Source organism: Rhodanobacter sp. UC4443_H10, from assembly GCF_052978325.1.
Genome location: NZ_CM129668.1, coordinates 848,970 through 904,750 on the forward strand (window position 1 = coordinate 848,970; position 55,781 = coordinate 904,750).

Sequence of the window (55,781 nt, forward strand, 5' to 3'; positions counted from 1 at the left end):
CGTCAGCGAGGCGGGATGGCAGGAGACGTAGACGATGCGTCGGGTCGCCTTGTGCGGCAGGTAGTCGAGCACCTTGTCGGCGCCCGCACGCGGCGGATCGAGCAGCAGCTTGTCCCACGGCTGGCGCGCCCACTCGGTGGCGCGCTGGTCCTCGAACAGGTTGGCGACGTGGAAGCGCGCGTTGGCGATGCCGTTGCGCGCGGCGTTCTGCGCGGCGCGCTCGACCAGGCCGTGCTCGCCTTCCACGCCGACGACCTCGGCCACCCGCCGCGCGATCGGCAGGGTGAAGTTGCCGAGGCCGCAGAACAGGTCGAGCACGCGATCGGCCGGCTGCGGATCGAGCAGCTCCATCGCGCGCGCCATCATCAACTGATTCATGCCGGCGTTGACCTGCACGAAATCGAGCGGCTGGAACTCCAGCTCGACGTCGGCGAAGCGCGCGTCCCCACTGGCGATCGTGAAGGCCAGCCGCGGGTTTTCCGGCCATAACGGATGCACGCTGCTGATTCCGCCCGGCTGCAGGTAGATCGCGAAACCGTGCTGCCGGCCGAACGCGACCAGCGCGGCCTGGTCGTGCTCGCTGAGCGGCTGCATGTGGCGGAACACCAGCGCCATCAGCTCGTCGCCGGCGGCGAATTCGATCTGCGGGATGTCCTCGGCCGCATCCATGGTGCCCAGCAGCTCGGCCAGCAACCCGACCTTGGGGCCGAGCGCCGGATGCATCACTTCGCATTGCCGGATCTCGGTGACGAAGCGCGGGTTCTGCTCCTCGCGGAAGCCGACCAGCACGCGGCCCTTCTTCGCCACGTTGCGTACCGACAGCCGACCCTTGCGCCGATAGCCCCATGGTTCGGCGGTGAGCGGCGGCAACCAGGCTTGTGGCGTGACCTTGCCGATGCGCTCGAAGTTTTCGGCCAGCACGCGTTGCTTGGCGGCGATCTGCGAGGGCGCATCGAGATGCTGCAGCGAGCAGCCGCTGCACTGCGCGAAATGGCGGCATTTCGGTTCGACCCGATGCGGCGAGGCGGTGATCACCTCGACCGTTTCCGCCTCGTCGAAATGCCGGTGCCGCTTGCGCAGCTTCGCCATCACCCGCTCGCCGAGCAAGGCGCCGCTGACGAACACCGTCTTGCCGTCGATCCGCGCCACGCCGCGGCCATCGTGGCCGAGGTCGGTGATGTGTGCTTCAAAGGGTGTGGGCGAGACCGAGTTGGAACGTGACATGGGGCGCAGACAGAAGGGCTGGCCGCCAATTATCACAGATCGGGCCGGACCGCGCCCCGCAGGAGCGCACCCTGCGCGCGATGCTCTTCGTCACGTGGCGAGAAAGCACGGCGCACAGGGTGCGCTCCCGCGATCATTTCTTCTGCCAGGCGCCGGCGGCGTTCTGGTAGTACCAGCCGGCGTGCGCCTTCTCGATCCATGTCTTGGCGAAGGCGGTGCGGATCTGCGCCTCCCATTCCGGATGGTTGTTGGCGACGGCGATCTCGCGGTACAGCGCGGCGCGGTCGCGGTTCTCCTCGGCCACGGCGGCATTGGCCTGGGCGCGCTGGCTCAGCGGCACCTTCGCCGCGTCGCGCATGGCCACCATGCCGTCGTGGGTGAAGCCGACCGCGCCGCTGTCCAGCAGCTGGCCGAGGATGCCGCCGATGCGCTGGTTCATGCGCGCATGAATGGCGTCGGTGGCGCTGGTGTGGACGCGGAAGTCCGGCGTCTCGGCCGCCTGCGCGGCGGGGATCAGCAGGTCGAGCAGCATGGCCGAGGGGTGCCCGGCGTCGCTCTTCGGCGCCGGCGGCGGCTCCTTCGCGGCCGGCTTGCCGGCGGCGTCGGCCTTGTCCAGCACGCTGCCGATGAACTGGTCGGCGGCCTTCTGCGCCGCGGCTTCGGGGAAGTACACGTTGATCGTGACACAGCCGACCAGCGCCACGGCCATGGTGGTCAGGATGACGTAGACGAGCTTGCGCATGACGTGACTCCGGTGCTGAAAAGTAAGTATGTGCAGAAAACCCGTTCTCGTGACTTTCGATCGCCAGTCCGGGCTTGGAGGTCGAATCGGCAACCGCTCAGTGAATCTCGGGCCCGCTGCCGCTGATGGCGTCCTGCAGCCGCTTGACCAAGGTGGGCCAGTCGACCTCGGTCTGGTGGCCGATCACCTGCAGGCGCGGCAGGCCGCTGCCTTCGACGATAGTGTAGCCACCGTCGGTCGGCTCCAGACCGCTCATCTTGCACACGGTGCCCTGCAAGGTGCAATTGAGGCCGATGCGCTGGTAGCCGAATGTCTTGAACAGCTTCAGCATCGCGCCCTGCAGGCCGGCAGCCACGCCGCCGCCACCGACCGAGGTGAGGTTGTTCACCGCGCGCTGGCTGATCCGTCCGCCGTCGCCGGCGAGCAGGCTGGCCTTGAACGCCACCGGGCTCCAGTCGACCAGGCGCAGGCCCTGGATGCTCCCGTCCAGCCGCCCCGTGATGCTGCCGAAGTCGAACACGCTGGTGATCGCACCGAGATCGAGCTGCTTCAGGTCGATATCCGCGCTGAGCACCGGACTGGTCCCGAACGGTTGCTGCAGGGACAGCCGGGTGATGTCGACGAAACCGTCGAACACGTGCGCGCTGAGCCCGCCGCCGAGTTCCAGCCGGTCGTCGACCCAGCGCAGCGAGGGCACCGCGCCGGCCAGCGTGCCGGGGAACGCGGGCCAGCCCATCGCCTGGCTGAACGCCTTCATGTCCACGCCGGTCAGCACCAGCGAGGTCGCCAGCCGCTGGCCGGCAGCCGCGGCGGGGGACCAATCGAACTGGCCGATCTGCAGCTGGCCACCCAGCACCGGCATCGTCAGCGGCTGCTGCAGGCTCAGCATGCCGTCGTGGCTGCGCCAGGTCGATTGGGCCGCGCCGTTCTCGATCCGGTAGAAACCCAGCCCGCGCCAGCCCAGCGTGGTGACGGGCCGGTCGCCCTTGGCCGACCAGTCCAGCGCGCCGTGCAGGCCGTCGATCGCCAGGCGCCCGGCAGCGTCGGTCAGGTCGAACCCATCGGTCTTGAACGCGAAGCTGCGCAGGGAATCCTCACGCCAGTCGACACTGGCGTCGATGTCGCCGGCCACCGTGAGATCCTGCAGGCCCATCGTGTCGAGCCAGGAGCGCCCGTAACGTTCGTACGCCGCCGGGAAGCTGGCGTGCAGGCGGTCCAGCCGCAGGACGCTCGGCGCGCCTTTGGCATCGAACGCCAGCGCGCCGGAGAGCTGCAGCGCATCGGCATCGGTGAAACGCAGGCGGCTCAGCTCCACCGCCCCGTCCGCAGCGTTGGCATGCAGATTCAACTGCACGGGATGATCGGGCAGCTTGGCGTAGAGCGGACCCAGCAGCAGCTCGCCGCCGCGCAGGCCTGCATCGAGGTCGATCTGTGCCGGGCCATCGCCGTAGTCGAGGTTGAAGCGGCCATTGCCGCTGACGCCCCGCCCGGCAAGCGTGCCGCTGGGCGTGTCGAAACCCACCTCGTGCAGACTGAACTGGCCGGAGGAGCGCAGGCCCGGGTCACGCAGGTCCAGTGCCAGCTCGGCATCCACCCGGCCGGCGGTGGTGCGGCCGGACCAGACGGTGCCGAGCAGGCCTTGCAGCCAGCCTGCCGGCAGGTTTGTCACACGGATCTGCGCATGCGTGGGCTGATCCAGCGGCAAGGCGCCGCTGAGCGTGGCCTGGCCCTGCAACACGTCGATCTGCAAGGTGTTGGCCGCCGGGCTCACCTGCACCTGCACCTGCGCATCGGCGAGCGCGCCGCCGGGCGCGCGGGCCAGCTTGAGGTTGCCGTCCAGCACCCAGCCCATGTGCTCGTTGCGGCGCAGGCTGCCGGCAAGATCCAGCGGCAGGCGGCGCCAGCCCATGGCCGGCAGGTCGGCCTTGTCCGCATGCAGCGACACGGTGAGCGCGCCGGCGCCGTCCTCGCCCAGGCGCAGCGTCACCGCCTGCAGTTGAAGTCCCGGCATGCTGATCGACCTGGCCGACAGCAGCACGTCGGCCCGCGCCGGCGCGAACCAGAGCAGACCCAGCAGGAGGCCGCAACACAGCGCGAAGCGGCTCGAAATGTGGCTTGAAGTCGGGCGCATCTCGGGCCATTCTGCCAAATCCAGATGAACGACAAGGATTTCGTCTTGAGCGAGCGCCCGGAATCTTGCAGTTCGTCCCTCCACCAGGCACCCCGGCCCTACGTTCTGGTCGCCGATGACGACCCCGGCAGTTGCCGCTTCCTCGGCGACGGGCTGCGCTCGCTGGGCGCCACGGTGGAGACCGCCGGCAGCGGCCGGGAAGCGCTGGAGCGCGCCGGTGCGGGCAAGTTCGACCTGTTGCTGCTCGACTGCCGCATGCCCGGCGGCGGCGCCCTGCACGTGCTGGAGCAACTGCGCGCCGATGTCCGCTCCGCCTCCGTCGACAGCACCGCCGTGGCCACCAGCGCGGACATCGCGCCGGCCGACCGCGACGACCTGCTGGCGGCAGGCTTCAGCGACATCCTGCTCAAACCCTGCACCCTGACCGACCTGCGCCGCGTGCTGGCGCTGATCCAAGCCGAGTCGTCGTCCGTGCTGGACGATGGCGCGGCGCTCTGCAGCAGCGGCGACGCCACCACGATGCGTGCGTTGCGCCTGTTGCTGCGCGAGGAACTCGCGCTGCTGCAAGGCGAACTGGACCAGCTCAGCGCCGACCGCGTCGCATTCGCCGAACGGCTGCACCGGCTGCGTTCCTCATGCGGATTTTGCGGTGCCACGGCGCTGGCCGAACAGGCGGTGCGACTGCAGCGGCAACTCCTGCCCGACGGCTCCGCGCCCGCCGCCTTGGCCAGCTTCCGCCGCGTGCTGGCCGCGACGCTGCAGGCGCTGGACAGCTAGGAGCGTGGGCGGTAGAAACTTTCGAGGCGAAAAAGTGGCTGCGTGAGGACAGATTTTCGACGATTCGCCGGCCCATAGTGGTTCTACGGGCCGGGAAGCGGCGGAAATATGGACCGCGCAGACGCTTTTGCAGCCCGGGAGATTTCTACCGCCCACGCTCCTGGCGCGGACTCACGCCGGCGGCTTGGCGCGGTCGCTGCCCGCGGCGGGAGCGCGGCGCGAGACCGCCATCGACAGCACCCGCCACGCGCGCAACTCGCCACCGCCGAGGTGGAAGCGGATGATTTCGCGCATCAGGTCGCGCAATGCTTTCAGGCCGTGCGGGTCGGGCATGCGGTCGTGCGCCAGTGCCAGCAGGTCGGCGCCGCGCATCGCGCGGGGCGCGTCGGCGGCGCAACGCCGCGCGCCTTCCTCGACCTGGTAGCGATACCACGCGTCCGGCTCGATCACCTCGCCGGTGTCTGTCTCGTGCAGCAACGGCAGGCCGTAACCGGTGGCCTGCAGCAGGTCGCGTTCGAAGCGGCGCAGGCTCCAGCTGATCGATTCGCCCGTGGCCAGCCGCGTCAGCGCTGCGGCATAGGCATCGAACAGCGGCCCCAGCGGGTCCTGCCGCCCGGTCAGGCGCACCACCAACTCGTTGAGATACAGCCCGGCCAGCGCCGCGTCGCCTTCCAGCCGCTGCGGCGTGCCGACCGCCTCGACGGCGGTGAGCGTGGCCATCTCGCCGCGCAGCAGCAGACCCAGCGCCAGCGGCTGGAACGGTTCGAGCTGCGCACGCCGCAACCGTGCACGCTCACCGCGCACGCCCCGCGCCACCACACCCAACCGCCCATGCTCGCGGGTCAGGCACTCCAGCAACAGCGACGTCTCGCGATACGGCCGCGCGTGCAGGACATAGGCGGGTTGCTGGTCGATGCGCATGGGGAAAATCAGGAGTGAGAAACGAGCAGTGAGAGAGGTAGCAGCTGCCGCTCGCTTTCCGCCTTCTCTCACTTCTCTCCTCTCACTCCTCGCTCTAGTCGGTATACCCGAATTTCTTCAGCATGTTTTCGTCGTCGGCCCAGCCTTCGCGGACCTTGACCCACAGGCGCAGGAACACCTTGCGCTCGAACATGCGCTCCATGTGGCGGCGGGCGCCGGAGCCGATCGCCTTGAGCTGGGCGCCGCCCTGGCCGATCACGATGGCTTTCTGGCCGGCGCGCTCGACCCAGATCACGGCGTGGATTTCAGCGACGCCGTCCGGCCGATCCTCGAACTGCTCGATCTCCACCGTGGTGGCGTACGGCAGCTCCTGGTCCAGCCGCAGCATCAACTGTTCGCGCACCATCTCGGCGGCGAGGAAACGTTCGCTGCGGTCGGTGACCTCGTCGACGCCGTAGATCGGCGCGCGTACCGGCAGGCGCTTGATGATGGCCTGCTCCAGCGCCTGCAGGCCCTGCTCCTTCAACGCGCTGACGTAATGGATCTCGTCGTACTGATGGTGCTGCGCCAGTTCGGCCACGAACGGCAGCATCACGGTCTTGTCCTTGTTCAGATCGACCTTGTTGATCACCAGCAGGCGCGGCGCGGACTGCTCGACCAGGGCGGTGTACAGCGCCTCGTCCTCGTCGGTGAAGCGACCGGCCTCGATCACCTGCACCACCAGGTCCACGTCGCCGATCGCCGAGCGGGCGGCGCGGTTGAGACTGCGGTTCATCGCCCGCTTGGCGCCCCGGTGCAGCCCCGGGGTGTCCACGTAGAGGATCTGCCCGGCCTCGTTGGTGTGGATGCCGAGAATGCGATGGCGCGTGGTCTGCGGTCGCGGGCTGATGATGGACAGGCGAAAGCCGATCAGCGCGTTGAGCAGGGTCGACTTGCCCACGTTCGGGCGTCCGGCCAGGGCCACGGTGCCGCAGCGGAAATCCTCATGCGGCAGGCTGCCGTCGGCGATGTCGAGGGGGTCGTTCATGGTGGCAGGCTCAGCGAGTCGGTGGGCAAGTGTAGTGCGTGGAAGGCGCGCGCACGGTGAACCCGCGGCGCCGGCGGCTCAGGAGTCGCGCGCCAGTTCCAGCAACTGGCCGAGCACGCTCTCGGCGGCATCCTGTTCGGCGGCGCGGCGGCTGCCGGCCGTGGCAGCGGCGACGATCTGCAGCGGTTCGCTGATGCGGCAGGTCACGTCGAAGGTCTTGGCGTGGTCCTCGCCGTGGCTGTCGACCAGCTCGTACTGCGGCAGCGGCCAGCCCCCGGATTGCAGGTGTTCCTGCAGCCGGGTCTTGGCGTCCTTGGACGAGCGTCGCAGCGCGGCGACGCGCTCGCCGAACAGGTCGCGCACCAGGCTGCGGCAGGTGTCGAAACCGGCATCCTCGTACACCGCCGCCACCAGCGCCTCGAACGCATCGGCAAGGATCGAGTCGCGACGGAAGCCGCCGCTCTTGAGCTCGCCGGGGCCGAGCTTCAGCTCGTCGCCCAACTCCAGCTCGCGCGCCACCACGGCCAGCGCGTTGCCGTTGACCAGTTGCGCACGCAGCCGCGACAGCTCGCCTTCGCTGGCCTTGGGATGCACCTCGTAAAGCAGCTCGGCGATGATCGCGCCCAGCAGCGCATCACCGAGGAACTCCAGCCGTTCGTTGTTGGGCTTGCCGGCGCTGCGGTGGGTCAGCGCCAACTGCGCCCAGGCCGGATCACTGAATCGGTGACGGAGCTTCAACGTCTACTCGCCGACATTGCCCTGCAGCGGCACGCTCTTGTTGAAGTGCAGCAGGAAGTCGATGTTGTACATGAACGGGATCTGCTTGTCGTAGGCCACGGTCAGCACGCTGGTGCCGCCGGCGTCGCGCTTGATGGTGATGTTGGCCGGCTTGACGGTGGCATCGTCGACGTACTGGAAGCCGAGCTTGAACATCAAATCGCGGCGGATCGAGTCCAGCGACTTGCCATTGGTGCCTTCCGTGGCGATCTGGTTCATCGCCTTGGTCACGCCCATGTACTCGGAATACGACGGCGCCAGTTTCATCGCCATGTAGGCAAAGAAGCCCACTACCACGATGATGAGCAGGAAGCCGATCAGGGTGATGCCCGACTGTTTCGATTTCATAGTCCCCTCGCTATGCCGCCTGGGCGGCCGTCCGATCTGTGGATGTCCCGGTGTCGCCCGCACCCGCCGCACCGGCCCGGCCGGGGCCGATGGCGCCTGCGGATTCTCGCACTTGTTGGCCGCAGGCGGGGAGCGGGCGGCACGATCGCATCACGTTTTCGCGGTCGCGCGCCTGGCCGGAGGATGCGTCAGTGGATGACCGTGCCGATGCGCGAGAAATCCACGCCGCCGGTGCCCCAGCCCTTCCAGCTCATCCAGATCAGGAATGCCTTGCCGGCCAGGTTCTGCTCCGGCATGCAGCCCCACCAGCGGCTGTCTTCACTGTTTTCACGGTCGTCGCCCATCACCAGATAGCAGTTGTCGGGCACCACCGCAGGCATGTTCGCGTTGGGCACCGGCGGCGTGGGCATGCGGTCGGGCATGCGCGCGATCAGGTGGGTCACCTTGCCCAGGTGCTCTTTCCAGATGGTGGCGCCGTAGGCGAGCAGTTCCTCGTCCGCCGGGCGCGCGTGGTTGCCCTTGAACGGGCCGATCTTCTCGGCCGGCACCGGCTTGCCGTTGATCACGATCTCGCTGTCGCGGATCTGGATGGTGTCGCCGGGCAGGCCGATCACGCGCTTGATCCAGTTCTGGTTCGGCACCGGAACGCTGCAGTCCGCATTGCCGCCGTGCACTACCGTGCCGTCGTCGCGATGGCAGGTGAAGCCGGGCCAGCGGAACACCACCACGTCGCCGCGCTCGGGTTCGCCCAGGTCGAGGATCTTGTTGTTGAACGCCGGCAGGCGCAGGCCATAGGCGAACTTGTTGACCAGGATGAAATCGCCCACGTCCAGCGTCGGCATCATCGAGCCGGACGGGATGCGGAACGGCTCGGCCACGAACGACCGCAGCAGCAGCACCACCAGCACCACCGGGAACAGCGAGCGCGCCCAGTCCACCGGCATCGGGTCGCGATACTCCTCGCCCGCCGCGTCCAGCCGCGCCTTGCGCTTCTTGTACAGGAACAGCCGATCCAGCCCCCACACCACGCCGAACAGCACGGTGAGGCCAAGCAGAATCGCCGCAAAATCAAATTCCATGAGGGGCTCCCTTTGGAGCCGGGAATGGGGAATGGGGAATGGGGAATAGTGAAGCTGGCCGCTCTTCCTATTCCCGATTCCCCATTCCCTATTCCCGGCCTTTGGCTATTTATCCACTTTCAACACGGCGAGGAAGGCTTCCTGGGGGATCTCGACCCGCCCGACCTGCTTCATCCGTTTTTTGCCTTCCTTCTGTTTCTCCAGCAGCTTCTTCTTGCGGCTGACGTCGCCGCCGTAACACTTGGCCAGCACGTTCTTGCGCAATGCCTTCACCGTCGAGCGGGCGATGATCTGCGCGCCGATCGCGGCCTGGATCGCCACGTCGAATTGCTGGCGCGGAATCAGCTCCTTCATGCGCTCGACCAGTTCGCGGCCGCGGCGGTCGGCGTGGCTGCGGTGCACGATCAGGCTCAGCGCGTCGACGCGCTCGCCGTTGATCAACACGTCGGTGCGCACGAACGGGCCGGCCTCGAAGCGGTCGAAGTGGTAATCCATCGAGGCGTAGCCGCGCGAAACGGACTTCAGCCGGTCGAAGAAATCCATCACCACCTCGGCCAGCGGCATCTCGTAGCTGATCTGCACCTGGGTGGCCAGATACTGGATCGAACGCTGCACGCCGCGCTTTTCCTCGCACAGCTTGATCACGCTGCCGATGTAGTCCGGCGGGGTGAGGATGTTGGCCACGATGATCGGCTCGCGGATTTCCTGGATCAGGCTGGAGTTGGTCGGCAGCTTGGCCGGGTTGTCCAGTTGCAGGATCGAGCCGTCGCTGAGCAGCACCTCGTAAACCACCGTGGGTGCGGTGGTGATCAGGTTGAGGTCGTATTCGCGCTCCAGCCGCTCCTGCACGATTTCCATGTGCAGCATGCCGAGGAAGCCGCAGCGGAAGCCGAAGCCCATCGCCTCGGAGGACTCCGGCTCGAAGAACAGCGCGGCGTCGTTCAAGCGCAGCTTGTCCAGCGCCTCGCGCATCGCCGGGAAGTCGTCCGACGACACCGGGAACAGGCCGGCGAACACGCGCGGCTGCATGGTCTGGAAGCCCGGCAGCGGCGCCGCGGCCGGCTTGCCGGCGTGGGTCAGCGTGTCGCCCACCGGCGCGCCGTGCACGTCCTTGATCGAGGCGTTGATCCAGCCCACTTCGCCCGCCGACAGCTTGTCCAGCTTCTTGCGCTTGGGCGTGAACACGCCGACGTCGTCGACCTCGTGGCTGCGCCCGGTGGACATCACCAGCAACTTGTCGCCGGGCTTGATCTCGCCCTGCATGACGCGCACCAGCGAGATCACGCCGAGGTAGTTGTCGAACCACGAGTCGATGATCAGCGCCTGCAGGCGATCGGTGTCGCGCGGCTTGGGCGGCGGGATGCGCGCCACGATTGCCTCCAGCACCTCGACCACGTTGAGCCCGGTCTTGGCGCTGATCGCCACCGCGTCGGTGGCGTCGATGCCGATCACCGCCTCGATCTCGCCCTTGACCTTCTCGACGTCGGCGGTGGGCAGGTCGATCTTGTTGAGCACCGGCACCACTTCCAGGCCCATCTCCACCGCGGTGTAGCAGTTGGCCACGGATTGGGCCTCGACGCCCTGTGCCGCGTCGACCACCAGCAGCGCACCCTCGCACGCGGCCAGCGAACGGCTCACCTCGTAGGAGAAATCCACGTGGCCGGGGGTGTCGATGAAGTTGAGCTGGTAGGTCTTGCCGTCGCGCGCGGTGTAGGGCAGCGACACCGACTGTGCCTTGATGGTGATGCCGCGCTCGCGCTCGATCGGATTGTTGTCCAGCACCTGTGCTTCCATCTCGCGGTCAGCCAGACCGCCGCAGATCTGGATGATGCGGTCGGCCAGCGTGGACTTGCCGTGATCGATGTGGGCAATGATGGAGAAGTTGCGGATCAATTCCATGGAGCGCGAGCGGCCTTTCGGTCGTGGGGTCCGCCGCCACGCACCATGCATGACGACGCGCCGCCCCGAGGCGACGCCAACCCCGCATTATCGCATGGAACACCCGTCCGGCAGGCATCCGCGAGGGGATCGGTGCCGCCCCGCGACGGGCGGCACCCTTGCCGGGCGAGGTCCGGCTACTTCCCGTCCGGCACGGTCAGGCCGATGAACTGGCTCTGGTCGCCGCGGCGCACCAGCAACAGGACCGTGCTGCCCGCCTTGACGTCCTTCGTGGCCGCCTCGAACTCCGCCACGCTGCCGATCTTGCGCTGGTTGACCATCAGGATCACGTCGCCGGCGCGCAGCCCCGACTGCGCCGCCACCGGACCGGTGATGGCGTCGATCACCACGCCCTGCCCGTCCTTCAGCCCGAGCTGCTTGCGGGTATCGTTGTCGAGCGACTGCACGCTCAACCCCAGCGCGGCCGAACCGCTGCGCGCGGAGGGCGAGCCGGCGCTGCGGTTGTCCACGGCATTGCCGTCGCGCTTGGCCTCGCCGATGGTCACCTGCACGGTCTGCTTCTTGCCGTTGCGCAGGATCTCCACCGGCACCTTGCTGCCCGGCTTGGTCATGCCCACCAGCGGCGGCAGGTCGGCGGCCTGCTGCAGGTCGTGGTTGTCGTAGGCCAGGATGATGTCGCCGGCCTGGAGGCCGGCCTTGCCGGCACCGCTGTCCGGGTCCACGTCGACCACGGCCGCGCCGACGCCGTTGTCGAGCTTGAACGCCTTGACGATGTCGTCGCTGACCGGCTGCACAGTCACGCCGAGCAGGCCGCGCGAGACGTAGCCCTTGGTCTTGAGCTGCTGCACCGCGTTCATTGCCACGTCGATCGGGATCGAGAACGACACGCCGAGATAGTCGCCGGTGTTGGAATAGATCTGCGAATTGATGCCGACCACCTGGCCCTGCAGGTTGAACAGCGGGCCGCCGGAGTTGCCGCGGTTGATCGGCACGTCGGTCTGGATGAAGGAGGTATATGGCTGGTCGCGCTGGCCCAGGTTGCGGCCCACCGCGCTGACGATGCCCTGGGTCACGGTGTAGTCGAAGCCGAACGGCGAGCCGATCGCGAGCACCCACTGGCCCGGTTTCAGGCTGCGCGAATTGCCGATGGTCACCGCCGGCAGCGCACCGCCGGCGTCGACCTTGAGCAGGGCGATGTCATAGGTCGGGTCGGTGCCGACCACCTTGGCGGTCAGCGTGCGGCGATCCTGCAGGCGCACGGTGACTTTGTCCGCATGGTCGACCACGTGGTTGTTGGTGAGAATGTAACCGTCGCTGGAGATGATGAAACCCGAACCCAGCGAGGTATGCCGCTGCTCCTCGGGCGAGGGCATCATCGGCATGCCGAAGAAGCGCCGCAGGATCTCGGCGCCCGGGTCGTTGGGCATGCCCTGCCCCGGTCCCATCTGGCCCTGCACGCGCATCGAGCGATTCGGTTCGCCGGTGTACCGGGCCTCCACGTGCACTACCGCAGGGGCGTTCTGCTGCACGATGCCGGTGAAATCCGGCAGCGCCGCGGCGGCCGCCGGCTGGGCCTGCACGCCGCCGACCCCGGCCAGGCCCAGCAGGGCGCAACAGGCCAGCGTACGCAAGATGGAATGACTCATGACTCCTCCTTGGGTTTGAACTGCAGCCGGCGCGAACCGGCGATCAATGACGACGCGGCAAGCGGGCCGCGGCACAGTCGAGCGGCCGCACAACACCTTCGGCGCAGGCGCCGAGGGGACATCCGCATCAACAGGATTTGCCGCGAACCATCACTCGCCCGACAATCTCAGCGCCGGCCGGCAGCGGCCTGGTGCGAGGCATCCGGTGCCGGGTCGAGCAGCAGCAGATAGCTGCCGTCGTTGTTGTCCAGGGTGCGATAACGATGCATCGCCGGGTAGGTCGACATCCGCCGCGCATCACGCGACTGGCCGTCGTCCAGCGGCGCGCCCAGGGTAGCCGAAGCCTGCTGGCTGAGCAGGCCGGCGGCGTTGCCGCTGAGCCATGGCGGCACCGAAGGCGGTGCTGCCGGCGTGCTCGCCGGCGTCGACAAGGTCACCTGGCTGGTCCCCGCCACCACAGCGGAGTCCACGCGACCGGCATCGCCCGCCGGCTGGCTGATCATCAACGCCGCGGCGGCCACGCTGGCGGCGATCACGCCACCGCCGGACCAGCGCAACCAGGCGTGCCGTCGCGACGGCGCCGCGGCGGCCACCGTCTCCTGCTCGATCGCCAGCATCACCCGCGCGGCGAAGCCGCCGGAGGCGCGCAGGGTGATCTCGCGGCGCAGGCCGTCGCGGGCAAAGTGGTAGCCCGACCATGCCTGGCGCAAGGCTTCATCGTGATCGAGTCGGCGCAACAGGAAACGCAACTGCTCGACAGGCAATTCGCCGTCCATGCTGGCCGAGAGATTCTCGAGGGCGTCCTGGTGGGTCTGTGCCTGGTTCATGTCGGATCCTCGCGGCCAGACAGCAGCGGCCGCAGCTTTTCGTCGATCGCCTCACGCGCCCGGAAGATGCGCGAACGCACCGTACCGATCGGACAGCCCATCGCTTCGGCGATTTCATCGTAACTGAGGCCATCCACTTCACGCAGGGTGATGGCGGTCCGCAGTTCCTCGGGCAGGGCTTGGACAGTGGAAAACACCGATTGTTCAATTTCCTGGCGCATCAATTCGTGCTCGGGGGTGGCGCTGTCGTGCATGCGCTCGGCCCCGGCCATGAACTCGGCTTCGTCCGCGTCGACGTCGCCGGAGGGCGGCCGTCGCCCCATCGCCACCAGGTGGTTCTTGGCGGTGTTGACCGCGATCTTGTACAGCCAGGTGTAGAACGCGCTGTCGCCACGGAACGATCCGATCGCGCGCCAGGCGCGGATGAAGGACTCCTGCGCGATGTCCTCGCACTCGGCATGGCTGCGCACGTAACGCGAAATCAGCCCGATCAGCTTGTGCTGGTACTTGCGCACCAGCAGGTCGAAGGCGCGCTTGTCCCCCTGCTGGACCCGCTCGACCAGCGCGCGGTCCAGTTCGTTTTCGCCCATGCGGGCCGTGTCCATCGTCAATGCCGTCATCCGCTGAGGGTGCCTGGGGTGAGCTGAACCCGGCGCTCAGACCACGAGCGGCCCACCGAGTTCAGTTTAGCCAATCGTCGCGCCAGCTCCCGTTATGGGGCCGCCTGCGGACCGCTCAAGCCGGTTCGGCCTGCCGCACGCCCAGCAGGCGCTGGCGCTCGGCCAGCATCTTCTCGAAGCTGATCGGCTGCAACGGCCGGCAGAACAGGTAACCCTGCAGCTCGTCGCAATGGTGGTCGCGCAGGAATTGCAGGTGCTGCTCGGTCTCCACGCCCTCGGCCACCACCGCACGGTTCAGCCGGTGGGCCATCTCGATGGTGGCCCGCACGATCGCCTCGTCGTCCGGGTCCACGCCGATATTGCGCACGAAGCTCTGGTCCACCTTGATGCGGTCGGCGGGCAGCCGGCGCAGGTAGTCCAGCGAGGCGGCGCCGGTGCCGAAATCGTCGATCGCGATGTGACAGCCGAGCCGGTGCAGCGCATTGAGGTTCTCCACCAGGTTCGGCGCCGCCTTGATGCTGATGCTCTCGGTGATCTCCATTTCCAGCAGGGTGGGATCGAGCCCGGTCTCGCGCAGCGCGCGCGCCACCATCTCCAGCAACTGCGGCTCCATCAACTGCACGGCCGACAGGTTGACGCCCAGGCGCAGGCGCAAGCCGTAGCGCTGCTCCCACTCGCGCGCCTGGCGGCAAGCGGTGTGCATCACCCATTCGCCGATCGACACGATCAGCCCGGTCTCCTCGGCCAGCGGAATGAACACGGCGGGGCTGATCATGCCCAGCTCGGGGTGCTCCCAGCGCACCAGCGCCTCCATGCCCACGATGTCCTCGGTCTCGGCATTGACCTGGGGCTGATAGACCACGCGCAACTCGCCGTTGCCTTCGGCGTGGCGCAGGCGCGTCTTCAGCGCCATGCCGTGCTGACGTGCGTACTCCGGGCTGACCTCGTAGATCTGGAAGTTGTTGCGGCCCTTGTGCTTGGCCGAATACATCGCCTCGTCCGCATGCTTGAGCAGGGTATCGGCGTCGTTGGCGTCGTCGGGGAAAAAGCTCACGCCCATCGACACGGTGACCTGCAGCTCGACGCCGTCTTCCAGGAAGATCGGCGACTCCATCATCTGCACGATCTTCTCGGCCACGCGCAGCACGTCGTCGTTCTTGACGATGTGGCGCAGCACGATGGTGAACTCGTCGCCGGCATAACGCGCCACGGTGTCGGAGGCGCGGATGCTGCCGCGCAACCGCTGGGTGACAGTGCGCAACACCCGGTCGCCGGTGGCGTGGCCGTAGGTATCGTTGATGGCCTTGAACCGGTCCAGGTCGACGAACAGCAGGGCAAAGCACTCGCCGTTGCGGATCGCCTCGCGCAGGATCGCCTCCAGCCGGTCGTTGAACAGCAACCGGTTGGGCAACCCGGTCAAGGCATCGACCAGGCCCTCGGCGCGACCCTGTTCGCGGGTGCGCTGCAGCTCCAGCGTGCGGGCGAAACGCGCCGCCGCGCAACGCAGCACCGGCTCGACCACCGCCATCTCGGCGAAACCGCGGCGGCTGCCGGCGAGCACGGCGCCGAGCACGCTGTGCCGCTCGTCGTACATCGGCAAGCCGACGAAGCCGGCCAGATCCAGCTGCTGCAGCAGCGGGTCGACCGCCGCCAGCTTGCCGGCGTCGCTCTGGTAACGCATCGCCTGCCCGCCCAGCACCAGCTGCAGCGAACTCTGCAGGTAGCCCGGCGGCCACTGCGCGTGTTCCTCGCGGCTCAGTTGCAGGACCTGGGCGGGGGCGTCGGCCGTTTCCGGACGGACCGACCACACGGCCAGATAGTCCAGCGCCAGCTCGTCGAACAGCAGTTGCGCGCAGGCGGACTGCGCGTCGACGCCGCTGCTTGAGGCGAACAGGCGCGACAACAGCGACAACGCCGCCTCCGGCCGCAGGTCGGCGCGATCGCTGCGAAACTGCAGCGCCAGAGCCGCGCTGCCGCCCTGCTCGACCCGCCGCACGTTCACCTGACCGGTGTCGTAACCCAGCGACGACTTGCGCCGGGCCGGATGCCAGCGACGATCCGCGTCGTTGAAAATGGTGGCCGACGTGTCGCCCTCGAGCTGTACCGCCTCGGCCAGCGCCAGCCCGGCCCACTCGCTGGCAGGCAGGCGACTGTGCCGGATCACGCCGGGACTGACTTCGAGCAGGCACTGGCTCTGCAGGTCGACCATCAACCATTCGCTGCCGCTTTCCTCGAAGGCCCATCGCCAATCGCCGGCCGCACCCCAAACCGTCGGGACCGGGCCACCGGCTGCGCTGACCGGCAGGCGCTGCCAGCGCGCGACCAGTTCGGTGGCAATCTGTCCGGCGCAAAGCCAGTCGGCGATCCCCGGCGGCAGGTCGGCCGGGCTGCACGGCGCGCCATCGGCCAGCACCACGATCAGCGGCGCATCGGCGGCGCCCGGCAGCCGGCGCAATTGCTCGCAAGCGGCGCAGGCCTGGGTTTCGTCGCCATCCAGCACCAGCACCATCAACTGCAGCGGTTCCTGCGCGGCATTGCCCTCCAGCAGGATCGCCGCGTGGGAAATGTCGCGCGCCGAATGCAGCCGCGCGTAGCCGGCACGATCGAGCGCGTCGAACAGCGCCCGGCGCAGGTCGCGCTGGGCGGCTACCAGCAGGATGCCGGCATTCATGTGCGCGGCCTCATGTCAGCCAGCGACCATCGCGCAGGCGCAGCTGGCGCGGCTTGCCGTCTTCGGTACTGACCTGGGCGGCGAGATCGCCCAGGTGGGCCACCAGCGCCTGCGGCGCATCGACCAGCACCACGCGGCGCAGGTGGCCCTTGGGCGCCCGCGCCAACTGGCGCAGCATGGCTGCATCCACCGCCGACAAGGGCAGCTCCACCCCGCGCAGGAAATAGACGCCGAAATGCATGCTCTGCTGCATGTAACGCAACGCATTGCCGAGCCGCTCGCAGTCCGGCACCCGGGCATGGGCCTCGCGCAGGCTGCCCAGCCCGGTGTCCGGCTGCCACAGGTATACCGCCTGGCCGCTGTGCCTGGCCAGCACGCGCACCTGTTCGATCAGCGCTTCGGCGTCCTTGCTTTGCAACACGACCAGGCCACTGGGCGCGGTCAGGATGCGTTCGAATATCTCGGCGCCAGCCTGGGGTACGGCGGAGGCCATGGCGATGGTCATCAGGTTTCGTCCTGCGGCAGGTGCTGAATCCGGACCCGCGGCGAGCGCGGATGCCTTCGAATGGCCGGGAACCGATCGACCCTCGTCGACCCGGTTCAGTTAGCCAATCGCACCTGCGGGAATCGCTCGGGAGCACCCGCGCGTGCGACTGGTTTCGGCGGATACCGTCCGCAACGGTCCGATTTCACACCGCTGTCACCAGCGGGTCAAGCGCACGCGTCACATCTCGCAATCGCGACCACGGAACGGTATGGTTCAGGCCTCCTCCACCATGTGCCGACCCCCATGTTCGAAGGATTGCGATTCAACCACTGGCGGACCCACGAGGACGATGGCCTGGTGACGCTGACGCTCGACCGCGCCGGCAGCAGCGTCAATGCGATCAATCGTGCCGTGCTGGACGAGCTGGATCAGATCGTCGAGCGGCTGGCGATCGACATGCCCGCCGGCGTCATCATCCATTCGGGCAAGTCCGCGGGCTTTGCGGTGGGCGCGGACATCCGCGAGTTCGTGGAATACGCGCGCCAGGACACCGTGCGCGAGAACATCGAGCACGGCCAGCGCGTGTACGAAGCACTGGCCCGGCTCGCCTGCCCCACCGTGGCCGCGGTGCACGGTCCCTGCATGGGCGGCGGCACCGAATTGATCCTGGCGTGCCGTCTGCGCGTGGCGGCCGACGAGGACAGTACCCGCATCGCCCTGCCCGAGGTGATGCTTGGCATCCACCCCGGCTGGGGCGGCACGGCCCGCCTGCCACGCCTGATCGGTGCGGCCGAGGCGATGCCGGTGATGCTCACCGGCAAGCCGCTCTCGGCGCGGCGCGCACTCGCGCTGGGCGTGGTCGATCACCTCGCACGCCCGCAGGAGCTGCTGGCCGAGGCGCGCCTGCTGCTGCGACGCGCGCCGTCGCGACCGTTCGCGCGTCGCGCCAAGGCGTGGGCCAGCAACAGCTGGCTGGGGCGACAGATCCTGGCGCCGATCATGGTCAAGCAGACGGCGGCCAAGGTACGTCGCGAGCACTATCCGGCGCCGTTCGCCCTGATCGACGTGTGGAAGCGCGGCGGCAGCGACATCGGCCAGCGCTTGAAGATCGAAGCCGACTCGGTGGCGCGGCTGGCGCAGACACCCACCGCGCAGAACCTGATCCGCATCTTCTTCCTGCAGGAGCGGCTGAAGGGCCAGGGCGGCGGCGTCGATGCGGCCATCAACCGCGTGCACGTCGTGGGTGCCGGCGTGATGGGCGGCGACATCGCCGCCTGGGTGGCACTGAAAGGCATGGACGTGACCCTGCAGGACCGCGAGATGAAGTACATCCAGCCGGCGCTGGATCGCGCACGCGCGCTGTACGAGAAAAAGCTCAAGACCCCGGAGAAGATCGACGCGGCAGTGCAGCGGCTGCGCGCCGACGTCGACGGCAAGGGCGTCGCCCAGGCGGATCTGGCGATCGAGGCGATCTACGAGAATGCCGAGGCGAAAGAGGCGCTGTACGCCACCATCGAGCCGCAGCTCAAGGACGGGGCAATCCTGGCCAGCAACACCTCCAGCATTCCGCTGGACGAACTGCGCGGCAAGCTCGCTCGTCCGGCAGACTTCCTCGGCCTGCATTTCTTCAACCCGGTGGCGCAGATGCCGCTGGTGGAGGTCGTGCGCCACGACCAGCTCGACCCGGCCATCGAGAAACGCGCGCTGGCGTTCTGCAAGGCGATCGGCAAGCTGCCGGTCGCGGTCAAGGGCACGCCGGGCTTCCTGGTCAACCGCATCCTGGTCCCGTACCTGCTCGAAGCCATGCGGCTGTACAGCGAGGGCGTGCCCGGCGCGGTGCTCGATCGCGAGGCGAAGAAGTTCGGCATGCCGATGGGGCCGATCGAACTGGCCGACACGGTCGGTCTGGACGTCTGCGCCTCGGTGGGCAAGGAGTTGGCGCCTTTCCTCGGCCTGGAGCTGCCGCCCGGCATGGACGAACGGCTCGCCGCCGGCAAGCGCGGCAAGAAGGACGGCCAGGGACTGTACGTGTGGCAGGACGGCAAGCCGCAGAAGCCCGAAGTGGACAACGACTACGTGACACCGCCGGACCTGCAGGATCGAATGATCCTGTCGATGGTCAACGAGGCGGTGGCCTGCTTGGCCGACGGCGTGGTCGACGACGCCGATCTGCTGGATGCAGGCGTGATCTTCGGCACCGGTTTCGCACCCTTCCGTGGCGGCCCGATCCAGTACGTGCGCAGCGAAGGCGCCGACACGCTGAAGGCGAAGCTGGAGCAGCTGGCCCGCCGCCATGGCGACCGCTTCAAGCCCAAGCATGGCTGGGACCATCCGGCGTTGACGCAAGCGCCGGACCGCTGAATCGCGCGGCGGGCGGTGCCCGCCGCGCTTGCTTCGTGAGGCGGCGGTGCCCCCCTACTTCGACCTCACCACATGAGATCGTCGGGTACGCCGTCGTCATCCGTGCCGGCGGTGCCCGGCGCCACCAGCAAGGCGACGTGGTTGGCGTCCAGTTCGCGCAGTTGCTCGGCCGTGTCGCGGCTGACCAGCAGGTAGCGACCGGCATGCTGCACCACGCCCAGTTCGCCGGCGTTGAGTGCCGCTAGCTGGGTTGCGTCGACATGGATGCGGCGGATCTTGCCGGCGTATTCGAAGTTGCGCACCTGGTCGGCATCGGCCTTGTTCAACGCCTGGCCATCCAGCAGTTGCTGGATGCGCAGCTTGCGCTCACGCCGCAGCCGGGCTTGCTCGGCCGCCTCGCGCTCGATCCGCTGGCGCTCGCGGGCTTCAGTCCGGGCACGCAGCGCGTATGCCTTGGCCAGGTCGATGTCCTGCTGGCTCTGTCCCGACGGCCGCGCCGCATGCGGCTTGCCGCCCTTGCGTGCGGGCTTGCCGGGCGACGCAGGCGTCGGGCGCTTCGGTTCGTGCGCGCGGTCCTGCTGCACTTGTTTGACGATGCCGCTCTTGAGCAGCTGATCGCGCAGGGAATCGGCCATGCGGGCATTCCGTGATCGGCAGGTGGGAGGGGTCCGGGTCAGTAATGCGGCGGCGGCGGTTCATCGTGCGGATCGTCACCCTGCGCGATGCGCATCGACGCCACCTCGCCGCGCAGGTCGCGCAGGGCGCGTTCCAGCGCAGCGATCCGCTGCGACTGGTCGGCGTCCGCCGTGGTCAGCGCCTGCACCGCCTCGTCGATGAAGGTCAGCTTGATCTCCATCTCGTCGAGCCGGCGGGCGAGCACGTCGTTCGAACTGTTCATCACGACAACTGCAGGCTGCGACCACGGCCGATGCCGTAATAGGCCAGACCCGCCTCCTCCACCACGGCCGGGTCGTACAGGTTGCGGCCGTCGAAGATCGCCGGGACCGCCAGCGCGGCACGGATCGCCGCAAAATCGGGGCTGCGGAAGGCCTTCCACTCGGTGACCACCGCCAGCACGTCGGCGCCCTGCAGGGCAGCCGCGGCGTGCTCGCAAAGCACCAGATCGGCACGTTCGCCGTACAGCCGCCGGGCTTCCTCGCGCGCTTCCGGGTCGAACGCGCGCACCTTCGCGCCGGCGCCCCACAGTTGTTCCATCAGGCGTCGGCTGGAAGCCTCGCGCATGTCGTCGGTATTCGGTTTGAACGCCAAGCCCCACAGAGCGATCGTGCGACCGCCCAGCTGGCCGTCGAAATGCCGCGAGATCAGCTCGAACAACTTGCCCTTCTGCTGCCGGTTGACCGCCTCGACCGCACCGAGCAGGCGCGCCTCGTAGCCATGCGCGTGCGCGGTGCGCTCCAGCGCCTGCACGTCCTTGGGAAAGCACGAGCCGCCGTAACCGGCGCCCGGGTAGATGAAGCTGTAGCCGATGCGCGGGTCCGAGCCGATGCCCTGGCGCACCAGTTCCACGTCGGCGCCCACCCGCTCGGCGATGTTCGCGATCTCGTTCATGAAACTGATCTTGGTCGCCAGCATCGCGTTGGCGGCGTACTTGGTCAGCTCGGCCGAGCGCTCGTCCATCACCACCATGCGGTCGTGATTCCGGTTGAACGGCGCGTACAGCTTGCGCAGCAGGGCAACCGCGCGCGTGCTGGAAGCACCCACGACGATGCGGTCGGGGCGCAGGCAGTCTTCCACCGCCGCGCCCTCCTTTAGGAACTCCGGGTTCGACACCACGTCGAATTCCACCGTGGCCTGGCGCGCCGCCAGCTCGGCCGCGACGGCTTCGCGCACGCGATCGGCGGTACCCACCGGCACGGTCGACTTGTTCACCACCACGGCGTAACGCTGCAGGTGATGGCCGATCGTGCTGGCCACCTTCTGCACGTACTGCAGGTCGGCGCTGCCGTCCTCGTCCGGCGGCGTGCCGACGGCGATGAAGATCAATTCACCGTGGGCGATCGCCGGCGCCGCCTCGGTGGTGAAGTCGAGCCGGCCACTGGCATGGTTGCTCTGCACGATCGATTCCAGGCCCGGCTCGTAGATCGGGATCTCGCCGCGCTTCAGCCGCTCGACCTTGCCTGCGTCGATATCGACGCAGACCACGTGATTGCCCATCTCGGCCAGACAGGCACCGGTAACCAGTCCGACGTAGCCGGTACCAAAGATCGTTACCTTCATCATCGTTGAGGGTTTTCCTGGAAAGTGAACCGCCTATTCTAACCGCGCCGTCCGACAGCGACACACGGCGCAAAAAGAAGGGGCGCGAATCGCTTCGCGCCCCTTCGGCGAACCTGCCGGCGAACCGTCGGTTACTGCCCGTCGGAACCGCTGGGAGCTGCCGGCGTCGGGCCCGTCTTGACCAGAGTCACGTCGAAGATCAGCGTGGCATTGGGCGGCATCGGCGGCTGCGGCTCGGCACCATAGGCCAGCGAGGCGGGAATGAACAACTTGTAGTGTCCACCTACCTGCATCAGCTGCAGGCCTTCGCGGAAGCCCGGGATCACGTTGGCGACCGGGATCGAGGCCGGCTTCGGACCATGCTTGGCGGAGGCGTCGAACACCTGGCCGTCCAGGAACGAGCCGGTGTAGTTGATCTCCACGGTGTCGTTCGGGCCCGGGCGGGCGCCGGTGCCGGCGGTGATCACCTTGTACTGCAGGCCGGAAGCCGTGGTCTTCACGCCAGGGGCGGTCTTGTTCTTGGCGAAGAAGGCGTCGCCTTCCGCCTTGTTCTTGGCTGCCTCCTGGGCGCGCTCGGCCTCGAACTTGGCCTGCACCTTGGTCATGAAGGCCTCGTAGACCTGCTTGGCCTCGGCCTCGCTGACGGTCGACTTCTGGCCCGACAGCGCGGCCTGCACGCCACGCGCCACGGCGGCGGGGTCCATCTCGTCGCGCAGGATCGGCGGCACGCTCTCGCCCATCTTGTAATAACCGAATACGTAGCTGGCCTTGGCCTTGTCGACGGGGGCGGCGGCGCCAGTCTTGGCGGCCTGGGCAAATGCGCCCGCCGTCATGCCCAGCGCAACGGCCATTGCCACTGCCGTCAGCGTGGGACGCAGAAAGTGCTTCATTTGTAACTCCCTCATGAAAATGGAAATGCCGGCATCGCCGGCCGGACCCCGCGTTGGAGGCAGGCCACGCATTGTGCGGTGCCGGCCTGTTCTTGGCAACGATCGCGCCTTGTGACCGTCAGACGGCATAAAGGTTCAGCGTTGCACGGATGCCGGCCGCCGCCTCGCACCCACCCCCGCCTCGGGCGTCGTTGTCAATCGGCCCCGTCCGCCGGCGGCTCCGGCTTGTCAAGGGTTTCCTTCAACGCCGCCTGCAACCGCGCATGCATGTGCACCAGGCCCCGCCACAGCACCACCGACAGCACCGCCCCCACCACCAGCAGGAAGATGGCGATGCCGCGCGGCGGCAGGATCGCCGAACCCAGCGCGCTCAGCAGGATGCCCAGCAGCAGCAGCGTGGCCAGCGGAATCACCCGCGCCAGCACACTGCGGATGGCGTGGGTGTAGGAGCGCGCAAAGCTCTCGCGTATGCCGATCTCGGCCAGCAACATGCCCAGCGCGCCGGCCTTGCGATACACCGCGATCAGCATCGGCAGCGACAGGAACAACGCGCAGGCCCAGATCACCGTGTGCCGCATCTCGCGCCCGATGCCCACCGTGGAGAACCAGGTCCAGCCATGCGCATTGACATAGGCTCCGACCATGAACAGGGTCACCACCAGCAGAATGTTCACCGCGATGTGCCACAGCAGGCGCCGCAGGATCGCCGCCAGCGTGGCGTTCTCGTTCACCGGCTTGAGATGTTCCAGCCAGCCGCTGTAGCTGGTGGCCAGCAATTGCACGGAACGTGGCGTGACCCGCCGCAACCCGCTGGCCACGCGGTCGCCCGAGCGCGACAGGTACGGCGACAACGCCATGCACACCACCGAGACCGCGACGGCCACCGGATAGATGAAGTCGCTGATCACGCCCAGTGAAAGGCCGAGCGTGGCGATCACGAACGAGAACTCGCCGATCTGCGCCATGCCGAGGCCCGCCCGCAGCGCGGTGCGCGGTTCGTGCCCGACCACCAGCACGCCGAGGCTGCAGGCCAGCGTCTTGCCGACGACGACCACCCCCGCGATCAACAGCGCCGGCACCGCGTACTGCCACAGCATCGCCGGGTCGATCTTCAGGCCGATCGCCACGAAGAACAGCGCGGCGAACATGTCGCGCAAAGGCTCGACCAGCTGGACCACCCGGCCGGCGCTGCGCGACTCGGCCACCACCGCTCCGGCCAGGAAGGCACCCAACGCCACGCTGAAGCCCATCCACACCGCGACCAGGCTGGCGCCGAAACAGATCCCCAGCACGCTGACCAGCAGGGTTTCGTCGCGACCGAAGCCGGCCACGTAGTCCACCAGCCGCGGCAGCAGCAGCAGGCCCAGGATCATGCCGACCACCACGAACAGGCCCAGGTGTCCGATCAGGGTGAACGCCGCCTCCGCCTGCACCGAGCCGCCGATGGCCACCGCGGTGAGCAGGGTCAGCATGATGATGGCGAGCATGTCTTCGGCCACCAGCAGGCCCACCACCAGTTGGGCGAACGGCTGCTGACGCTGGCCCAGCTCGGACAGGGTGCGCGTCGCCACCATGGTCGAGGACAGCGAAATGATCGCGCCGAGAAACAGCGCATCCATGCCCTTCCAGCCGAACAGGCTGCCGATGCCGTAGCCGATCCACAGCATCAGGCCGACCTCGCCCACCGCCACCAGCAACATGCCGACACCCACGTCGCGCAGCTTGCGCACGCTGAATTCCAGGCCCAGCGTGAACATCAGCAGCACCACGCCCAGGTTGGAGATGTCGTCGATGGCGCGCGCGTCGCCGACCAGCACGCCGGGCGTGTGCGGACCGATCAGCACGCCAGCCAGGATGTAGCCCAGCAGCACCGGCTGACGCAGGCGCTGAAACAGGATCGTGGTGGCGCCGGCCACCAGCATCACCACGGCAAGATCACGGATGAACCCGATTTCGTGCATCGCCTTCCTTCGCCGTTGCCCTCGTCGCTGCAGCATAAAGGAGCGTCGGCGAAGATCGCGTCCGCATCGCCGCAGCCGTGGCGCGATGTGATGATGCGCACGCGCAACGGCGTCGAAAAAAAGCTTGACGGGCAAGCAACCCCACCCTATTCTTCTCGGCTTCCAGCGGCGGGGCCATAGCTCAGCTGGGAGAGCGCCTGCATGGCATGCAGGAGGTCGGCGGTTCGATCCCGCCTGGCTCCACCAGGTTTTGATTCAGTGCAAGTCCTTTGCGAGAACCCGCGCATCCATGTGCGGACTTTTCGAAAAATCAACGTCCCCATCGTCTAGAGGCCTAGGACATCACCCTTTCACGGTGGCGACCGGGGTTCGAATCCCCGTGGGGACGCCAAGTTGGACCGCGCAAGCTGGAAGCTGTTGCAACTGCGGAGTGGTAGTTCAGTTGGTTAGAATGCTGGCCTGTCACGCCGGAGGTCGCGGGTTCGAGTCCCGTCCACTCCGCCACCATTCAAAACGAAAACCCGCCTGGCGCGGGTTTTTTGTTGTGGTGATTTGTGCATCCATCCATGGGCGCAAAGATCAGGACGCAGCCATGGATGGCTTTGAATAGAACCGCTATCCCCCACCGCCTTCGTGCGACTCCGGTTGCGGCTCCAGGGTGCCGGTGGAATGCCCCTGCTCGGCGAGGTATTCCAGCCATCGGGCCAGGAATCGGTTCATGCGCAGGCGGTACTGGAACACCGAGTGCACCGGGGAAAACGGGCCCAGCACCTGCCACAGGTGCCGGCCCGGGTGGCAGTGCAGCGCCTCGGCGACATGCGCGTCGGTGTACATGCGCAACTGCGCCGAGGGCGCGCGCTGGCCGGTGTGCGCATCGACGAATCCGTAGGTGAGCTCCAGCTCGACGGTGTACGGGTGGTGCTCCTGCACCTGCAGGTGCACGTCCAGGCCGTCGTCCACGCTCGACACGTAGCGGCCGGCGGGAAGCTCGTGCGGCGCGAACAGCCGCGCGAGGCGGTGATAGTTCTCCGCATACAGACCCATCAGGGTCTCGAACCGTCCCGGCAGCAGGCTGTTTCGATGGTCCAGTACGGCACTCGTGGGCAACGCACAAACTCCGGATGAAAATCAGAACATGGTCCGCTCGATGCCGAAGCGGTCGAAGATCTTGCTGGCGATCTCCTCGATCGACACGTGAGTGGTGTTGAGGCTGGGTATCCCGGCCTGGCGCATCAGCCGTTCGGCCTGTTCCAGCTCCCAGCGGCATTGCGCGATCGTGGCGTAACGGCTGCCGGAGCGGCGCTGCTCGCGAATCTGCGCCAGGCGTACCGCGTCGATGGTCAGCCCGTAGAGGCGGTCCTTGTAGGGCCGCAGCCGCGCGGGCAACTCCAGTTTCTCCAGGTCCTCGTCGGTCAACGGATAGTTGGCGGCGCTGACGCCGTAATGCAAGGCCATGTACAGGCAGGTGGGCGTCTTGCCCGAACGCGACACGCCGACGAGGATCAGGTCGGCATCGGCGTAATTCACGTCGATCCCGTCGTCATGCGACAACGCGTAGTTGGTGGCGTTGATGCGCGCCTCGTACTTGTCGAAATCGACCATGCCGTGCGAGCGATTCACCGCACCGGACCGGCGCGTCTGCAGCTCTTCCTCCAGCGGACCGATGAACGGCGCGAACACGTCCAGCATCAGCGCACCGCTCGAAGCCACGATGTCGCACAGGTTGCGGTCGGCCATGGTGTTGACCACCACCGGACGCTGCCCGGTCTGTGCGTAGTTGGTCTTGATCCGCAGTGCAGCCAACTCGGCCTTGTGCGGGTTGTCGGTGAACGGCAACCGGTGCTTGTCGAACCGGACACCCTCGAACTGCGCCAGGATGCTGTTGCCGATCGTCTCGGCGGTAATACCAGTGGAATCGGAAATGAAAAACACGGTTCGCTGCATGTGAAGCTTCCGCCGGGCCGAGTGCGCAGGCTCGCACCTTAGCGCAAGGGCAAAACGCTGTCCCGTGTTGAACGCGCGTTGACTGGTATCGGGTTGGAATGACATCGCGTGGCACTGGTCTTCTTGTGCTTCGCACCATCCGCGGCGGACAATACCAGTTTCCCGCAGCGCGCCCGCGACCGCTGGTTCCCTGCCCCCCCGTTCCGCCATCCCGAGGAGACACCCTTGAACGACCTGGTGCTTTGGCTCGATCAACTGCGCATGACTGACCTTGGCAAGGTCGGCGGCAAGAATGCTTCGCTGGGCGAAATGATCGGCAACCTCGCCAAACTGGGTGTCTCGGTGCCCGGCGGCTTTGCCACCACCGCCAGTGCGTTCCAGCAGTATCTGGAAAAGAGCGGGCTGGCCCGGCGCATCCAGGATCGACTGGCCACGCTCGACGTCGACAACGTCGATGCCCTGGTCGCGGCCGGCAAGGAAATCCGCGGCTGGATCGTCGACACCGCCCTGCCCGCCGAACTCGAGCAGGCGATCCGCGCGGCCTACATCAAGCTGTGCAGGGACGCCGGTGCCGACGACATCGCGGTTGCGGTTCGTTCCTCTGCTACCGCCGAGGACCTGCCCGACGCCTCGTTCGCCGGCCAGCAGGAAACCTTCCTCAACGTGGTCGGCATCGACGACGTGCTGCACAAGGTGAAGGAGGTCTTCGCCTCGCTGTACAACGACCGGGCCATCGCCTACCGCGTGCATCAGGGCTACAAGCACGAGGACGTGTTCCTCTCCGCCGGCGTGCAGCTGATGGTGCGTTCGGACGTGGGCGCCTCCGGCGTGCTGTTCACGCTGGACACCGAGTCGGGCTTCCGCGACGTGGTGTTCGTCACCGGCTCCTATGGTCTGGGCGAGATGGTCGTGCAGGGCGCGGTGAATCCCGATGAGTTCTACGTGTTCAAGCCGACCCTGCGCGCAGGCAAGCCGGCCGTGCTTCGTCGCAACCTGGGCGCCAAGCAGTTGCGCATGGTCTATTCCAGCGCGCCGGGCGAGCGCGTGAGGACCGAGGACACTCCGGCCGAACTGCGCCACAAGTTCTGCATCAGCGACGACGACGTGCAGGAACTCGCCCGCCAGGCGCTGATCATCGAGAAACATTACGACCGCCCGATGGACATCGAGTGGGCGAAAGACGGCCACACCGGCAAGCTGTACATCGTGCAGGCCCGCCCGGAGACGGTGAAGTCGCGCTCGCATGCGACCCAGCTGGAGCGCTTCAGCCTCAGCGAGAAAGGCAAGGTGCTGGCCGAAGGCCGCTCGATCGGCCAGAAGATCGGCGCCGGCAAGGCCCGCGTGATCCGTTCCCTGAGCGACATGAACAAGGTGCAGGTCGGCGACGTGCTGATCGCCGACATGACCGACCCCGACTGGGAGCCGGTGATGAAGCGCGCCTCGGCGATCGTCACCAACCGCGGTGGCCGCACCTGCCACGCGGCGATCATCGCGCGCGAGCTGGGCGTGCCGGCGGTGGTCGGCACCGGCAATGCGCTGGAGCTGATTCCGGATGGCGCTGACGTCACCGTGTCCTGCGCCGAAGGCGACACCGGCACGATCTACGAAGGCATCCTGAAGTTCGAGCGGATCACCGCGGATCTCGGCGACATGCCCGAGGCGCCGTTGAAGATCATGATGAACGTGGCCAACCCGGAGCGTGCCTTCGACTTCGGCCAGCTGCCGAACGCCGGCATCGGCCTGGCCCGGCTGGAGATGATCATCGCCAGCCACATCGGCGTGCATCCCAAGGCGCTGCTGGAATACGCCAAGCAGGACGCCGAAACCAAGGCAAAGATAGACGAGCGCATCGCCGGCTATGCCGGCCCGGTCGAGTTCTACGTCGATCGCCTCGCCGAAGGCATCGCCACCATCGCCGCCTCGGTCTACCCGAAGCCGGTGATCGTGCGCCTGTCCGACTTCAAGTCGAACGAGTACGCCGGCCTGCTGGGCGGCTCGCGCTACGAGCCGCACGAAGAGAACCCGATGATCGGTTTCCGCGGCGCCAGCCGCTACGTCGACCCCAGCTTCGCCGAGGCGTTCGCGCTGGAATGCAAGGCAGTGAAGCGCGTGCGCGAGGTGATGGGTCTCTCCAACGTGTGGGTGATGATCCCGTTCGTGCGCACGCTCGGCGAAGGCCGCAAGGTGATCGAGGTGCTGGCGAAGAACGGCCTCAAGCAGGGCGAGCACGAGCTCAAGGTCATCATGATGTGCGAGGTCCCGTCGAACGCCCTGCTCGCCGACGAGTTCCTCGACATCTTCGACGGCTTCTCGATCGGCTCGAACGACCTCACCCAGCTCACCCTGGGCCTGGACCGCGACTCCAGCATCGTCGCCGGCCTGTTCGACGAGCGCGACCCGGCGGTGAAGAAGCTGCTGGCCATGGCGATCAAGACCGCCCGCGCCAAGGGCAAGTACATCGGCATCTGCGGCCAGGGCCCCAGCGACCACCCCGACCTCGCGGAGTGGCTGATGGAACAAGGCATCGAATCGGTTTCGCTGAACCCGGACACCGTGGTCGATACCTGGTTGCGGTTGGCAAAGAAGAAGGCTGGCTGAGGCCAGCGCGTCCGGTGCGGCAAACATGCCGCGTTGTTTGCAAGGGGGCCGGTCTCGACCGGCCCCCTTTTTCACGTGCGTGACTTGCAAAACGCCCTTTCGGCAAGGGGATTATTCGTCCCGTCCGGGCCAGACCCTTCCGCGCCACGCGCTCCGGGGCCAGCCTGCGGCTGTCCGTATTCGTTCCGGACGAATCCGTCGAACCGGGCGGATCGTGCAATACGCAAAACGCCCCTTTCGGGGCGTTTTGCGTATCTGGCGGAGAGGGTGGGATTCGAACCCACGGTACGCTTGCACGTACGCCTGATTTCGAGTCAGGTACATTCGACCACTCTGCCACCTCTCCGGTCGGGTGCATGGGCGCATGCGAGCCGCGAATCATACGCGAGCAAGGGAACCGTGACAACAACCGTGGCTTGCGGCATGCTGCACAGCTTGCCCTGACACTAGCCCCATGATCGAGCTCGGACACGGAACCCATGTCGGCCTGCGCCGCACGCGCAACGAGGACACCTACCACGCCGATGTCTCGCTCGGCCTGTTCCTGGTCGCCGACGGCATGGGCGGCCACCAGCATGGCGAGGTGGCGTCGGCACTGGTGCGCGATGCGATGGTCGAGCTGGTCAGCGCCGGGTCGGGCCTGATCGAGGCCGTCAATGGTGCGGGCGAGCGATTGCTGGCGCACGCCCGGCCCAGCTTCGACCTGTTGCCGATGGGCACCACGATCGCAGCACTGCGGATCGTCGGCGACGCGTATGAAGTGGCCTGGGTCGGAGACAGCCGCATCTACCTGTGGCAACACACCCTGCGCCGCGTCAGCCACGACCATTCGCTGGTCCAGGCACTGGTGGAAGCCGGCCAGCTCGACCCGGCCCAGGCGGCGCAGCACCCGCAGCGCAACCTGCTCACCCAGGCACTCGGCGTCACCGCCACCGAGCAACTGCGCATCGGCATGGCCCGCGGCACGCTGGAACCCGGCATGAGCTTCCTGCTGTGCAGCGACGGCTTGACCGAGTGCGTCGACGATGCAGCGATCGCCCGTACTGTCGCGCGCAACGACCTCGCCGCGCAGGAATGCGCCGACCAATTGCTGTTGGACGCGCTCGACGGCGGTGGCGACGACAACATCACCGTCGTCCTCGTGCGCTGCAGCTGAAACATCGCGCCGCGCGGCTCAACCCAACCGGCGCCACACGCTCTGTCCGCCCGCGCTCTTGTCCAGCGCATCGAGCCGTCGCTCATGCTCAAGCAACTCGCTTGCCGAGGCGCACAGTACACGTGGACGCACCTGCAGGGTTGCCGGCGGCAGTACCACCGCGTGTTGCGGGGTCGCTGCATCGAACTCCAGATCCAGCCCGACCTGACCCGAGGTCATGGCCAGATAGACGTCGGCCAGCAGCTGCGCGTCGATCAGGCCGCCGTGCAGGTCGCGACGCGAGTTGTCCACGCCCAGCCGCTTGCACAAGGCATCCAGGCTGTTGCGCTGGCCGGGATAGCGCTCGCGCGCCATCGCCAGCGTGTCCAGCACGCTGCACCGATCGGCGATGCAGCCGCTGGCGGCACCGAGGCGCGCCAGTTCGGCGTCGAGAAAGCCCACATCGAACGCCGCGTTGTGGATGATCAGTTCGGCGCCGGCGATGAAGGCGAGGAACTCGTCGGCGACATCGGCAAAGCGCGGCTTGTCGAGCAGGAACTCGTCCTCGATACCGGTGACCTGGCGGGCGCCTTCGTCGATCGCACGATCGGGGTTCAGATACGTCTGGTAGTAGCGACCGGTGAGCCTGCGTTCGACCATCTCGACGCAGGCGATTTCCACCAGGCGATGGCCCTGGCGTACTTCCAGGCCGGTCGTTTCGGTATCCAGGACGATCTGCCTCATGCCCCGCTCCTGATCGACTCGGCCTGCTCGCGCGCGGCGCGGTCGACACGCTCGTTTTCCGCGTGGCCGTTGTGGCCGCGCACCCACTGCCAGCGAACCTGGTGCGTACCCACCGCATCGGACAGGCGCTGCCACAGATCCTGGTTCTTGACCGGCTTGCGGTCGGCCGTGCGCCAGCCGTTGGCGCGCCACTTCGGCAACCACTGCTCGATGCCCTGCATGACGTAGCGCGAATCGGTAGTGAGCGTGACCACGCAGGGGCGCTTGAGCGCCTCCAGCGCGCCGATCGCCGCCATCAGCTCCATGCGGTTGTTGGTGGTGGCGGGCTCCCGGCCGGCCAGCATCCGCTCGCCGCCAGGGGCCCGCAGCAAGGCGGCCCAGCCGCCCGGTCCGGGATTGCCGAGGCAGGCGCCGTCGGTAAATGCTTCCACTTCACTCATGGGTGTTCAGGTATCCCTTGTTGCCTGCAGGGCCGGGTTGGGCCGTGTCCCCGGCGACAGCCTGCCCGCTGCCGGCACCGGCAGTTTCACGGGCTTGATGCGCAGCGGTGTGGCCAGTCGCCGCTGCTTGCGCGCGAGCAACACATAGCCGCCACCCAGCACGCTGTCCATTGTCGTCGAAGTCGCCGGCAGCCCCGGCCAACCGCGTCCGACGCGGCGGGCCAGTTCGATCTCCATGCCTGCATGGCGCAGCACGCGTTCCAGCTGCAGCGGAAGCTGCAGCTTGAGCGTCCGGCCCCGCGCATGCCAGCGCAACCACGGCGACCACCCGCTGACCGGATGCACACCGGTCAACGCCAGCACCCCGCCCGGCGCCAGCACGCGCAGCACGTCTTCCAGCAGCGCCGATGACACCGGCGATACCTCCAGGGCGTGACGCAGCAGGACCAGATCGAACGCGTCGGCCACGAACGGCAGCGGCTGATCCACGGCGGCACGCAGATCGCCGCCATAGCGACCGCCGTCGAGATAAAGACGAACCCAACTCCCCAGCATCGGCAGCGCCGGCGGCGCCTCGTCCGCGGCGACGCCGAGCAACAACGCGTGCGTGCCGAAACAACGCTGCAACTCCGGCGCCAACACCCGCGCCTGGGCATCGCGCAACCGGCGCAGCGGTGCACTGGCGTAGATGTCGTCCTGTGGGTGCATGCAGCGGGGGTCCAGGGGCTGGCGCGAACCTCCAGTTTAGCTGCAGCGGCAACCGATCGCAGTCGCCTGACCTGGCGCACGGATCTGAATGACCGACCCACCTCTTAACACCATGCTAACGAGAAGCTGCCGATGCCCCTTTATAGTCGGGCGCTCCCATGCGGCCGGGCGGCCGCGTCTGCCGGTGACGCATCGGCATCGACGCGCCGTCGGTGTCGCCCGACCATCCGGAACCGCCTTGCACCTTCTCCCTCTACCGGCCCTCACCGACAACTACATCTGGCTGCTTCATGACGATGAAGGCCAGGCCGTGGTCGTCGATCCGGGCGATGCGGCGGTCGTCGAGCAGGCCTTGGCGCAGCACCGGTGGCGCCTGCGTGGCGTGTTGCTGACGCATCATCACAACGACCACATCGGCGGGGCGGCTGCACTGCGGCAACGCCATGACGTGCCGGTATACGGACCGCGTGATTCGCGCATCGAAGGCCTGACGCACGCCGTCGGCGATGGCGACACCGTGGAGTTCTCTGCGCCCGACCTGGTTTTCGAGGTGCTGTCGATTCCGGGACACACCCTCACCCACGTCGGCTACGTCGGCGCCGGCCTGCTGCTGTGTGGCGACACCTTGTTCAGTCTCGGCTGCGGGCGCCTGTTCGAGGGCACGCCGGCCCAGATGCTCGCCTCGCTGGACCGTCTGGCGGCGCTGCCCGGTTCGACCCAGGTTTGCGCCGGGCACGAGTACACCCATGGCAACGGCCTCTTCGCCGATACGGTTGAGCCGGGCAACTCCGCGCTGCGGGAACGGCGGCGCGAAGTGGCGCAATTGCGTGCCGACGGCCAGGCCAGCCTGCCCGTCACGCTGGCCACGGAGCTGGCAACCAATCCATTCCTCCGGGTCGACGCCGACGCCGTGATCGACTGGTGCGCTGCACGCGGCGTCGACGGCAACCGCGTGTCCCGCTTCGCAGCACTGAGGGCGGCCAAGGACGTCTTTCGCGCATGAACCGGACGCCCCGACACCTGCTGCTGCCGCTGGCGCTGTCGACAGCGCTGGCCGCCTGCAGCAACATGCCTTCGCAACCGGCACGCGCACCTGTCGCCGTCGTCGCCCCCGCCAGCACGCCACCGGCGGTTGCCGCCAGTGTCGCGACTGCGGCACCTGTACCGGCGGCCGACCTGTGGGATCGACTGCGCAGCAGTTTTGTCATGCCGGATTGCAATGCCGACCCCGCGGTGCTGGCGTGGGCCGGGCGCTACACGCGCAGCCCGGCGCGGTTCGAGGACACCTTGCGCGAGGCGATGCCGCGCCTGGCCTATGTCCAGCAGGTCGCCCAGCAATACGACGTGCCCGGCGAGTTCGCACTGCTGCCGTGGGTGGAGAGCCGTTACCGCCCGGTGCAGGGACGCAGGCACCATGCTGCCGGCATGTGGCAGATCATGCCGGTGACCGCCCGCTCGATGGGCCTGCGCGTGGATCGCCATTACGATGGCCGGCTGGACATACCGGCCGCAGCGCACGCCGTGATGAAGTTGCTGCGGCAATACCACGACCGCTTCCACGATTGGCGCGTGGCCGACTATGCGTACAACGCCGGCGAGTTCAAGATACGCGGGTTGATCAGCCGCCACGGCATTCCGGCGGACAAGCCGGCGATCCCCGACCTGCCGGTACGCCGCGTCACTCGCGAGCACCTGACCCAGTTGCTGGCGATCGCATGCGTGATACGCGAGCCGTCGCGCTTCCAGGTCAGCCTGCCCAGCCTGCCGGAGTCCGAGCACCTGGTGCAGGCACCGGTGACGCATCCCGTCACGGTGGCGCGCGCCGCCGAAATGGCCGGCATGCCGGAATCGGCCCTGCGTCATCTCAATGCGGCATTCCGCGGCGACAAGCTGGATGGGCGAACGGTTTCGCATCTCATGCTGCCGGCCGGTCACGCCGGTCGGTTCGAGCTCGCCATGCTCGATGCCGCCGCAGCCTCCACCACCACCGCAGCAGACGACGAATCGTCCCGCGGTCCTGACACGCACGTGGTCAGCCCCGGTGAAAGCCTGTGGCAGATTGCGCGCCAGTATTCAACCAGCGTCGCGCACCTGCAGCAACTGAACAACCTGGCCCAAGGCCAGGCGATCCAGCCCGGCCAGGTGCTGAAGCTGGGCGACATCGACTGAAGGTTTGCGCCGCCACGCCACTGACCTGATCCATGGCGACATCGTGCTCTCGAGATCCGCCTTTACCGATGCGCACGGCACGAGCCATGCGCACCGGCGCCAGCCGAGCGAACCCGGCTACAGCAGGTTCTTGTTGATCTTGATCTTGGTCTTGGCGCGCAGCGTCTGGAGCAGCTCGCGCGTCGCCTCGCCGGCATAAGCCTGGGCCATCTGGCGATGCAGCATGTCGCGCTCTTCCGGCGTGATCCTGGAGAGATCGCCGGGCTGCACCTTGTCCACCGCCACCAGCGCGAAGCCACCATCACCCATGTTCACTTCGGCGAAGCTGGGCTTGTCGGGCGCCGACGGATGTGGCAACAGGTAGGCCTCCTTCAGCACCGGCGCCGGCACCTGCAGCGACTGGCCGCGCACGGCTTCGGCCACGCTGACGATCTTGGCGCCGAGCGACTTGGCCACCGCTTCCATGTCCTCGCCCTTGCGCAGGCGCGCCAGCACGTCATCGGCCTGCTTGCGGGCCGCCGCCGTGATGCGCTCCTCCAGGATGCTCTGCTGCACCTTGGCGCGAACCTCGGCCAACGGCTTGACCGCAGCCGGCACGTGCTTGTCGACGTGGATCACGATGGAGTGGTTGTTGCCCAGATCGATCAGACTCGAATTGTTGCCCTGGACCAGCACGTCGTCGCTGAATGCGGCGGCGACCACCTTTGGGTTGGCCGCCAGGCCCTTGCCGTCGGTGCGCGAGAACAGCGGCAGGGTCTGGATCGGCAGATCAAGCGCGGCGGCCGCGGGCTCGAGCGAGCCCGGGTTCGAGTAGGTCTGGTCCGCCATCTTGCCGGCCAGTTCGTTGTACTCGCGATCGCGCTCGGCGGTGGTCGCCTCCTGCAGCAACTGGTCGCGCACTTCGGCAAACGGCTTGGACTCGCCACTGCGCACGTCGCGCAGCCAGATGATGTGGTAGCCGTCGGAGGACAGCACCGGCTTGGAGATCTGCCCCTTCTGCAGCGCAAACATCGCCGAATCGAAGGCGGCGTTGGTCACGCCCTTCTCGAGCCAGCCGAGGTCGCCGCCCTGGCGCCGCGAACCCAGATCCTGTGAATCCTTTTCGGCCAGCTGGGCAAAATTCGCCGGCGTGGCTTCGGCCGCGATCTTGTCCGCGGTGGCCAGCGCAGCCTTCTGCTGTTCGGGCGTGGCGTTGGGGGGCACGTTGACGAGGATGTGCGAAACCAGCCGCTGCTCGGGCTGCACGAAGCGCTGCTTTTCCTCTTCGTAGCGCGCCTTGAGTTCCTCGTCGCTGGGGGCCGCTTTCGGCTTGAGCTTGGCGCTGTCCACCTCGACGTACTTCACCGAAACCCGCTCGGGATTCATGTAATCGGCCTGGTGCGCCTTGTACCAGGATTCGATTTGCGCGTCGGTCACCTCTTTCTCGGCGGGCTCCGGCTTCTGCAGCACGAAGTAACGCAAGTCGCGCCGCTGAGTGGCCAGGCCGAGATAGTTGTCGACGCGCTCGTGGCTGATGATGGCGCTGTCGCTGATTGCCTGCGGCAGCAGTTGCGTGGCCAGCGAGGAGCGGATCTCGTCCTCGAACATGGCCGAAGTCTTGCCGCTGCTGGTGAGGTAAGCCCGGTAGCTGGTCGGGTCGAACTTGCCGTTGACCTGGAACGCCGGGATACCCGCGATGGCGTCGCGCAGCGCCTGATCGGAGACGCGCATGCCCCAGTCGGCATTGGCCTGCAGCAAGAGCTGCTCGTCGATCATCGCGTCCAGCACACGCAGCTTGGTTTCCGTCTTCTCGAACACGGTCGGGTCGAACTGCTCGCCCTGCTGCTCGCTGACTTGCTGCCGCAACTGGTTCATGCGGTTCTGGAATGCGTTCTGGCTGATTTCCTGCTTGCCCACCTTGGCCACGAATGTGTCGTTCTGCGAGGTGAAATAGCTCTCCATGCCAAACAGCGACATCGCCAGCACGGCGAGGCCGAGAACGATGATGGACGGCCATCCGTGCATCTTGTTACGCATTGCCTGCAGCATAGAAATCTTCCCGCAACGTGATTTGGAAGCGCGCGAAGCGCATGATCCACACGAGGCACCGGATGCCTCATCGCTGCATGCCGGGGCGCCATGGCATCGCCGGAACACGCAGGTCTCAAACGACAAAGGCGCCCCACGGGCGCCCTTGCTAAACGTGGCGGAGTGGACGGGACTCGAACCCGCGACCTCCGGCGTGACAGGCCAGCATTCTAACCAACTGAACTACCACTCCGCACAATCTGGTGGGTGCTGTAGGGATCGAACCTACGACCACCGCCTTGTAAGGGCGACGCTCTACCGCTGAGCTAAGCACCCCGAAACCAAGCGCAAGCCGCTTAGTTTAGGGCATCCTTCAGGGTCTTGCCAGCCTTGAACGCGGGCACTTTCGACGCCTTGATCTTGATCGTTTCGTTGGTCCGCGGGTTGCGCCCGGTGCGCGCGGCACGCTTGCGCACGGTGAACGTGCCAAAGCCCACCACCGAGACATCCTCACCCTTCTTCAACGACTTCTGGATGGCTTCCAGGTAGGCCTCCAGCGCACGACCAGCGTCTGCCTTGGTCAGCTCGGCCTTCTCGGCAATGGCATTGATCAGATCGGTTTTGTTCATTGAAAACTCCCTCGTTCGGATTTCGCCCGCGCGATCCGTCGCGGGACGGATGACGCGGGCATGGATGGTTGGCTGGTGCCAGAGCCGTGGCGCAACTCCGCATCGCCTCGTCGTCAGCAAGCGCGGGGGCTGCGGCATCGCCTTTATACCAGTGCCCCGCCGCTATCCGCAACACAAGGCACAGCAACGTTTCCGCCGGTTCGGCATGGTCAAAAAGCGCATGCGCAAGCCGGCTCCCGACACAGCCCCGAACTTCGCCGATCAACGTCGACACGGCTGCATCACGAGCCTATCGCGCGGGCGCCTCCGGCCCGCGCGCCCGCCATCGCGCGATCAATGCGTCAGCGAGTGTCCTTCCGCCGACTCCCCGGCGACGGCTGCCGGCGGCGTCTCGCTCGCCGGCTTGGGCTGCACCGGATGCTCCAGTGCGATGTCGAGCACCTCATCGATCCAGCGCACCGGGTGGATCTCCAGCGATTCGGTGATGTTCGCCGGCATGTCCACCAGATCCTTCTTGTTGCCCTCGGGAATGATTACCGTGGTGATGCCGCCGCGATGCGCCGCCAGCAGCTTTTCCTTGAGACCGCCGATGGGCAGCACGCGACCACGCAGGGTGATCTCGCCGGTCATGGCCACTTCCGAACGCACCGGCACCTTGGTCAGCACCGACACCAGCGCGGTGCACATGGCGATGCCGGCGCTGGGACCGTCCTTGGGGGTGGCACCCTCGGGAACGTGGATGTGCACGTCGAGCTTCTGGTGGAACTCCGGATCGATGCCAAGCCGGTCGGCGCGCGCGCGCACCACCGAAAGTGCAGCCTGGATCGACTCCTTCATCACGTCGCCCAACTGGCCGGTGTGCACAAGACGACCCTTGCCCGGCACCACCGAGCCCTCGATGCTGAGCAACTCGCCGCCGACCTGGGTCCACGCCAAGCCAGTGACCAGGCCCACTTCGTTCTGCTGCTCCTTGCGGCCGAAGTCGAAACGACGCACGCCGAGGTAGTCGCCCAGGTTCGCCGCGTCCACCTTGACGCGGCCTGCCGCGACCTTCGACTTGCCTGCAGCCGCTTTCGCCCGCGGCGTCCCGGTCTTGGCCTTGGCCTTCTTCACCTGGCCGAGAGTCAACTCCTTGACCACCTTGCGGCAGATCTTGGAAATCTCGCGCTCCAGATTGCGCACCCCGGATTCGCGCGTGTAGTAGCGCACGATGTCGCGCAACGCCTCTTCGGCGACGTCGAGTTCCTCCGGCTTGAGGCCGTTCGCCTTGAGCTGTTTCGGCAACAGATACTTGCGCGCAATGCCGAGCTTCTCGTCTTCGGTGTAACCCGGGATGCGGATGACCTCCATGCGGTCGAGCAGCGGGCCGGGGATGTTCAGCGAATTGGCGGTGGCAATCCACATCACCTCGGACAGATCCAGGTCGACCTCCAGATAGTGGTCGTTGAATGCGTGGTTCTGCTCCGGATCGAGCACCTCCAGCAGCGCCGACGAGGGATCGCCGCGGAAGTCCATCGACATCTTGTCGATCTCGTCCAGCACGAACAGCGGATTCCGTGCGCCGGCCTTGTTGATGTTCTGCACGATGCGCCCGGGCATGGAGCCGATGTAGGTGCGTCGGTGGCCGCGAATCTCGGCCTCGTCGCGCACGCCACCCAGGCTCATGCGAACGAACTTGCGGTTGGTCGCCTTGGCAATCGACTGGCCCAGCGAGGTCTTGCCCACGCCGGGCGGGCCGACCAGGCACAGGATCGGCCCCTTCATCACCGACACGCGCTGCTGCACGGCGAGATATTCGAGGATGCGCTCCTTCACCTTCTCCAGGCCGAAATGATCAGCGTCGAGCACTTCCTGCGCCATCTGCAGGTCCTTGCGCACCTTGCTGCGCTTCTTCCACGGCACGCCGACCAGCCAGTCCAGGTAGTTACGCACGACGGTGGCCTCGGCCGACATCGGCGACATCTGGCGCAGCTTGCCGAATTCCTGCCGTGCCTTGGCAAGCACCGGCTTGGGCATGCCGGCAGCTTCGATCTTCTTCTGCAGTTCCTCGACCTCGTTGGGACCGTCCTCGCCGTCGCCCAGCTCCTTCTGGATCGCCTTCATCTGTTCGTTGAGGTAGTACTCGCGCTGACTCTTTTCCATCTGCGACTTGACCCGGCCGCGGATGCGCTTCTCGACCTGCTGCAGGTCCATCTCGCCATCGACCAGCCCGATCAGCAGTTCCAGCCGCTTGCCCACGTCGGCCGTCTCCAGCACCTTCTGCTTGTCGGCCATGCGCACGGAAAGATGCGCGGCGATGGAATCGGCCACGCGCGAGGGGTCGTCGATGCCGGACAGGCTGGCCAGCACTTCCGGCGGCAGCTTGCGGCTCTGCTTGACCAGTTGCTCGAACAGCGAGATCAGCGTGCGAGAAACGACGTCGAGCTCGCGCTCCTTCGCGTTGTACGCCGGCTCGATGACGCGCGAACGCGCGGTCAGCATGCCGTCGACTTCCTTGAAATCCTCGATCGCGACGCGCGACTGCCCTTCCACCAGAACCTTGACCGTGCCGTCCGGAAGTTTCAGCAGCTGCAGCACGCCGGCCAGCGTGCCGACCTGATGCAGGTCGGCCACCTCGGGGTCGTCGATGTCCGGGCTGGTCTGCGCCACCAGCAGGATCTGCCGTTCGCCTTCCATCGCGCGCTCCAGCGCCCGCATCGACTTGTCGCGGCCGACGAACAGCGGGATCACCATGTGCGGATAGACCACCACGTCGCGCAGGGGCAGTACCGGCAGGGTGTCCAGCGCGACGGGGGCGGGGGCTTGCTTGGCCATGGAAAAGCGATTCCTCGAATTCAAATGGGGTTTCGTCCCGACACTGCACCGGGCCCTTCAGCACGTCAAGTGGAGGCGATCCCGTGCCAGCGCAAGGCTTGCGATGGCCGCAAAACGACGCGGCCCCGGTGAAACCACCGGGGCCGCGCAACGGGCACAGCGGAGTCGATCAGGCCGCGGCGTCGCCGCCGTCGCCCGCCACGCGTTGCTGCAGGTTGCCACGGTAGATCAGGTAGGGCTCGGCCTGCCCCTCGATCACCGCATCGTCGACAACGACCTTGCTGACGTGCTCCAGCGACGGCAGCTCGTACATCGTGTCCAGCAGCACCTGCTCCAGGATCGTGCGCAGGCCGCGGGCGCCGGTCTTGCGCTTGAGCGCCTTCTGCGCGATCGCCTCGAGCGCCTCGGGACGGAACTCCAGCTCGACGTCCTCCATCTCGAACAGCTTCTTGAACTGCTTGGTGACGGCGTTCTTCGGTTCGGTGAGGATCTTCACCAGCGCAGCCTGGTCCAGCTCGTCCAGGGTGGCGACGACCGGCAGGCGCCCGACGAACTCGGGGATCAGGCCGAAGCGCACCAGGTCGGCCGGCTCCACGTCGGCCAGCACCTTGCCCAGGTTCTGCGTGCGCTCCTTGCTGCGCACCTCGGCACCGAAGCCGATACCGGTGCTCTCGGAGCGCTGCTGGATGACCTTTTCCAGGCCGGCGAACGCGCCGCCGCAGATGAACAGGATGTTCTTGGTGTCGACCTGCAGGAACTCCTGCTGCGGATGCTTGCGCCCGCCCTGCGGCGGCACCGAGGCCAGGGTGCCCTCGATCAGCTTCAGCAGCGCCTGCTGCACGCCTTCGCCGGAGACGTCGCGGGTGATCGACGGGTTCTCGCTCTTGCGCGAGATCTTGTCGATCTCGTCGATGTAGACGATGCCCGACTGCGCCTTCTCGACGTCGTAGTCGCACTTCTGCAGCAGCTTCTGGATGATGTTCTCGACATCCTCGCCCACGTAGCCCGCTTCGGTCAGCGTGGTTGCGTCGGCGATCGTGAACGGCACGTTGAGCAGGCGCGCCAGCGTTTCGGCCAGCAGCGTCTTGCCCGAGCCGGTCGGGCCGATCAGCAGGATGTTGGATTTGCCCAGCTCGATGTCGTCGCTCTTCTGGCGCGACTCCATCCGCTTGTAGTGGTTGTACACGGCGACCGCCAGCGCCTTCTTGGCGCGCGCCTGCCCCACCACGTACTGATCCAGCGATTCGCGGATCTCGCGCGGCTTGGGCAGCTGGGTATGACCGGCGGCGGCCTTCTCTTCCAGCTCCTCACGGATGATGTCGTTGCACAGCTCCACGCACTCGTCGCAGATGAACACGGACGGGCCCGCGATCAGCTTGCGTACTTCATGCTGGCTCTTGCCACAGAACGAGCAATAGAGAATCTTGCCGCTGTCGCTGGAACGCCCCTGCCGGTCGTCACTCATAACTCTCGATCCTGCTGGTAAATCCGTGTGCGCCGCGAGAATACCACAGGCCTCCGCGTCTGCCTGCAGACGCAGAGCCCATGACGGGACACCGGGTAAAGTCGTCGAATCAGGCGGATTTCACGGAATCCACGGCGCGCTTGTCGAGCACTTCGTCGATCAGGCCGTAGGTCTTGGCATCCTGCGCGTTCATGAAGCGGTCGCGTTCCATGTCCGCCTCGATCTTCTGCAGCGGCTGGCCGGTATGCTCCACGTAGAGGTTGTTCAACCGCTCGCGGATATACAGGATCTCGCGCGCCTGGATCTCGATGTCGGTAGCCTGACCCTGGGCGCCGCCGGATGGCTGGTGGATCATGATGCGGGAGTTCGGCAAGGCGAAACGCTTGCCCTTGGCGCCCGCCATCAGCAGGAACGAGCCCATGCTGCAGGCTTGGCCGATGCACATGGTGCTCACCGCCGGCTTGATGAACTGCATCGTGTCGTAGATCGCCAGCCCGGCAGTAACCGCTCCGCCGGGGCTGTTGATGTAGAAGTTGATGTCCTTGTCCGGGTTCTCCGACTCCAGGAACAGCATCTGCGCCACGATCAGGTTGGCCACCTGGTCGTTGACCTCGCCCACCAGGAAAATCACCCGCTCCTTCAACAGACGCGAGTAGATGTCGTAGGAGCGCTCGCCGCGAGCCGTCTGCTCGACGACCATCGGTACCAGGTTGAGATTCTTGATGGGATCCATGGTCATGCTCGCGGCTTGGGAGTGGACGGGCCTGGCAGTCGTCAGGCGTTGGCTGGGCGCATCACGTCATCGAAGCTCATTTCCTGCACAGTGGTCCTGGCGTGCTCGGCAACCCACTCTGCCACCTGATCTTCCATCACGCGATTCTGCAGCCCCGACATCAACTGGGGGTCGCCGTTGTAGAGTTCAATGACCTTCTCAGGCTCTTCGTAGGTCGAGGCAATCGCGGCCAGCTGCTCGGCGACCCGCTTGCGGTCGATCTTGAGCGCCTGCTTGCGCGCGATCTCGCCCATCAGCAGGCCGGCGATCACCCGCTTGCGGGCAATCGGCAAGGCGGCGTCGATCAGCTGCTGCGGCGGCTGCTGGCCTTCGGGCATGTTGCCCGCCGCCAGGGTGCGTGCCTCCGTCTGCACCATCATCTTGGGCACGTCCAGATCGCCGTGCGCATCGGCCAGCTTGCTGGCCACTTCCGACTTCAGGCGCGCCATCAGCGCGGCCTTGAGTTCGCGTTCCAGGTTGGCGCGAACCTCCTTGCGGAAGGTCTCCAGGCTGCCATCCTCGATGCCGAACAGCTTGGCGAACTCCCCGTCGACCTCCGGCAGCTTCGGCTCCTGCACCTTGATGACGTGGAAACTCACCTTGGCGCTCTTGCCGGCCAGTTGCTCGTTGCGAAAATCCGCCGGGAACTCGATCGCCGCCTCGAACTGGTCGCCGGCCACGTGCCCGGTCAGGGCCTCGTCCAGCGCCGCGAACAGGGTGCCCGAACCCAGCACGCTGCCGGCCCGCTCCTGGCCTTCGGCCGGGAAACGGTAGTCGTCGGCCGTGGCGGCATACTCGAACATCATGAAATCGCCGGCGGCCGAGGCACGCTCGACCTCCTCGAAACTGCGCCGCTGCAGGCGCAGGGTTTCCAGCATGCGGTCGATATCGGCGTCTGTGACCTCGGCCGCGGCGCGATGCACTTCCAGCGCGGAGACGTCGACTTCGGGAAACTCGGGCATGATCTCGAAGGTCGCCGTGTACGCGATCTCCCCGTTCTCGGGACGGCCGGTGGTGTTGATCGCCGGATTCGCGATCGGCTGCAGCTTCTCCTGCTCCACCGCCTCGCGCAGCGTGCTGCCGATCAGGTCGGAAAGCACTTCGCCCCGCACCTGCTCCCCGAAGCGCTGCTTGATCACCGTCACCGGTACCTTGCCCGGCCGGAATCCCTTCAGGCGAACGGTGCGCCCCATCTCCGCGATCCGCGCGCTGACCTGCGTCTCGAACCGCTCCGCGGGAAACTTCACCGTGAGCTTGCGCTCCAGCGAACCGACATTCTCAACCGAAACCTGCATGACGTCTCCTGGTACTACTCTTAAGTGTTGTGACCCTGTCACAGGCGCCATGGCGGGATTCCCCGCCTGCAAAAACGACCGACCATGGTGCGAAAGGGGGGACTCGAACCCCCACGGGGGTTACCCGCTGGAACCTAAATCCAGTGCGTCTACCAATTCCGCCACTTTCGCGATGCTGCCGCCATGGACCGTGCGTGCCGGACGGCCCGGACGACCACCAGTCGTTGCCGAACACCGCCACGGGAACCCTGCGGCAGGCTTGCCCGAGTCGCGGATTCCCTGGTACGAAAGCGGATCATTTTACGGTTGCGCGGCCTTGCAGCACAAGCAGCCCCGTTGACGACCGCAACCGCCCAAAAGCAGACAGGCGCCCGGTTTTGCCGAGCGCCTGTCGTTAGTGGTGGGCCGTGAAGGATTCGAACCTTCGACCAATTGATTAAGAGTCAACTGCTCTACCAACTGAGCTAACGGCCCAGAGACTGGGTCAACCCGGAAAACCGGGGTGGAACTGGGGTGGATGATGGGATTCGAACCCACGACAACCGGAATCACAATCCGGGACTCTAACCAGCTGAGCTACATCCACCATCGTTTGATACTGGTGCGCCCGACAGGATTCGAACCTGCAACCCTCGGCTTAGAAGGCCGATGCTCTATCCGGTTGAGCTACAAGCGCAGTCATCACCAGTAGAACATGTTGCTGGTCGGGGTAGAGGGATTCGAACCCCCGACTTTTGCGTCCCAAACGCAACGCTCTACCAGACTGAGCTATACCCCGGTTTCGAGCCCTCGACACAAGCACCATCGAAGCCTTGAAATGTTACGGGTGACGCTTGGCCCAGTCAATCCGTACAAGCCGCACCATCCACATGAAACTGTCGTTTCCGTCGCCGCGAAGCTCTCGTCGCGATGAAAACGAAACGGGGTGCAAGCACCCCGCTCCACCGAATAAAAATGGTGCGCCCGGAGAGATTCGAACTCCCGACCACCTAGTTCGTAGCCAGGTACTCTATCCAACTGAGCTACGGGCGCACTGAAAAACTTGTCATGCCGTGCTTCGATGCCGGTGCATCGAAGCGCCGAAGCAAGAGGCGGAATTATTCAGACTCCGCGCGCATGCGTCAACCCTTTTCGCAAAATTTCTTCATCTCCGACTCGGGGACACCGCCAGTCAAGGCTGTGATTGCAGGAGACCGCAGGCAGGCGTTCGCACCGTGCCCGCGGGATCGCATCACTCGCCCAGCGACGCGCGATTCTGCGCGGCCGGATCACCAACCTTGCCCACCGGCGCTCCCGCGTCGCTTTTCGGCGGCGGTGGCGGCGGCGTCGAGCCACCCGGGGCGTTCTTGCTCCAGTCCGCCGGCGGGCCGGGCTGGCGCCCGGCCATGATGTCGTCGATCTGGTGGGCGTCGATGGTCTCGTACTGCAACAGCAGCTCAGCCATGGTGTGCAGCTTGTCGAGGTTCGCCGTGAGCAGCTCCTTGCTGCGCGCATATGCGCGATCGAGGATGCCACGCACGACTTCGTCGATCTTGCTTGCCGTCTCGTTGGAGATGCTCTTGTGCTGGGTCACCGAGCGGCCCAGGAAGACCTCGTCCTCGTCCTCTCCGTAGGTGATCGGGCCGAGTTCGTCGGACAGGCCCCACTTGGTCGCCATGTTGCGGGCCATCTTGGTGGCGCGCTCGATGTCGTTGGAAGCGCCGGTGGTGACCTTGTCATTGCCGAAAATCAACTCTTCAGCCACGCGCCCGCCATACAACGAGCACAACTGCGATTCGATCGCCACCCGGTTGATGCTGTACTTGTCGCCCTCGGGCAGGTACATGGTCACACCCAGCGCGCGCCCGCGCGGGATGATGGTGACCTTGTAGACCGGGTCATGTTCCGGCACCAGGCGACCCACGATGGCATGGCCTGCCTCGTGGTAGGCGGTGAGCTTCTTCTCGTCTTCGCTCATCGCCATCGAGCGCCGCTCGCTGCCCATCAGGATCTTGTCGCGTGCCTTGTCGAGATGGCTCATGCGCACTTCGCGCGCATTCTCGCGCGCGGCGAACAACGCCGCCTCGTTCACCAGGTTGGCCAGGTCCGCGCCGGAGAAGCCCGGCGTGCCGCGGGCGATCGTCATCGCGTTGACGTCGCTGGCGATCGGCACCTTGCGCATGTGTACCTTGAGGATCTGCTCGCGCCCACGCACGTCCGGCAGTCCGACCACCACCTGGCGATCGAAGCGGCCCGGCCGCAGCAAGGCCGGATCGAGCACGTCGGGGCGGTTGGTGGCGGCGATCACGATGACGCCCTCGGTGCCCTCGAAGCCGTCCATCTCGACCAGCAACTGGTTCAGGGTCTGCTCGCGCTCGTCATGACCGCCGCCCAGGCCGGCACCACGATGCCGGCCGACCGCGTCGATCTCGTCGATGAAGATGATGCACGGCGCGTGCTTCTTGGCCTGCTCGAACATGTCGCGCACGCGACTGGCGCCCACGCCGACGAACATCTCCACGAAGTCGGAACCGGAGATCGAGAAGAACGGCACCTTGGCCTCGCCGGCGATCGCCTTGGCCAGCAAGGTCTTGCCGGTGCCGGGCGGGCCCACCATCAGCACGCCGCGGGGGATCTTGCCGCCGAGTTTCTGGAACCGGCCGGGGTCGCGCAGGAACTCGACCAGCTCGCCGACCTCCTCCTTCGCCTCGTCACAGCCGGCGACGTCGCCGAAGTTGACCTTGACCTGGTCCTCGCCCTGCAGCTTCGCACGCGAACGGCCGAAGCTCATCGCGCCGCGCCCACCGCCGCCGGACTGCATCTGGCGCATGAACCAGATGAACACACCGACGATCAGCAGCACCGGCAGCCAGCTGATCAGCAGGCCGATCAGCGAGAAGCCCTCGGAGGGGTCCTGGCGCACTTCCACGCCCTGGTCCTGCATCTGCTTGACCACTGCATTGGTGGAGAAGCCCAGCATCGGCGCGACAGTGCGGAAGGCACTGCCATCCTTCAGCTTGCCGCTGATCGTGGCGGGCTGGTCGGCGCTGATCGTGGCGCTGGAGACGTTGCCGCTGCTCACGTTCTGCACGAACGCGCTGTAGGCCAGGTCGGATGAACGGCTGCTGCGGGGGTTGAAGCTTTCAAACACGGTGAACAAGACCACCGCGATGATCACCCAGAGCAACACGTTTTTCGCCGTTTCATTCATGAACAGTACTCGCCAGTGGCACCGCGGCAGGTTTGCGCCCGGTCGCCAGTGCATACACCTCACGCGAACGCGCGCGCGAGGCCTTGGGTTTACGCATCGTCACGCGACTGAAGTCTGCGCGCAAGCAACGCAGATAATCGTCAAAACCGACTCCCTGGAACAACTTGATCAGGAACGAGCCGCCCGGCTTGAGCCACTGCCTGCTGAAATCCAGCGCCAACTCCGCCAGTGCCATCGCGCGAATCTGGTCGGCAAGCGCCACTCCACTCATGTTGGGGGCTATATCGCACAGTACAAGATCCAGCCGGTGCCCCTCCAGGCGGGCCTCCAGCTGGCGCAGCACCGACTCCTCACGGAAGTCGCCCTGCAGGAAATCCACCCCGGCGATGCTCTGCATCGGCAGGATGTCCAGCGCGAACACCTTGCCGCTGTCGCCCAGCCGGTTGCGCACCAATTGCGACCAGCTGCCCGGCGCCGCGCCCAGATCCACCACGTTGATGCCGGGCTTGAGCAGCTTGTCGCGCTCGATCAGCTCCTCCAGCTTGTAGACGGCACGCGAACGCAGCCCTTCGGCCTGTGCCTTTTTGACGTATTCGTCGTTGAAATGTTCACGCAGCCAGACTGCGCTGCTTTTGCTGCGGGCCATGTCTTGAGGGAATATCTGATCGGGAGGAGGCCGTTGCATGATACCCTGTGCAGTCCCTTGATCGTGAACCTGGCCTGCCCCATGCCGCTTACACCCTCGCAGATCCGCTACCTGCGCGGCCTCGCCCACGACGTGAAACCCGTCGTGTTGCTGGGCAACAAGGGCGCCACCGAAGCTGTCGTGAAGGAGCTGGGACAGGCGCTGGACATCCACGAACTGGTGAAGGTGAAGCTCTCCGGCGGCGACAAGCAGGAGCGGCAGGCGCAGATCGACGTGCTCGCCAGCGGCACCGGCGCGGAGACGATCCACCAGATCGGCCATGTCGTGGTGCTGTTCCGCCGCAACGCCGACGAACCGGGCATCGCCCTGCCGCGCTGATGGACCTGTCACTGGAACAAGCCGATGGCTATCTGCTGGTGCGTCGGGTTGACGCACGCAGTGTCACCCTGCTCGACCGGGTCGTCGAACACAGCTTCCTGCTCACCCCCGCCGGCATCACCGAAGCATGGCCGGTCACGGCCGCAGGCAGCCTCGGCGTCGACGACGTCCCCGTGCTGCTGGCATTGAAGCCCGAGGTGGTGATCCTGGGCACCGGCGAGCGTCAGGTGTTCCCGGCCGCGGCGTTCATGGCCGGCTTCCTGCGCAAGGGCATCGGCATCGAGGTGATGGACAACGCGGCCGCCGCCCGTACCTACAACCTGCTGGCCGGCGAGGATCGCCAGGTCGTGGCCGGCTTCATCCTGCCTCCCGCCTGATCGGGAACGTTCCGCGCCGCCGCGATCAGCGTGGCGGCAGGTAGCTGAGCGGGTCCACCGGATTGCCATTCTTGCGGATCTGGAACTCGAGCTCGTTGCGGGTCGCGCCGGTGGAACCCATCTCGGCGATCTGCTGCCCGGCCGTCACCCGCTGGCCTTCCTTCACCAGGCGCCTGCGATTGTGCCCGTAGGCCGACAGGAAACTGTCGTTGTGCTTGATGATGACCAATTCGCCATAGCCGACCAGGCCGTTGCCGCTGTAGACCACCACGCCATCGGCGGCAGCCCGCACCGGGTCACCCGAATTGCCCGCGATCTCGATGCCGGGAATGGCATCGCTGCCGTTGAAGCGCCCGACCACCGACCCGCCTTCGACGGGCCAGCGCCAGCTCACCCCACCGACATCACGCGCCGGGCCGGCGACCACGGGCTTGGCCACGGGTGGTACTTTCGCCGGCGGCGTGACGGAAACGCCGGCCACCGGCACGGCATCCACCGCCGCCGGCGCATGCGCCACCGGTGTAGCGGAAGGAATGGCGGGCCGCGCTGCGGCCGTCGCCGCCGTGGCTGACACGGCCTCGGTGACCGGTTCGAACACCGGAGCCGCGGCCGACGTGCCCGGCGCCCGAGGGGAACCGGCGGCCGTACCCGGTGTGCGCGCCACGGCCGGTTTCGTCACCGCCGATGGCGACAGCGTCAAGCGCTGCCCCGGCCAGATCGTGTAGGGCGCCGCGATGGCATTCCACTGGGCGAGGTCGCGAAAATCCACGCCGTTGCGGAAGGCGATGGAATAGAGCGTGTCCCCTTTTGCCACCACGTAGCTGCCACCCGGAATCGGCGTGCGCGCCACGCGGGAGGACGGCGCGGCGGCAGGCGACGGGTAGCTGCCCGCGGCGGGCTCGATCACCACCGAACTGCGCATGGTGCCGCAGCCGGCCAGCAACGCCGCCGCGACAACCAGGCAGGGAAAGCGAACTGAATGATCCATGCGGTCCAGCATACCGAGGCGCGCCGCCATTTTCATGCGCACCGCGCCGCCAGTCAGCGCGGCCACAGCCACCACGCCAGCAGCACGACGAGCAATACCAGCGCGCCCCGGCCGATCCACTCGATGTTCTTGTGCAACATGCGCTCGGCGCGCTCGCCGAACAGGCGGATCAACAGCGCCAGCAGCCACACGCGTTTGCCGCGGCCGACCGCCATGCAGGCCAGGAACGGCAGGACCGGCACGCCCACGATGCCGGCCGCCCAGGTGACGAACTTCATGGGGATCACCGGCTGCAGCGCCGCCAGCATCAATGCGCCCAGCATGGTCAACCAATGCTCGTTCATGTCCACGCGCAGATTGTTCACCCAGGCGGTGATGACCTCCTGCATGTGCATGCTGAGCAGCGGCTTCACCGACTCGTAGGCCCAGTGGCCCAGCGCATAGCCGACCACCGAGCCGAGCAGGGAAAACAGCAGCGACATGTTGGCGTAGAAGAACGCCTTGAGTCGCTTGGCCAGCATCATCGGCGCAAGCATCACCTCCGGCATGATCGGGAAGATGAACGCCTCGAAGAAGCTCAACGCACACAGGTAGTGCAGCGCGCGCGGTGCGCGAGCCCAGACCAGTGCGCGGGCGTAGAGCGGCTCGAACAGGCGCATCAGCCGATGCCGCCCAGCAGCGGCACGAAACTCACCGGGCCGAGTTCCTCCAACGCGAAATCGCCCTTGCCGTCGCCGCGCATGCGGATCAGGTTCTGCCGGCTCGGCGATCCCACCGGCGCCACCAGCACGCCGGCGGGATTGAGCTGTTCGAGGATGCGGGTCGGGATGGTGTCGCCTGCGGCGGTGAGGATGATCGCGTCGAACGGTGCCTCGTCCGGCCAGCCCAGCTTGCCGTCGTCGTAGCGCGAGCGCAGGTTGGTCAGACCGAGCTGGCGGAAGCGGCGCCGCGCCTGGCGCAGCAGCGCCTCGATGCGCTCGACCGTGTACACCTCGCCGACCAGGGACGACAGCACCGCTGCCTGGTAACCCGACCCGGTGCCGATCTCCAGCACCCTGCGCGGCATCTCCTTCTGCCCCTCGAAGTGCTCCAGCAACGCTTCCGTCATGCGCGCCACCACCCACGGCTGGGAGATGGTCTGGCCGTGGCCGATCGGCAGCGCATCGTTCTCGTAGGCGTGCAGTTGCAGTGCCTGGTCGATGAAATGATGGCGCGGCACCGTGCGGATCACCTCGATCACGCGCGGGTCGCGGATGCCTGCATCCTGCAGGGAGGCGGCCAGCCGGTTGCGGGCGCGCTGCGAGGTCACTCCCTCGCCCTTGAGCTGGGCTGCAGGCAACGGATAGGTGATCATCGGTCAGGCCGCCTCGCCCTTGCTGCGGCGGCCGGCCATGCCGTCGCTCAGCGTCTTCATCCAGCTGCTGACCTTGTCCAGCGCCTGGAAACGGGTCAGGTCGACGTGGATCGGCGTGACCGAGACGAAGCCGCGACGCACCGCGTTGAAATCGGTGCCGGGGCCGGCGTCGTCCACCTCGCCGGCCGGTCCGATCCACCACATCGGTCGCCCGCGCGGATCAGTCTGCGCGATGCACGGCGCGGCACGGTGGCGCCGACCCAGCCGGGTGACCTCGAAGCCGGCGATCTCCGCCCAGGGCCGGTCCGGCACGTTGACGTTGAGGATGGTGTCTGCGGGCAGCGGATCGACCAGCAGACGTTGCATCAGCAGCAGCACCGCCTGCGCCGCGGCGTCGTAGTGCACGCCCTGGTGGTCCTCGCTGACCAGCGAGACGGCGATCGCCGGCAGACCGAGAAAGCGCCCTTCCATCGCCGCCGAGACCGTGCCGGAATAGATCACGTCGTCGCCCAGGTTGGCCGAGTTGTTGATGCCGGATACCACCATGTCGGGTTCTTCGTCGAGCAGGCCGGACAGCGCCAGGTGCACGCAGTCGGTGGGCGTGCCCGCCACACGGTAGTAGCCCTGGCCCATCGACAGTACGCGGATCGGCGCGTCCAGCGTCAGCGAATTGCTCGCCCCGGAGCGATCGCGATCCGGCGCCACCACGGTGACCTCGCCGACCGCCTGCAGGCGCTCTGCCAACACGCGGATGCCAGGCGCATCCACGCCATCGTCGTTGCTGACCAGAACTCGCATGATGCTCCGTCGAAAACTGCCTGCCGGCGCAGGAAGATCAAGCGCGGCGGTTTCGTGATGGTTGCAAGTCTACCGTAGCGCGCCCCCAAGTTTCACCGGGATTCAACGCATCGTGCCGCCGCTTCTGGCTAGGATGCGCAGATGAAGCGACCCAACCCGCCCCGGATCACCGACGACGATCGCCGCCTGTTCCGCGAGGCGATCGGCGAGGTGCAGCGACTCGCGCCGGTTTCCCCGCCGCCGGCGACGGCGAAACCCGCGCCACACCCGCGCATGTTCGAGGCCGACGAAGCTGCCGTGGCCAGCGAGTTGCTGGACATGGATTTCGACCCGGCCGCGCTCGAAGTCGGCGAGGAACTCGGCTACCTGCGCGACGGTTATCCGCCCAGGTTGCTGCGGCAACTCAAGCGCGGCCAGTTCAGCGTGGGCGACGACCTGGACCTGCATCAGATGAACGCCGCCGCGGCCCAGGCCAGCATCGTCGCGTTCCTGGCCGAAGCGCGGCAAGCCGGCGTGCGTTGCGTGCGCATCATCCACGGCAAGGGGCTGCGTTCGAAGGCTGCCGGTCCGGTGCTGAAGGCGCTCACCGATCGCATGCTGCGCCGGCGCGACGACGTGATCGCGTTTGCCTCGGCGCGCCCGGCGCAGGGTGGCACCGGGGCGGTGATCGTCTTGCTGAAAGAGCAGAAGTGAGTGGAGAGGAGTGAGAACTGAGAGAGGGAACGGGTGCGCTCGTGCTTTCTCTTTCTCTCACTCTTCACTCATCTCCACTCACTCCTCGCCTTTAAGCTCGCGCACCACCACCGTGGCGTACGCGCCAGCGGGCAGCTCGAACGACAGTTCCAGCGCGTCCTCGCCGAGCCAGCGCCAGTGGAGATTGTGCGGAATCAGCCGCAGCGGGCGGCGCTCCTGATCCATGCGCGCGGCGGCCAGGCCGCTGGCCAGGTCGTCATTCGCCGCAGCGACTTCGCGCTCCAGCGCGCCTGCTTCGCCCTGGCTCGGCGGCTCGCCCTGCCCCCACAGCGGGCCTGACGGATGGATGTCGGCGCGCGCCAATCGCGCGGCCAATTCGTCGTTGAACGGTTCCGGCCCGAACCACGAGCGCGAACCGGCCAACGACCAGATTTCCCCTTCCAGCGGCCGGTCCCACGCATCGTGCTCGACCCGCGCCGCCAGTACGGCATTGAAGATGTGCGAACGCGCCGCGGACAGCAAAATCGAACGCTTGTCGCGATCCACCCGGCGCCCACCGAACATCGCGCGCGCCTGTGCCACGTTGCCGCCTTCGCGGCCGAAGCGCTGCTCGCCGTAATAGTTCGGCACGCCGCGCGCAGCGATCTGCCGCAGCACCGACTCCGCCCGCGCGCGATCGCCGCTCACCTCGCGCAACACCAGCACGAAGCGGTTGCCGCGCAGGGCGCCACGCTTGAGCTTGCGCGAATGCCGCGTCGCCGCCAGCACTTTCACCTCCGGGTGCGGGAACGTGGACCAGTCCGGATCGGGCCGGCCGGCCAGTTGCACCGAGAAGGTCTGCCGGGTCACGGCATGGCGATCCTTGAGGCCCGCATAACCGACCGCGACCTGCGGCACGCCGGCGAACTTCGCCAGCTCGCGCGCGACCCAGTCGGTGTTGGCGCCGCGCTTCTCCACCCACAGCAGCAGGTGCTCGCCGGCACCCTCGGCGTCGTAGCCGAGGATCTCCTCGACCAGGAAGTCCTCGGGACTGGCGCGCAGCCGGGCAGTCAGTGGCGGTTCGCCGAAAGCATGGGGCAGTTCTTGCATGGAGAAACGGCTTCTTTGGGCGTCATTCCCGCGAAGGAGGGAATTCGATCTGACGGGTGACTGAAGAGCAGGCTGGATTCCCGCTTGACCGGCCCTTCGGCCGTTGCATGGCGCCTCGCGGGAATGACGTCCTGCCACGCTCGGGTTCGACAACCTGAAACCGGGCCGGAAGGGGGACGATTACATCAGGAACACCGTCGCCAGTCCGAGAAAAATGAAAAAGCCGCCGCTGTCGGTCATGGCGGTGATCAGCACGCTGGAGCCCAGCGCCGGGTCGCGGCCGAAGCGGGTCATGCAGATCGGGATGCCGACGCCGGCGAAGGCCGCCAGCAACAGGTTCAGCGTCATCGCCGCGGTCATCACCAGGCCCAGCGAGGCACTGTCGTAAAGCAGCCACGCCACGATGCCGATGACGCCACCCCACACCAGTCCGTTCAGCAGCGCCACGGCCATCTCCTTGCGCCACAGGCGCCGCGCGCTGTCGGCGCTGATCTGGTTCAGCGCCAGCGCGCGCACGATCATGGTGATGGTCTGGTTGCCGGAGTTGCCGCCGATGCCGGCCACGATCGGCATCAATGCGGCCAGCGCCACCAGGCGCTCGATCGAACCCTCGAACAAGCTGATCACGCGCGAGGCGATGAAGGCCGTCATCAGGTTGATCGCCAGCCACAGCCAGCGGTTGCGCAGGCTGGCCCAGACCGAGGCGAAGATGTCCTCCTCCTCACGCAGGCCGACCCGGCCCAGCGCCTCGCTTTCGCTCTCCTCCCGGATCACGTCCACCATGGCGTCGATGGTGATGCGGCCGATCAGGTGGCCGCGCTCGTCCACTACCGGCGCGGTCACCAGGTCGTAGCGCTCGAACGCTTGCGCCACGTCGTAGGCGTCGTCGGTGGGGTGGAAGGTGTTGACGTCCGGCGCCATCACCTCGCTGACCATGCGCTCGGGGGAATTGACCAGCAGCCAGTGCAGCGGCAGGACGCCAGTCAGCAGGTTGTCCTGGTTGATGACGAACAGCTTGTCGGTCTGTGGCGGCAGCTCTTCCCAGCGGCGCAGGTAACGCAGCACCACTTCGAGACTCACGTCCTCGCGGATCGTGACCATCTCGAAGTCCATCAGCGCGCCGAGCTGGTCCTCCTCGTAGGACAGCGCCGACTGCACCTGCTCGCGTTGCTGCGAGTCGAGGCTGGCCATCAGCTCCGGCAGCACCGCCGTGGGCAGGTCTTCGACCAGGTCGGCCAGTTCGTCGGCGTCCAGCGTTTCGGCGGCGGCGAGGATCTCGTGGCGATCCATGTCCGCGATCAGCGATTCGCGCACCGCGTCGGACACTTCCAGCAGGATCTCGCCGTCGCGGTCGGCCTTGACCAGTTGCCAGACCGCAAGGCGCTCGTCCAGCGGCAGCGATTCGAGGACGAAGGCGATGTCGGCCGGGTGCAGCTCGTCCAGTTGCTGGCGCAGGTCCGCCAGCACGTCCGCGGGCAGGCGGCCGTCGCCTTCGTGACGATGCAGCAGCTCGACGATGGTGTCGAGCCGATCGTGCAGCCGGTTGGCGACGCTGCGGGCCTCGATCTCGGTCATGCGCGCTCCAGCAGCACGCACGCCTGTGCGGCGATGCCCTCGCCGCGGCCGCAGAAACCGAGCCTTTCGGTGGTGGTGGCCTTGATGCTGACGCAACCGATGTCGCAGGCCAGGTCGGCAGCGAGAATTTCGCGCATCGCCTGCGCATGCGGACCGACCTTCGGTGCCTCCCCGATCACGGTGACATCGGCGTTGCCCAAGGCGTAGCCATGCTGCGCCATCAGCATTGCCGCATGGCGCAGGAACTGGCGGCTGTCGGCGCCGCGCCAGCGTGCGTCGGTGGGCGGGAAATGACGGCCGATGTCGCCCAGTGCCAGCGCGCCGAAGATGGCGTCGCACAGCGCGTGGATCACCACGTCGCCGTCGGAGTGCGCCACCACGCCGCGATCGTGCGGCACGCGCACGCCACCGAGCACGAGGTGGTCACCCTCGCCGAACGCGTGCACGTCGAAACCGCTGCCTATCCTCATGAACTTGTCCTTGCGAGCAGGAACTGCGCCAGCGCGAAATCCGCTGCCGTGGTCACCTTGATGTTGTCCTCGGCGCCTTCGACCAGCAACGGCGAGAACCCGGCCAGCTCCATCGCCATCGCCTCGTCGCTGACGTCCACGCCACGCTGATGCGCATCGCGCAGCGCCGCCGTCAACGGGCCACGCCGGAACATCTGCGGCGTGAACGCGCGCCAGCGCGACTCGCGCGGTTCGGTGCGCGCGACGCATCCGTTCACGTCGGCGTGCTTGAGCGTATCGCGCAGCGGCGCGCCGAGCAGGCCGCCGTCGCCTCGCCCGCCCCGCTCGATCAGGTGGCCGATGTCATCCAGCCGCACGCAGGGACGCGCCGCGTCGTGTACCAGCACGAACTCCTCATCGCCGACACCCGCAGGCAGCGCGTCGAGCCCCGCCAGCACCGATTCACTGCGCTGCGCGCCGCCGACAGCGGTCAGCACCGGCTTGCCGCACACGTCGCGCAGGCCCGGCCAGTGCCGGTCATCGGCCGCGAGCGTCACCAGCAGGCCGCCGATCCGCGGATGCGCGGCGAGGCGCGCCAGCGTGTGTTCGATCAGGGTCCGGCCGGCCAGCAACTGGTATTGCTTGGGCAAGTCGCCGCCGGCCCGCACGCCCCGCCCGGCCGCCGGCACCACGCACCACAACGTGGTGCCGGTCATGGCGAGCCGCGCGCAGCGGATGCGGCCGTGGCCGGCGAGCTGCCCGCGCGCGCGGGCTCGACCACCTGGTAGAACACCTCGCCGGGCTTGATCAGCCCCAACTCGGTACGCGCGCGCGCCTCGACCGCCTGGTCGCCATGCTTGAGGTCGTGCACGTCGGCGGCCAGCGCCTGGTTGCGCTT

The 55,781-nt window shown here is 66.9% G+C and carries 50 protein-coding genes and 12 tRNA genes (2 of these 62 cut by a window edge); 12 read left to right on the forward strand and 50 right to left on the reverse strand.

Annotation, left to right across the window (positions count from 1 at the left end):
* The 3 genes from rlmD to ACVCMB_RS03935 all read right to left on the reverse strand — a co-directional run.
* Positions 1–1,224: the 5' portion of a 23S rRNA (uracil(1939)-C(5))-methyltransferase RlmD gene (rlmD, locus tag ACVCMB_RS03925; protein ID WP_447106200.1), read on the reverse strand. Its footprint begins 114 nt before the window's first position; 1,224 of the gene's 1,338 nt are visible here — the first part of the coding sequence; its start codon is at positions 1,222–1,224; its stop codon lies off the left edge, out of view.
* Positions 1,225–1,357: 133 nt separating this feature from the next.
* Positions 1,358–1,966: a YdbL family protein gene (locus tag ACVCMB_RS03930; protein WP_395118813.1), complete on the reverse strand. Its 609-nt coding sequence runs from the start codon at positions 1,964–1,966 to the stop codon at positions 1,358–1,360.
* A gap of 97 nt (positions 1,967–2,063) precedes the next feature.
* Positions 2,064–4,097: a hypothetical protein gene (locus tag ACVCMB_RS03935; RefSeq protein WP_447106201.1), complete on the reverse strand. Its 2,034-nt coding sequence runs from the start codon at positions 4,095–4,097 to the stop codon at positions 2,064–2,066.
* A 45-nt stretch (positions 4,098–4,142) separates the two neighbouring features.
* Here ACVCMB_RS03935 and ACVCMB_RS03940 point away from each other — a divergent pair, with 45 nt between their 5' ends.
* Positions 4,143–4,874 carry a response regulator gene (locus ACVCMB_RS03940; protein ID WP_447106202.1) on the forward strand — a complete coding sequence of 244 codons (732 nt, stop codon included), beginning with the start codon at positions 4,143–4,145 and terminating at the stop codon, positions 4,872–4,874.
* 171 nt (positions 4,875–5,045) lie between these two features.
* On the opposite strand, the gene recO is transcribed toward ACVCMB_RS03940, so the two are convergent.
* The 11 genes from recO to ACVCMB_RS03995 form a co-directional block, all read right to left on the reverse strand.
* Positions 5,046–5,795 (reverse strand): DNA repair protein RecO, encoded by a 750-nt coding sequence (gene recO, locus ACVCMB_RS03945; protein WP_447106203.1) that lies wholly within the window; start codon positions 5,793–5,795, stop codon positions 5,046–5,048.
* A 94-nt stretch (positions 5,796–5,889) separates the two neighbouring features.
* Positions 5,890–6,822, reverse strand: a complete 933-nt coding sequence (gene era, locus ACVCMB_RS03950; protein WP_395118821.1) for a GTPase Era — start codon at positions 6,820–6,822, stop codon at positions 5,890–5,892.
* A gap of 78 nt (positions 6,823–6,900) precedes the next feature.
* Entirely contained in the window at positions 6,901–7,560 is a 660-nt protein-coding gene (rnc, locus tag ACVCMB_RS03955; RefSeq protein ID WP_447098756.1) for a ribonuclease III, read from the reverse strand.
* A gap of 3 nt (positions 7,561–7,563) precedes the next feature.
* A complete protein-coding gene (locus ACVCMB_RS03960) occupies positions 7,564–7,947 on the reverse strand; it encodes a DUF4845 domain-containing protein (protein WP_395118825.1) in 384 nt (127 codons plus the stop codon).
* A 188-nt stretch (positions 7,948–8,135) separates the two neighbouring features.
* Entirely contained in the window at positions 8,136–9,026 is an 891-nt protein-coding gene (gene lepB, locus ACVCMB_RS03965; RefSeq protein ID WP_395118827.1) for a signal peptidase I, read from the reverse strand.
* Positions 9,027–9,131: 105 nt separating this feature from the next.
* Entirely contained in the window at positions 9,132–10,925 is a 1,794-nt protein-coding gene (gene lepA / locus ACVCMB_RS03970; RefSeq protein WP_395118829.1) for a translation elongation factor 4, read from the reverse strand.
* 176 nt (positions 10,926–11,101) lie between these two features.
* The gene (locus ACVCMB_RS03975) at positions 11,102–12,571 is read right to left on the reverse strand and encodes a Do family serine endopeptidase (protein WP_447106204.1); all 1,470 of its coding nucleotides are present in this window, start codon (positions 12,569–12,571) and stop codon (positions 11,102–11,104) included.
* Between the two features lie 167 nt (positions 12,572–12,738).
* The gene (locus tag ACVCMB_RS03980; RefSeq protein WP_395118833.1) at positions 12,739–13,398 is read right to left on the reverse strand and encodes a sigma-E factor negative regulatory protein; all 660 of its coding nucleotides are present in this window, start codon (positions 13,396–13,398) and stop codon (positions 12,739–12,741) included.
* Positions 13,395–13,988 (reverse strand): RNA polymerase sigma factor RpoE, encoded by a 594-nt coding sequence (gene rpoE / locus ACVCMB_RS03985; protein WP_395121396.1) that lies wholly within the window; start codon positions 13,986–13,988, stop codon positions 13,395–13,397. Before rpoE ends, ACVCMB_RS03980 begins: the two co-directional genes overlap by 4 nt.
* 145 nt (positions 13,989–14,133) lie before the next feature.
* Positions 14,134–16,689, reverse strand: coding sequence for a putative bifunctional diguanylate cyclase/phosphodiesterase (locus ACVCMB_RS03990; RefSeq protein WP_447100232.1), 2,556 nt, complete (start codon positions 16,687–16,689; stop codon positions 14,134–14,136).
* A gap of 10 nt (positions 16,690–16,699) precedes the next feature.
* The gene (locus ACVCMB_RS03995; RefSeq protein WP_395118837.1) at positions 16,700–17,194 is read right to left on the reverse strand and encodes a hypothetical protein; all 495 of its coding nucleotides are present in this window, start codon (positions 17,192–17,194) and stop codon (positions 16,700–16,702) included.
* Between the two features lie 285 nt (positions 17,195–17,479).
* Between ACVCMB_RS03995 and ACVCMB_RS04000 the strand changes: the two genes are divergently transcribed.
* On the forward strand, positions 17,480–19,537 hold the full coding sequence (locus tag ACVCMB_RS04000; RefSeq protein ID WP_447106205.1) for a 3-hydroxyacyl-CoA dehydrogenase NAD-binding domain-containing protein: 2,058 nt from the start codon (positions 17,480–17,482) through the stop codon (positions 19,535–19,537).
* 65 nt (positions 19,538–19,602) lie between these two features.
* On the opposite strand, the gene ACVCMB_RS04005 is transcribed toward ACVCMB_RS04000, so the two are convergent.
* From ACVCMB_RS04005 to ACVCMB_RS04025, 5 genes are all read right to left on the reverse strand, one after another.
* The gene (locus tag ACVCMB_RS04005) at positions 19,603–20,172 is read right to left on the reverse strand and encodes a DUF2058 domain-containing protein (protein WP_395118841.1); all 570 of its coding nucleotides are present in this window, start codon (positions 20,170–20,172) and stop codon (positions 19,603–19,605) included.
* Between the two features lie 38 nt (positions 20,173–20,210).
* Positions 20,211–20,435 carry a SlyX family protein gene (locus tag ACVCMB_RS04010; RefSeq protein ID WP_395118843.1) on the reverse strand — a complete coding sequence of 75 codons (225 nt, stop codon included), beginning with the start codon at positions 20,433–20,435 and terminating at the stop codon, positions 20,211–20,213.
* Complete coding sequence (locus tag ACVCMB_RS04015; protein WP_395121397.1) at positions 20,435–21,775, reverse strand: UDP-glucose dehydrogenase family protein; 1,341 nt, start codon at positions 21,773–21,775, stop codon at positions 20,435–20,437. The genes ACVCMB_RS04010 and ACVCMB_RS04015 overlap by 1 nt, the downstream gene beginning before the upstream one ends.
* Positions 21,776–21,906: 131 nt before the next feature.
* The gene (locus ACVCMB_RS04020; protein ID WP_395118845.1) at positions 21,907–22,665 is read right to left on the reverse strand and encodes an FKBP-type peptidyl-prolyl cis-trans isomerase; all 759 of its coding nucleotides are present in this window, start codon (positions 22,663–22,665) and stop codon (positions 21,907–21,909) included.
* A 194-nt stretch (positions 22,666–22,859) separates the two neighbouring features.
* Positions 22,860–24,626: a cation:proton antiporter gene (locus tag ACVCMB_RS04025; protein ID WP_447100230.1), complete on the reverse strand. Its 1,767-nt coding sequence runs from the start codon at positions 24,624–24,626 to the stop codon at positions 22,860–22,862.
* A gap of 170 nt (positions 24,627–24,796) precedes the next feature.
* Here ACVCMB_RS04025 and ACVCMB_RS04030 point away from each other — a divergent pair.
* The 3 genes from ACVCMB_RS04030 (at position 24,797) to ACVCMB_RS04040 (ending at position 25,130) form a co-directional block, all read left to right on the forward strand.
* Positions 24,797–24,872, forward strand: a tRNA-Ala gene (locus ACVCMB_RS04030).
* A 69-nt stretch (positions 24,873–24,941) separates the two neighbouring features.
* Positions 24,942–25,017, forward strand: a tRNA-Glu gene (locus tag ACVCMB_RS04035).
* A 36-nt stretch (positions 25,018–25,053) separates the two neighbouring features.
* A tRNA-Asp gene (locus tag ACVCMB_RS04040) sits at positions 25,054–25,130 on the forward strand.
* A 111-nt stretch (positions 25,131–25,241) separates the two neighbouring features.
* Here the strand turns inward: ACVCMB_RS04040 and ACVCMB_RS04045 are convergent.
* Positions 25,242–25,670 (reverse strand): DUF1249 domain-containing protein, encoded by a 429-nt coding sequence (locus ACVCMB_RS04045; protein WP_447107213.1) that lies wholly within the window; start codon positions 25,668–25,670, stop codon positions 25,242–25,244.
* A gap of 84 nt (positions 25,671–25,754) precedes the next feature.
* A complete protein-coding gene (gene ppsR, locus ACVCMB_RS04050) occupies positions 25,755–26,570 on the reverse strand; it encodes a posphoenolpyruvate synthetase regulatory kinase/phosphorylase PpsR (RefSeq protein WP_395118849.1) in 816 nt (271 codons plus the stop codon).
* A 225-nt stretch (positions 26,571–26,795) separates the two neighbouring features.
* Here ppsR and ppsA point away from each other — a divergent pair, with 225 nt between their 5' ends.
* Entirely contained in the window at positions 26,796–29,168 is a 2,373-nt protein-coding gene (gene ppsA / locus ACVCMB_RS04055; protein WP_447100229.1) for a phosphoenolpyruvate synthase, read from the forward strand.
* Positions 29,169–29,424: 256 nt separating this feature from the next.
* Here ppsA and ACVCMB_RS04060 read toward each other — a convergent pair.
* Positions 29,425–29,514, reverse strand: a tRNA-Ser gene (locus ACVCMB_RS04060).
* A gap of 108 nt (positions 29,515–29,622) precedes the next feature.
* On the opposite strand from ACVCMB_RS04060, the gene ACVCMB_RS04065 reads away from it, so the two are divergent.
* Positions 29,623–30,324, forward strand: a complete 702-nt coding sequence (locus ACVCMB_RS04065) for a PP2C family protein-serine/threonine phosphatase (RefSeq protein WP_447106206.1) — start codon at positions 29,623–29,625, stop codon at positions 30,322–30,324.
* A gap of 18 nt (positions 30,325–30,342) precedes the next feature.
* On the opposite strand, the gene dnaQ is transcribed toward ACVCMB_RS04065, so the two are convergent.
* The 3 genes from dnaQ to ACVCMB_RS04080 are packed head-to-tail and all read right to left on the reverse strand — an operon-like array spanning position 30,343 to position 32,195.
* Positions 30,343–31,047: a DNA polymerase III subunit epsilon gene (gene dnaQ / locus ACVCMB_RS04070; RefSeq protein ID WP_395118855.1), complete on the reverse strand. Its 705-nt coding sequence runs from the start codon at positions 31,045–31,047 to the stop codon at positions 30,343–30,345.
* Positions 31,044–31,487: a ribonuclease HI gene (rnhA, locus tag ACVCMB_RS04075; protein WP_395118857.1), complete on the reverse strand. Its 444-nt coding sequence runs from the start codon at positions 31,485–31,487 to the stop codon at positions 31,044–31,046. The genes dnaQ and rnhA overlap by 4 nt, the downstream gene beginning before the upstream one ends.
* Positions 31,488–31,493: 6 nt before the next feature.
* Positions 31,494–32,195: a class I SAM-dependent methyltransferase gene (locus ACVCMB_RS04080; RefSeq protein WP_395118859.1), complete on the reverse strand. Its 702-nt coding sequence runs from the start codon at positions 32,193–32,195 to the stop codon at positions 31,494–31,496.
* A 238-nt stretch (positions 32,196–32,433) separates the two neighbouring features.
* On the opposite strand from ACVCMB_RS04080, the gene gloB reads away from it, so the two are divergent.
* Together gloB and ACVCMB_RS04090 are read left to right on the forward strand one after the other, a co-directional pair.
* Positions 32,434–33,198, forward strand: coding sequence for a hydroxyacylglutathione hydrolase (gene gloB / locus ACVCMB_RS04085; protein ID WP_447106207.1), 765 nt, complete (start codon positions 32,434–32,436; stop codon positions 33,196–33,198).
* Positions 33,195–34,364, forward strand: a complete 1,170-nt coding sequence (locus ACVCMB_RS04090; RefSeq protein WP_447106208.1) for a transglycosylase SLT domain-containing protein — start codon at positions 33,195–33,197, stop codon at positions 34,362–34,364. The genes gloB and ACVCMB_RS04090 overlap by 4 nt, the downstream gene beginning before the upstream one ends.
* Positions 34,365–34,481: 117 nt before the next feature.
* Here ACVCMB_RS04090 and ACVCMB_RS04095 read toward each other — a convergent pair whose 3' ends face one another.
* The 16 genes from ACVCMB_RS04095 to rlmE form a co-directional block, all read right to left on the reverse strand.
* Positions 34,482–36,392: a SurA N-terminal domain-containing protein gene (locus ACVCMB_RS04095; RefSeq protein WP_447106209.1), complete on the reverse strand. Its 1,911-nt coding sequence runs from the start codon at positions 36,390–36,392 to the stop codon at positions 34,482–34,484.
* A 155-nt stretch (positions 36,393–36,547) separates the two neighbouring features.
* Positions 36,548–36,624 (reverse strand) — tRNA-Asp (locus ACVCMB_RS04100).
* 8 nt (positions 36,625–36,632) lie between these two features.
* Positions 36,633–36,707: transfer RNA gene (locus tag ACVCMB_RS04105), tRNA-Val, on the reverse strand.
* Between the two features lie 20 nt (positions 36,708–36,727).
* Positions 36,728–37,000 carry an HU family DNA-binding protein gene (locus ACVCMB_RS04110; protein ID WP_136258998.1) on the reverse strand — a complete coding sequence of 91 codons (273 nt, stop codon included), beginning with the start codon at positions 36,998–37,000 and terminating at the stop codon, positions 36,728–36,730.
* Between the two features lie 333 nt (positions 37,001–37,333).
* Positions 37,334–39,814, reverse strand: a complete 2,481-nt coding sequence (gene lon, locus ACVCMB_RS04115) for an endopeptidase La (protein WP_447106210.1) — start codon at positions 39,812–39,814, stop codon at positions 37,334–37,336.
* Positions 39,815–39,983: 169 nt separating this feature from the next.
* On the reverse strand, positions 39,984–41,279 hold the full coding sequence (gene clpX, locus ACVCMB_RS04120) for an ATP-dependent Clp protease ATP-binding subunit ClpX (RefSeq protein WP_136258996.1): 1,296 nt from the start codon (positions 41,277–41,279) through the stop codon (positions 39,984–39,986).
* 109 nt (positions 41,280–41,388) lie between these two features.
* The gene (gene clpP / locus ACVCMB_RS04125; protein WP_395118867.1) at positions 41,389–42,018 is read right to left on the reverse strand and encodes an ATP-dependent Clp endopeptidase proteolytic subunit ClpP; all 630 of its coding nucleotides are present in this window, start codon (positions 42,016–42,018) and stop codon (positions 41,389–41,391) included.
* Between the two features lie 35 nt (positions 42,019–42,053).
* Positions 42,054–43,346 (reverse strand): trigger factor, encoded by a 1,293-nt coding sequence (gene tig / locus ACVCMB_RS04130; RefSeq protein ID WP_447099450.1) that lies wholly within the window; start codon positions 43,344–43,346, stop codon positions 42,054–42,056.
* Positions 43,347–43,431: 85 nt separating this feature from the next.
* Positions 43,432–43,517, reverse strand: a tRNA-Leu gene (locus tag ACVCMB_RS04135).
* A gap of 227 nt (positions 43,518–43,744) precedes the next feature.
* Positions 43,745–43,820 (reverse strand) — tRNA-Lys (locus ACVCMB_RS04140).
* Between the two features lie 35 nt (positions 43,821–43,855).
* A tRNA-His gene (locus ACVCMB_RS04145) sits at positions 43,856–43,932 on the reverse strand.
* Between the two features lie 13 nt (positions 43,933–43,945).
* A tRNA-Arg gene (locus ACVCMB_RS04150) sits at positions 43,946–44,022 on the reverse strand.
* A 25-nt stretch (positions 44,023–44,047) separates the two neighbouring features.
* Positions 44,048–44,124: transfer RNA gene (locus ACVCMB_RS04155), tRNA-Pro, on the reverse strand.
* 177 nt (positions 44,125–44,301) lie between these two features.
* Positions 44,302–44,378: transfer RNA gene (locus tag ACVCMB_RS04160), tRNA-Arg, on the reverse strand.
* Between the two features lie 199 nt (positions 44,379–44,577).
* Positions 44,578–46,536, reverse strand: coding sequence for an ATP-dependent zinc metalloprotease FtsH (gene ftsH, locus ACVCMB_RS04165; RefSeq protein ID WP_395118869.1), 1,959 nt, complete (start codon positions 46,534–46,536; stop codon positions 44,578–44,580).
* Complete coding sequence (rlmE, locus tag ACVCMB_RS04170) at positions 46,529–47,182, reverse strand: 23S rRNA (uridine(2552)-2'-O)-methyltransferase RlmE (RefSeq protein WP_447100225.1); 654 nt, start codon at positions 47,180–47,182, stop codon at positions 46,529–46,531. The genes ftsH and rlmE overlap by 8 nt, the downstream gene beginning before the upstream one ends.
* An 81-nt stretch (positions 47,183–47,263) precedes the next feature.
* On the opposite strand from rlmE, the gene yhbY reads away from it, so the two are divergent.
* A complete protein-coding gene (gene yhbY / locus ACVCMB_RS04175) occupies positions 47,264–47,560 on the forward strand; it encodes a ribosome assembly RNA-binding protein YhbY (protein ID WP_447100224.1) in 297 nt (98 codons plus the stop codon).
* Positions 47,560–47,937, forward strand: coding sequence for an Mth938-like domain-containing protein (locus ACVCMB_RS04180; RefSeq protein WP_447098744.1), 378 nt, complete (start codon positions 47,560–47,562; stop codon positions 47,935–47,937). The genes yhbY and ACVCMB_RS04180 overlap by 1 nt, the downstream gene beginning before the upstream one ends.
* Positions 47,938–47,962: 25 nt before the next feature.
* Here the strand turns inward: ACVCMB_RS04180 and ACVCMB_RS04185 are convergent, their stop codons facing one another.
* Genes ACVCMB_RS04185 through surE form a run of 4 tightly spaced genes read right to left on the reverse strand, consistent with a single transcriptional unit; the run spans position 47,963 to position 51,077 of the window.
* Positions 47,963–48,937, reverse strand: coding sequence for a peptidoglycan DD-metalloendopeptidase family protein (locus ACVCMB_RS04185; RefSeq protein ID WP_447107214.1), 975 nt, complete (start codon positions 48,935–48,937; stop codon positions 47,963–47,965).
* Positions 48,938–48,978: 41 nt separating this feature from the next.
* Positions 48,979–49,584 carry a YqaA family protein gene (locus ACVCMB_RS04190; RefSeq protein ID WP_395118875.1) on the reverse strand — a complete coding sequence of 202 codons (606 nt, stop codon included), beginning with the start codon at positions 49,582–49,584 and terminating at the stop codon, positions 48,979–48,981.
* Positions 49,584–50,279, reverse strand: coding sequence for a protein-L-isoaspartate(D-aspartate) O-methyltransferase (locus tag ACVCMB_RS04195; protein WP_395118877.1), 696 nt, complete (start codon positions 50,277–50,279; stop codon positions 49,584–49,586). Before ACVCMB_RS04195 ends, ACVCMB_RS04190 begins: the two co-directional genes overlap by 1 nt.
* A 3-nt stretch (positions 50,280–50,282) precedes the next feature.
* The gene (gene surE / locus ACVCMB_RS04200; protein WP_395118879.1) at positions 50,283–51,077 is read right to left on the reverse strand and encodes a 5'/3'-nucleotidase SurE; all 795 of its coding nucleotides are present in this window, start codon (positions 51,075–51,077) and stop codon (positions 50,283–50,285) included.
* Positions 51,078–51,218: 141 nt separating this feature from the next.
* Between surE and ACVCMB_RS04205 the strand changes: the two genes are divergently transcribed.
* Complete coding sequence (locus ACVCMB_RS04205; protein WP_447106211.1) at positions 51,219–51,770, forward strand: Smr/MutS family protein; 552 nt, start codon at positions 51,219–51,221, stop codon at positions 51,768–51,770.
* Between the two features lie 78 nt (positions 51,771–51,848).
* On the opposite strand, the gene truD is transcribed toward ACVCMB_RS04205, so the two are convergent.
* The 5 genes from truD to ftsB all read right to left on the reverse strand — a co-directional run.
* Complete coding sequence (gene truD / locus ACVCMB_RS04210; RefSeq protein ID WP_395118883.1) at positions 51,849–52,859, reverse strand: tRNA pseudouridine(13) synthase TruD; 1,011 nt, start codon at positions 52,857–52,859, stop codon at positions 51,849–51,851.
* A 180-nt stretch (positions 52,860–53,039) separates the two neighbouring features.
* A complete protein-coding gene (gene mgtE / locus ACVCMB_RS04215) occupies positions 53,040–54,434 on the reverse strand; it encodes a magnesium transporter (RefSeq protein WP_395118885.1) in 1,395 nt (464 codons plus the stop codon).
* Positions 54,431–54,904, reverse strand: a complete 474-nt coding sequence (gene ispF / locus ACVCMB_RS04220; RefSeq protein WP_447098743.1) for a 2-C-methyl-D-erythritol 2,4-cyclodiphosphate synthase — start codon at positions 54,902–54,904, stop codon at positions 54,431–54,433. Before ispF ends, mgtE begins: the two co-directional genes overlap by 4 nt.
* Positions 54,901–55,599: a 2-C-methyl-D-erythritol 4-phosphate cytidylyltransferase gene (gene ispD, locus ACVCMB_RS04225; RefSeq protein WP_447106212.1), complete on the reverse strand. Its 699-nt coding sequence runs from the start codon at positions 55,597–55,599 to the stop codon at positions 54,901–54,903. The genes ispF and ispD overlap by 4 nt, the downstream gene beginning before the upstream one ends.
* Positions 55,596–55,781, reverse strand: the 3' portion of a protein-coding gene (gene ftsB / locus ACVCMB_RS04230; protein WP_395118890.1) for a cell division protein FtsB. Its footprint extends 144 nt past the window's final position; the window shows 186 of its 330 coding nt (coding positions 145–330); its start codon lies beyond the right edge, outside the window — the gene reads right to left on this strand; it ends in the stop codon at positions 55,596–55,598. The genes ispD and ftsB overlap by 4 nt, the downstream gene beginning before the upstream one ends.

Coding starts and splice junctions, on each gene's coding strand:
- ACVCMB_RS03930 (WP_395118813.1), bottom strand. CDS start 1,966: ATGCGCAAGCTCGTCTACGTCATCCTGACCACCATGGCCGTGGCGCTG.
- ACVCMB_RS03935 (WP_447106201.1), bottom strand. CDS start 4,097: ATGCGCCCGACTTCAAGCCACATTTCGAGCCGCTTCGCGCTGTGTTGC.
- recO (WP_447106203.1), bottom strand. CDS start 5,795: ATGCGCATCGACCAGCAACCCGCCTATGTCCTGCACGCGCGGCCGTAT.
- era (WP_395118821.1), bottom strand. CDS start 6,822: ATGAACGACCCCCTCGACATCGCCGACGGCAGCCTGCCGCATGAGGAT.
- ACVCMB_RS03960 (WP_395118825.1), bottom strand. CDS start 7,947: ATGAAATCGAAACAGTCGGGCATCACCCTGATCGGCTTCCTGCTCATC.
- lepB (WP_395118827.1), bottom strand. CDS start 9,026: ATGGAATTTGATTTTGCGGCGATTCTGCTTGGCCTCACCGTGCTGTTC.
- lepA (WP_395118829.1), bottom strand. CDS start 10,925: ATGGAATTGATCCGCAACTTCTCCATCATTGCCCACATCGATCACGGC.
- ACVCMB_RS03975 (WP_447106204.1), bottom strand. CDS start 12,571: ATGAGTCATTCCATCTTGCGTACGCTGGCCTGTTGCGCCCTGCTGGGC.
- ACVCMB_RS03980 (WP_395118833.1), bottom strand. CDS start 13,398: ATGAACCAGGCACAGACCCACCAGGACGCCCTCGAGAATCTCTCGGCC.
- rpoE (WP_395121396.1), bottom strand. CDS start 13,988: ATGGGCGAAAACGAACTGGACCGCGCGCTGGTCGAGCGGGTCCAGCAG.
- ACVCMB_RS03990 (WP_447100232.1), bottom strand. CDS start 16,689: ATGAATGCCGGCATCCTGCTGGTAGCCGCCCAGCGCGACCTGCGCCGG.
- ACVCMB_RS03995 (WP_395118837.1), bottom strand. CDS start 17,194: ATGACCATCGCCATGGCCTCCGCCGTACCCCAGGCTGGCGCCGAGATA.
- ACVCMB_RS04000 (WP_447106205.1), top strand. CDS start 17,480: ATGTTCGAAGGATTGCGATTCAACCACTGGCGGACCCACGAGGACGAT.
- ACVCMB_RS04005 (WP_395118841.1), bottom strand. CDS start 20,172: ATGGCCGATTCCCTGCGCGATCAGCTGCTCAAGAGCGGCATCGTCAAA.
- ACVCMB_RS04010 (WP_395118843.1), bottom strand. CDS start 20,435: ATGAACAGTTCGAACGACGTGCTCGCCCGCCGGCTCGACGAGATGGAG.
- ACVCMB_RS04015 (WP_395121397.1), bottom strand. CDS start 21,775: ATGAAGGTAACGATCTTTGGTACCGGCTACGTCGGACTGGTTACCGGT.
- ACVCMB_RS04020 (WP_395118845.1), bottom strand. CDS start 22,665: ATGAAGCACTTTCTGCGTCCCACGCTGACGGCAGTGGCAATGGCCGTT.
- ACVCMB_RS04025 (WP_447100230.1), bottom strand. CDS start 24,626: ATGCACGAAATCGGGTTCATCCGTGATCTTGCCGTGGTGATGCTGGTG.
- ACVCMB_RS04045 (WP_447107213.1), bottom strand. CDS start 25,670: ATGGGTCTGTATGCGGAGAACTATCACCGCCTCGCGCGGCTGTTCGCG.
- ppsR (WP_395118849.1), bottom strand. CDS start 26,570: ATGCAGCGAACCGTGTTTTTCATTTCCGATTCCACTGGTATTACCGCC.
- ACVCMB_RS04065 (WP_447106206.1), top strand. CDS start 29,623: ATGATCGAGCTCGGACACGGAACCCATGTCGGCCTGCGCCGCACGCGC.
- dnaQ (WP_395118855.1), bottom strand. CDS start 31,047: ATGAGGCAGATCGTCCTGGATACCGAAACGACCGGCCTGGAAGTACGC.
- rnhA (WP_395118857.1), bottom strand. CDS start 31,487: ATGAGTGAAGTGGAAGCATTTACCGACGGCGCCTGCCTCGGCAATCCC.
- ACVCMB_RS04080 (WP_395118859.1), bottom strand. CDS start 32,195: ATGCACCCACAGGACGACATCTACGCCAGTGCACCGCTGCGCCGGTTG.
- ACVCMB_RS04090 (WP_447106208.1), top strand. CDS start 33,195: ATGAACCGGACGCCCCGACACCTGCTGCTGCCGCTGGCGCTGTCGACA.
- ACVCMB_RS04095 (WP_447106209.1), bottom strand. CDS start 36,392: ATGCTGCAGGCAATGCGTAACAAGATGCACGGATGGCCGTCCATCATC.
- ACVCMB_RS04110 (WP_136258998.1), bottom strand. CDS start 37,000: ATGAACAAAACCGATCTGATCAATGCCATTGCCGAGAAGGCCGAGCTG.
- lon (WP_447106210.1), bottom strand. CDS start 39,814: ATGGCCAAGCAAGCCCCCGCCCCCGTCGCGCTGGACACCCTGCCGGTA.
- clpX (WP_136258996.1), bottom strand. CDS start 41,279: ATGAGTGACGACCGGCAGGGGCGTTCCAGCGACAGCGGCAAGATTCTC.
- clpP (WP_395118867.1), bottom strand. CDS start 42,018: ATGACCATGGATCCCATCAAGAATCTCAACCTGGTACCGATGGTCGTC.
- tig (WP_447099450.1), bottom strand. CDS start 43,346: ATGCAGGTTTCGGTTGAGAATGTCGGTTCGCTGGAGCGCAAGCTCACG.
- ftsH (WP_395118869.1), bottom strand. CDS start 46,536: ATGAATGAAACGGCGAAAAACGTGTTGCTCTGGGTGATCATCGCGGTG.
- rlmE (WP_447100225.1), bottom strand. CDS start 47,182: ATGGCCCGCAGCAAAAGCAGCGCAGTCTGGCTGCGTGAACATTTCAAC.
- yhbY (WP_447100224.1), top strand. CDS start 47,264: ATGCCGCTTACACCCTCGCAGATCCGCTACCTGCGCGGCCTCGCCCAC.
- ACVCMB_RS04180 (WP_447098744.1), top strand. CDS start 47,560: ATGGACCTGTCACTGGAACAAGCCGATGGCTATCTGCTGGTGCGTCGG.
- ACVCMB_RS04185 (WP_447107214.1), bottom strand. CDS start 48,937: ATGCTGGACCGCATGGATCATTCAGTTCGCTTTCCCTGCCTGGTTGTC.
- ACVCMB_RS04190 (WP_395118875.1), bottom strand. CDS start 49,584: ATGCGCCTGTTCGAGCCGCTCTACGCCCGCGCACTGGTCTGGGCTCGC.
- ACVCMB_RS04195 (WP_395118877.1), bottom strand. CDS start 50,279: ATGATCACCTATCCGTTGCCTGCAGCCCAGCTCAAGGGCGAGGGAGTG.
- surE (WP_395118879.1), bottom strand. CDS start 51,077: ATGCGAGTTCTGGTCAGCAACGACGATGGCGTGGATGCGCCTGGCATC.
- ACVCMB_RS04205 (WP_447106211.1), top strand. CDS start 51,219: ATGAAGCGACCCAACCCGCCCCGGATCACCGACGACGATCGCCGCCTG.
- truD (WP_395118883.1), bottom strand. CDS start 52,859: ATGCAAGAACTGCCCCATGCTTTCGGCGAACCGCCACTGACTGCCCGG.
- mgtE (WP_395118885.1), bottom strand. CDS start 54,434: ATGACCGAGATCGAGGCCCGCAGCGTCGCCAACCGGCTGCACGATCGG.
- ispF (WP_447098743.1), bottom strand. CDS start 54,904: ATGAGGATAGGCAGCGGTTTCGACGTGCACGCGTTCGGCGAGGGTGAC.
- ispD (WP_447106212.1), bottom strand. CDS start 55,599: ATGACCGGCACCACGTTGTGGTGCGTGGTGCCGGCGGCCGGGCGGGGC.